Annotated in this window: 36 protein-coding genes, 2 pseudogenes and 1 riboswitch; of the genes and pseudogenes, 20 read left to right on the top strand and 18 right to left on the bottom strand. The window is 61.8% G+C overall.

Going from position 1 to position 48,514, the window contains the following annotated elements:
- Window positions 1–27: 27 nt before the first annotated feature.
- From AB8E48_RS06240 to AB8E48_RS06225, 4 genes are all read right to left on the bottom strand, one after another.
- Window positions 28–1,428 (bottom strand): MFS transporter, encoded by a 1,401-nt coding sequence (locus AB8E48_RS06240; protein ID WP_297605922.1) that lies wholly within the window; start codon window positions 1,426–1,428, stop codon window positions 28–30.
- 374 nt (window positions 1,429–1,802) lie between these two features.
- Window positions 1,803–3,623, bottom strand: coding sequence for an acetyl/propionyl/methylcrotonyl-CoA carboxylase subunit alpha (locus AB8E48_RS06235; protein ID WP_368886124.1), 1,821 nt, complete (start codon window positions 3,621–3,623; stop codon window positions 1,803–1,805).
- Window positions 3,624–3,787: 164 nt separating this feature from the next.
- Entirely contained in the window at window positions 3,788–4,495 is a 708-nt protein-coding gene (locus tag AB8E48_RS06230; protein WP_368886123.1) for a nucleoside triphosphate pyrophosphatase, read from the bottom strand.
- 318 nt (window positions 4,496–4,813) lie between these two features.
- Window positions 4,814–6,232 carry a dicarboxylate/amino acid:cation symporter gene (locus AB8E48_RS06225; RefSeq protein WP_049341627.1) on the bottom strand — a complete coding sequence of 473 codons (1,419 nt, stop codon included), beginning with the start codon at window positions 6,230–6,232 and terminating at the stop codon, window positions 4,814–4,816.
- A gap of 384 nt (window positions 6,233–6,616) precedes the next feature.
- On the opposite strand from AB8E48_RS06225, the gene AB8E48_RS06220 reads away from it, so the two are divergent.
- Together AB8E48_RS06220 and AB8E48_RS06215 are read left to right on the top strand one after the other, a co-directional pair.
- On the top strand, window positions 6,617–7,534 hold the full coding sequence (locus tag AB8E48_RS06220; RefSeq protein ID WP_368886122.1) for a hypothetical protein: 918 nt from the start codon (window positions 6,617–6,619) through the stop codon (window positions 7,532–7,534).
- Window positions 7,535–7,668: 134 nt separating this feature from the next.
- On the top strand, window positions 7,669–8,961 hold the full coding sequence (locus tag AB8E48_RS06215; RefSeq protein ID WP_368886121.1) for a glutathionylspermidine synthase family protein: 1,293 nt from the start codon (window positions 7,669–7,671) through the stop codon (window positions 8,959–8,961).
- 137 nt (window positions 8,962–9,098) lie between these two features.
- On the opposite strand, the gene AB8E48_RS06210 is transcribed toward AB8E48_RS06215, so the two are convergent.
- The 6 genes from AB8E48_RS06210 to AB8E48_RS06185 all read right to left on the bottom strand — a co-directional run bounded on the left by AB8E48_RS06210 (window position 9,099) and on the right by AB8E48_RS06185 (window position 18,053).
- Entirely contained in the window at window positions 9,099–10,856 is a 1,758-nt protein-coding gene (locus AB8E48_RS06210; RefSeq protein ID WP_368886120.1) for a DUF885 domain-containing protein, read from the bottom strand.
- A gap of 232 nt (window positions 10,857–11,088) precedes the next feature.
- Window positions 11,089–13,485, bottom strand: coding sequence for a restriction endonuclease (locus AB8E48_RS06205; RefSeq protein WP_368886119.1), 2,397 nt, complete (start codon window positions 13,483–13,485; stop codon window positions 11,089–11,091).
- 497 nt (window positions 13,486–13,982) lie between these two features.
- Window positions 13,983–15,038, bottom strand: a complete 1,056-nt coding sequence (locus AB8E48_RS06200; protein ID WP_368886118.1) for a restriction endonuclease — start codon at window positions 15,036–15,038, stop codon at window positions 13,983–13,985.
- A gap of 342 nt (window positions 15,039–15,380) precedes the next feature.
- Window positions 15,381–15,782 carry an acyl-CoA carboxylase subunit epsilon gene (locus tag AB8E48_RS06195; RefSeq protein WP_439958500.1) on the bottom strand — a complete coding sequence of 134 codons (402 nt, stop codon included), beginning with the start codon at window positions 15,780–15,782 and terminating at the stop codon, window positions 15,381–15,383.
- A gap of 71 nt (window positions 15,783–15,853) precedes the next feature.
- Entirely contained in the window at window positions 15,854–17,455 is a 1,602-nt protein-coding gene (locus tag AB8E48_RS06190; RefSeq protein ID WP_005507002.1) for an acyl-CoA carboxylase subunit beta, read from the bottom strand.
- A 316-nt stretch (window positions 17,456–17,771) separates the two neighbouring features.
- Entirely contained in the window at window positions 17,772–18,053 is a 282-nt protein-coding gene (locus tag AB8E48_RS06185; RefSeq protein WP_005507003.1) for a YciI family protein, read from the bottom strand.
- Between the two features lie 243 nt (window positions 18,054–18,296).
- Between AB8E48_RS06185 and AB8E48_RS06180 the strand changes: the two genes are divergently transcribed.
- The 9 genes from AB8E48_RS06180 to gatB all read left to right on the top strand — a co-directional run bounded on the left by AB8E48_RS06180 (window position 18,297) and on the right by gatB (window position 29,685).
- Window positions 18,297–19,226, top strand: a complete 930-nt coding sequence (locus AB8E48_RS06180; protein ID WP_368886116.1) for a biotin--[acetyl-CoA-carboxylase] ligase — start codon at window positions 18,297–18,299, stop codon at window positions 19,224–19,226.
- A 108-nt stretch (window positions 19,227–19,334) separates the two neighbouring features.
- Window positions 19,335–19,823, top strand: a complete 489-nt coding sequence (locus AB8E48_RS06175; RefSeq protein WP_368886115.1) for a glucose ABC transporter permease — start codon at window positions 19,335–19,337, stop codon at window positions 19,821–19,823.
- Window positions 19,824–20,148: 325 nt separating this feature from the next.
- Complete coding sequence (locus tag AB8E48_RS06170; RefSeq protein WP_314657919.1) at window positions 20,149–21,300, top strand: adenylate/guanylate cyclase domain-containing protein; 1,152 nt, start codon at window positions 20,149–20,151, stop codon at window positions 21,298–21,300.
- Window positions 21,297–22,190 carry a PP2C family serine/threonine-protein phosphatase gene (locus AB8E48_RS06165; RefSeq protein ID WP_368886114.1) on the top strand — a complete coding sequence of 298 codons (894 nt, stop codon included), beginning with the start codon at window positions 21,297–21,299 and terminating at the stop codon, window positions 22,188–22,190. The genes AB8E48_RS06170 and AB8E48_RS06165 overlap by 4 nt, the downstream gene beginning before the upstream one ends.
- 185 nt (window positions 22,191–22,375) lie before the next feature.
- Entirely contained in the window at window positions 22,376–24,595 is a 2,220-nt protein-coding gene (gene ligA / locus AB8E48_RS06160) for an NAD-dependent DNA ligase LigA (protein ID WP_368886113.1), read from the top strand.
- A gap of 695 nt (window positions 24,596–25,290) precedes the next feature.
- Window positions 25,291–26,046: a transglycosylase family protein gene (locus AB8E48_RS06155; protein ID WP_368886112.1), complete on the top strand. Its 756-nt coding sequence runs from the start codon at window positions 25,291–25,293 to the stop codon at window positions 26,044–26,046.
- A 217-nt stretch (window positions 26,047–26,263) separates the two neighbouring features.
- The gene (gene gatC, locus AB8E48_RS06150; protein WP_005507016.1) at window positions 26,264–26,560 is read left to right on the top strand and encodes an Asp-tRNA(Asn)/Glu-tRNA(Gln) amidotransferase subunit GatC; all 297 of its coding nucleotides are present in this window, start codon (window positions 26,264–26,266) and stop codon (window positions 26,558–26,560) included.
- A 15-nt stretch (window positions 26,561–26,575) separates the two neighbouring features.
- Complete coding sequence (gene gatA / locus AB8E48_RS06145) at window positions 26,576–28,180, top strand: Asp-tRNA(Asn)/Glu-tRNA(Gln) amidotransferase subunit GatA (protein ID WP_070819077.1); 1,605 nt, start codon at window positions 26,576–26,578, stop codon at window positions 28,178–28,180.
- The gene (gene gatB / locus AB8E48_RS06140) at window positions 28,180–29,685 is read left to right on the top strand and encodes an Asp-tRNA(Asn)/Glu-tRNA(Gln) amidotransferase subunit GatB (RefSeq protein WP_049355301.1); all 1,506 of its coding nucleotides are present in this window, start codon (window positions 28,180–28,182) and stop codon (window positions 29,683–29,685) included. The genes gatA and gatB overlap by 1 nt, the downstream gene beginning before the upstream one ends.
- 489 nt (window positions 29,686–30,174) lie before the next feature.
- Here the strand turns inward: gatB and AB8E48_RS06135 are convergent, their stop codons facing one another.
- The 5 genes from AB8E48_RS06135 to AB8E48_RS06115 form a co-directional block, all read right to left on the bottom strand.
- Window positions 30,175–32,352 (bottom strand): S9 family peptidase, encoded by a 2,178-nt coding sequence (locus AB8E48_RS06135; protein ID WP_368886111.1) that lies wholly within the window; start codon window positions 32,350–32,352, stop codon window positions 30,175–30,177.
- 240 nt (window positions 32,353–32,592) lie between these two features.
- A complete protein-coding gene (rsgA, locus tag AB8E48_RS06130; RefSeq protein WP_368886110.1) occupies window positions 32,593–33,825 on the bottom strand; it encodes a ribosome small subunit-dependent GTPase A in 1,233 nt (410 codons plus the stop codon).
- A 120-nt stretch (window positions 33,826–33,945) separates the two neighbouring features.
- Window positions 33,946–34,770 carry an ABC transporter gene (locus AB8E48_RS06125; RefSeq protein ID WP_368886109.1) on the bottom strand — a complete coding sequence of 275 codons (825 nt, stop codon included), beginning with the start codon at window positions 34,768–34,770 and terminating at the stop codon, window positions 33,946–33,948.
- 1 nt (window position 34,771) lies between these two features.
- Window positions 34,772–35,632 (bottom strand): ABC transporter permease, encoded by an 861-nt coding sequence (locus tag AB8E48_RS06120; RefSeq protein WP_368886108.1) that lies wholly within the window; start codon window positions 35,630–35,632, stop codon window positions 34,772–34,774.
- A complete protein-coding gene (locus tag AB8E48_RS06115) occupies window positions 35,629–36,615 on the bottom strand; it encodes an ABC transporter ATP-binding protein (protein ID WP_368886107.1) in 987 nt (328 codons plus the stop codon). The genes AB8E48_RS06120 and AB8E48_RS06115 overlap by 4 nt, the downstream gene beginning before the upstream one ends.
- Window positions 36,616–36,957: 342 nt before the next feature.
- A riboswitch (SAM riboswitch) is annotated at window positions 36,958–37,070 on the top strand.
- Window positions 37,071–37,175: 105 nt separating this feature from the next.
- Here AB8E48_RS06115 and AB8E48_RS06110 point away from each other — a divergent pair.
- The 3 genes from AB8E48_RS06110 (at window position 37,176) to AB8E48_RS06100 (ending at window position 40,744) form a co-directional block, all read left to right on the top strand.
- Complete coding sequence (locus tag AB8E48_RS06110; RefSeq protein WP_368886106.1) at window positions 37,176–38,522, top strand: bifunctional o-acetylhomoserine/o-acetylserine sulfhydrylase; 1,347 nt, start codon at window positions 37,176–37,178, stop codon at window positions 38,520–38,522.
- 189 nt (window positions 38,523–38,711) lie between these two features.
- Window positions 38,712–40,040 carry a homoserine O-acetyltransferase MetX gene (gene metX / locus AB8E48_RS06105; protein ID WP_368886105.1) on the top strand — a complete coding sequence of 443 codons (1,329 nt, stop codon included), beginning with the start codon at window positions 38,712–38,714 and terminating at the stop codon, window positions 40,038–40,040.
- A 353-nt stretch (window positions 40,041–40,393) separates the two neighbouring features.
- On the top strand, window positions 40,394–40,744 hold the full coding sequence (locus tag AB8E48_RS06100; RefSeq protein ID WP_012903963.1) for a MerR family transcriptional regulator: 351 nt from the start codon (window positions 40,394–40,396) through the stop codon (window positions 40,742–40,744).
- A gap of 131 nt (window positions 40,745–40,875) precedes the next feature.
- Here AB8E48_RS06100 and AB8E48_RS06095 read toward each other — a convergent pair whose 3' ends face one another.
- Complete coding sequence (locus AB8E48_RS06095) at window positions 40,876–41,691, bottom strand: MerR family transcriptional regulator (protein WP_368886104.1); 816 nt, start codon at window positions 41,689–41,691, stop codon at window positions 40,876–40,878.
- Between the two features lie 95 nt (window positions 41,692–41,786).
- Between AB8E48_RS06095 and AB8E48_RS06090 the strand changes: the two genes are divergently transcribed.
- Window positions 41,787–42,539, top strand: a complete 753-nt coding sequence (locus AB8E48_RS06090) for an alpha/beta hydrolase (RefSeq protein ID WP_368886103.1) — start codon at window positions 41,787–41,789, stop codon at window positions 42,537–42,539.
- Between the two features lie 139 nt (window positions 42,540–42,678).
- Here AB8E48_RS06090 and AB8E48_RS06085 read toward each other — a convergent pair.
- Window positions 42,679–42,985: pseudogene (locus AB8E48_RS06085) on the bottom strand (histidine kinase dimerization/phospho-acceptor domain-containing protein); the annotation flags it as partial.
- On the opposite strand from AB8E48_RS06085, the pseudogene AB8E48_RS06080 reads away from it, so the two are divergent.
- From AB8E48_RS06080 to AB8E48_RS06065, 4 genes and pseudogenes are all read left to right on the top strand, one after another.
- Window positions 42,947–43,405, top strand: a pseudogene (locus tag AB8E48_RS06080) (response regulator transcription factor); the annotation flags it as partial. The pseudogenes AB8E48_RS06085 and AB8E48_RS06080 sit on opposite strands and share 39 nt — an antisense overlap.
- 104 nt (window positions 43,406–43,509) lie before the next feature.
- Window positions 43,510–43,836 carry a heavy-metal-associated domain-containing protein gene (locus AB8E48_RS06075; RefSeq protein WP_005507048.1) on the top strand — a complete coding sequence of 109 codons (327 nt, stop codon included), beginning with the start codon at window positions 43,510–43,512 and terminating at the stop codon, window positions 43,834–43,836.
- A gap of 50 nt (window positions 43,837–43,886) precedes the next feature.
- Window positions 43,887–46,121 carry a copper-translocating P-type ATPase gene (locus AB8E48_RS06070; RefSeq protein WP_439958499.1) on the top strand — a complete coding sequence of 745 codons (2,235 nt, stop codon included), beginning with the start codon at window positions 43,887–43,889 and terminating at the stop codon, window positions 46,119–46,121.
- Window positions 46,122–46,201: 80 nt separating this feature from the next.
- A complete protein-coding gene (locus AB8E48_RS06065; RefSeq protein WP_368886102.1) occupies window positions 46,202–46,357 on the top strand; it encodes a hypothetical protein in 156 nt (51 codons plus the stop codon).
- Window positions 46,358–46,679: 322 nt separating this feature from the next.
- On the opposite strand, the gene AB8E48_RS06060 is transcribed toward AB8E48_RS06065, so the two are convergent.
- Window positions 46,680–46,895, bottom strand: a complete 216-nt coding sequence (locus AB8E48_RS06060; protein ID WP_060823767.1) for an RNA-binding S4 domain-containing protein — start codon at window positions 46,893–46,895, stop codon at window positions 46,680–46,682.
- Window positions 46,896–47,126: 231 nt separating this feature from the next.
- Between AB8E48_RS06060 and AB8E48_RS06055 the strand changes: the two genes are divergently transcribed.
- Window positions 47,127–48,506, top strand: a complete 1,380-nt coding sequence (locus AB8E48_RS06055) for a glycine--tRNA ligase (RefSeq protein WP_368886101.1) — start codon at window positions 47,127–47,129, stop codon at window positions 48,504–48,506.
- The last annotated feature ends 8 nt before the right edge of the window (window positions 48,507–48,514 follow it).

The raw sequence follows: 48,514 nt of genomic DNA, 5'->3' as shown, positions 1-48,514 counted from the left end.
GTAGAGACGCGTTAGCTACGCGAAGCTTTACTTCGTGGTGCTGACAGCGTTCATGTCCACGTCACGGGTTTCGTGAGTGAGCAGGATGAAGACAACACTCAGAATCGAGGCGAATGCCAGGTAGCCGCCCACTGCAGCCACACCGTAGGAGGTGTTCAGCCACACTGCCACGAACGGGGTCAGCGCCGCACCGAGGATGGACGCCACGTTGTAGGCGATACCGCTGGCGGTGTAGCGCACGTTGGTGGGGTACAGCTCCGGCAGGTATGCGGACATGGAACCGAAGGACAGACCCATCAGGCACATACCGATGAAGATGAAGAGGGTGACCACTGCGGCGTTTGCGTTCGCACCGGTACCGACGACGGAGGGGGAGATGAACAGGCCGAAGGACAGGCCGAAAACAGCCATAGCGATGGTGGTCCACAGCTGCTGGGTGCGGCGGCCGTACTTGTCAGCCAGCCAACCCGAAATCGGGATGAAGATCGCGAAGCCGATAATGGAGATCAGCTGAATAATCAGGAACTCGCGGTAGGGGATAGCCAGGCCGCCCTTGTCAGCCTTGCCGATACCGTAGGAGAGAACCCACGCGGTCATCAGGTAGAACAGCACGTAGCATGCCACCATGATGAAGGTACCCTGAATCATGGGCCACCAAGCGACCTTGAACGCCTCAACGAGCGGGGTCTTAACCTTCTCGTTGTTAGCGGCAGCCTTGGCGAAGACGGGGGTCTCCTCCAGCTTGAAACGCACGTACAGGCCGACAGCAACCATCACGATGGACAGCAGGAACGGAATACGCCAACCCCAGATGAGGAAGGGGTGGTCCAGGTTCTTACCGTCGGTTGCGGAGTTGAAGGTAATCCAGCTGGTCAGCAGCAGCATAAAGCCGTTCGCAAGCACGAAGCCGATGGGTGCACCCAGCTGAGGCCACATGGCGGCGCGAGCGCGCTTGCCGTCCTCAGCGTATTCGCTGGCGAGCAGTGCCGCACCGGACCATTCGCCGCCCAGGCCCAGGCCCTGGCAGAAACGCATGATGGTCAGCATAGTCGGTGCCCACAGACCAATCTGGTGGTAGGTGGGCAGCAGACCGATGATGAAGGTCGCCAGACCCATGGTGAGCAGTGCACCGACGAGGGTTGCCTTACGGCCAATCTTGTCGCCGAAGTGGCCGAAGATCACGGAACCGAGGGGGCGTGCGATGAAGGCGACGCCGAAGGTGGCGAAGGACGCCAGAAGCTCGGTGGTTGCGTCCTTCGAGGGGAAGAACAGCACGGGGAAAACAGCCACTGCCGCGGTGGCGTAAATGTAGAAATCGTAGAACTCGATGGTGGTACCAACGAGCGAGGCGAGAATAACTCGACTGCGAGGAGTCGTATTCTTCACCGATGCAGCAGACGCTTTCGTGTCGGGTGCAGAGGCGCTCATGAGGAAAACTCCCGAGATGGTGAATTTGTGTGTACACAAGGAGCCTGGGATAGGTGTTCCATGACCGGTCGGCGCGGGAGGCGGGTGTGCCGTGGGCGCGTACCGGGTGCCGTGACCGCACCGGGTGAGGTGGGTGGGTGCCGGAATCTGAAAGGCTCCTCTAAAGTGCAACATTATAACTCTGTTCAGAAAAGACCCAACAAATACGGTCACTATCTGGACGTAATCGCAATAGGTACTCGCTCAAACCCCACAGAAACAGACAAGAGTGCATACAGAAAATCCCCCGGGCGGTACGAGATTTTACCTCGTATCTACCCGGGGGATTCGTAAAACCTATAGCGCTCGCAGGGGCGAGACTACGCTAGCGAGAGTTACTTGATGGTCGCCAGCACCGCACCGGAGGTGACGGTATCGCCCGGCTTAGCCGACAGACCCGAAACCTTACCCGCCTTGTGCGCGGTAATGGGCTGCTCCATCTTCATCGCCTCCAGCACCAGAATCAGGTCGCCCTCAGCAACGGTGTCGCCGTCAGAAGCGGCAACCTTCACGATGGTGCCCTGCATGGGGCTGGTCAGCTCGTCGCCGCCACCCTTCGCCGCGCCGCGTGCCGAACGGGACTTGCGGGTCTTGGCGGCGGGCTTAGCGGCAGGCTTGGTGCCGCCACCCAGATCAGGCAGGGACACCTCCAGACGCTTGCCGTTGACCTCAACGACCACGGTGGTGCGCTCATCCTCATCCGAATCCACGCTACCGGGAGCACCGGAGTACATGGGGATGGTGTTGTTGAACTCGGTCTCAATCCAACGGGTGTGCACCTTGAACTCGCCGCCCTCAGCCGGTGCGAAGGCGGGGTCATCCAGCACGACGCGGTGGAACGGGATGACGGTGGGCATACCCTCAATGCTCAGCTCAGCCAGGGCACGGCGGGCACGCTGCAGAGCCTGCTTACGGTCCGCGCCGGTGACAATGAGCTTAGCCAGCATGGAGTCAAAGTTACCGCCGATAACGTCACCAGCAACGAAGCCGGAATCCCAGCGAACACCGGGGCCGGTGGGCACGGTCATCTTCTCGATGGTGCCGGGGGCGGGCATGAAGGAACGGCCCGCATCCTCACCGTTAATACGGAACTCGAAGGAGTGACCGCGCAGAACCGGGTCCTTCTCCTCAATCTTCTCGCCGCGAGCAATACGGAACTGCTCACGAACCAGATCCAGACCGGAAATCTCCTCAGAAACCGGGTGCTCCACCTGCAGTCGAGTGTTGACCTCCAGGAAGGAGATAGTGCCGTCGGTACCGACCAGGAACTCACAGGTGCCGGCGCCCTGGTAGCCAGCCTCGCGCAGAATCGCGCGGGACGCCTCGTACAGGCGCTCGTTCTGCTCATCGCTCAGGTAGGGGGCGGGCGCCTCCTCAACGAGCTTCTGGTTGCGGCGCTGCAGGGAGCAGTCACGGGTAGAAACCACCACAACGTTGCCGTGCGCATCCGCCAGGCACTGAGTCTCAACGTGACGGGGCGAATCCAAGAAACGCTCGATGAAGCACTCGCCGCGACCGAACGCCGCGGTAGCCTCACGAACAGCGGACTCGTACATTTCAACAATGCTCTCGCGGTCACGGGCGACCTTAATGCCGCGGCCACCGCCACCGAAGGCCGCCTTCACCGCAATGGGCAGGCCGTGTTCATCAGCGAACGCAACAACCTCATCGGCGGACTTAACCGGGTCCTTGGTGCCGGGAACCAGGGGAGCGCCCACCTTCTGCGCGATGTGGCGTGCCGCCACCTTATCGCCCAGCTGGGTGATGGACTCGGGGGAGGGGCCAATCCAGGTCAGGCCGGCGTCGATGCACTTCTGCGCGAACTGCGCGTTCTCAGACAGGAAACCGTAACCGGGGTGCACGGCGTCAGCGCCGGAGCGGATAGCAATCTCAATGAGCTTGTCCATCACCAGGTAGGACTGTGCCGCGGTGGCGCCGCCGAGAGCGTAGGCTTCATCGGCAAGCTTCACATGCTGGGCGTCGCGGTCCGGGTCAGCGTAGACGGCGACGGTCTGCAGACCCTCATCGCGGGCTGCGCGAATCACGCGGACAGCAATTTCACCGCGGTTCGCGATCAGAATCTTGCTGACCGGGCCGGTGTGGCGGCCGGGGACTGCAGTAAATTTCTTGGCGGCTTCTGCCTGGTGCTGAGTCACTTAAAGCTCTCCTTTAATCTCCTGCTCCAAGGATACATCGGCAGGATTGGCGAATATAACGCGCATCATACTGTTCTATCTTATCGATTGGTGTTCAACAATGTGTATTTCAGGGCGCGCTTTGAGACAGATTTATGCGGTGGGTTTATGCGGTGGGCGTGGTTCTAGTCCTCATCCTCGGGAGACAACCACAAGTCGGTTACGGCAACCTCGCGGCGTCGCAGCATATCGCGTAGTGCGTGGATGGACAGACCCACCACCGTGTGGAACTCACCCTCAATACCGCGAATAAAGGCCGAACCGTAACCGTCCAGGGTGAAGGAACCCGCCACCCAGAGTGGTTCGCCGGTGGCAATGTACGCCTCGATTTCCTCGGGGGTGAGTTCGTCAAAGTGGACGGTGGCGCTGCGCAGTTCGGAAACGGTAGGCAGGTCGGAAGCAACAGGCAACTCGGCGCCCGGCTCAAGACCGCGCAAATCCACGAGCGCATGACCGGTATGCAGCACGCCGTAGTTGCCGCTCATTGCGCTGATGCGCTCGCGTGCCGCCTCCGCCGTATGCGGCTTGCCGTAGGCGACGCCCTCAAACTCGAACACCGAATCGCACCCCAAAACCAGTGCGTCGCGTACACCCTCGGCGGCAAGTTCCGCGGCAACCGCCTGCGCCTTCAACTGCGCCAGCAGGGAGGCGGTTTCGGCCGGGGTGAGTCCCGCACGTCCCTGCGCTCGTGCCTGTTCGTTGGCGGCGGCGAGCGCGGCGTCCTCATCTACGGAGGAGACGCGCACCGTGAAGGCGATGCGGGAGTCTTCCAGGAGCTTGCGGCGTGCCGGGGAGGCGGAGGCAAGAATCAATCGGGTCGGTGTGGTACTCATAGGTTCTATTTTAGTGCCTCGCGGGTGAGGCTTACCCTCGGGTGCAGATTGAAGGGCGCTGATTGAGGGGCGAGAAGCAGGGGTAGAAAGGTGCGGGGATATAGAAAAGGCGTGTTCCATCCCCCTCAACCACGTAGGAGATGGAACACGCCGTTCAAAATCATAACTCTTCTCAAACGTTAAAGAAAAGAAGAATCAATCGTGACGTTTTATGACGTTTGGCAAAAGTATGTCATCCATGTTGGGGCACGAGAGCGAGAAAGCTACACGGCGCTAGGCAGTACAGCCTAGCGCCGTGTAGCTTCAAAAGTCGCCAGGTTAGCGGCGTGCCGCGACGGTGTTGTCCTCCACCTCGTGCAGACGCTGCGCCTCACCGGCGATGCGCTCATCGTAGAATTCCTGAGCCACGAAGCCGCCCTCCGAACGGGGAGCGTTGTAAAGCTCCTCATCCAGGATGCCCTCGCGGCGAGCCACAATCGCGGGAACCAGAGCTTGACCGGCAACGTTCAGGGCGGTACGACCCATGTCAACGATCGGGTCAATCGCCAGGAGCAGACCCACACCGTCCAGCGGCAGACCCAGAGTGGAAAGGGTCAGGGTCAGCATCACGATAGCGCCGGTCGTACCGGCAGTCGCTGCCGAACCGAGCACGGACACCATCACAATCAGCAGGTACTGGGTGAAGTCCAGCTGAATACCGTAGAACTGAGCCACAAAGATTGCGGCAAGAGCCGGGTAAACCGAAGCGCAGCCGTCCATCTTAGTGGTTGCACCCAGCGGAACCGCGAAGGAAGCATACGCACGGGGCACACCCAGGTTACGTTCTGCAACGGTCTGGGTCATCGGCATCGAACCCATCGAGGAGCGGGAAACGAAGCCCAGCTGAAGCGCCGGCCACACACCCGAGAAGTACTGGCGGACCGACAGGCCGTTCGCGCGAACAATAATCGGGTAAACCACCAGGAAGACCAGCAGTAGACCAATGTAGAGGGCGATAACGAACGCGACCAGCGAACCCATCGACGCCCAACCGTAGGCGAACACTGCCTTAGCGATCAGACCCACGGTACCCAGCGGTGCCAGGCGAATAATCCACCACAGAATCTTCTGAATAATCGCCAGAGCGCTCTTGACCACGTCGATGAAGGGCTTAGCTGCCTCGCCGACCTTCAGCGCGGCAATGCCGACCGCACCGGAAATAACCAGAATCTGCAGCACATTGAAGGACGCAGAAGCGGTGATGCCGGAATCACCGGACTTGGCGCTGACGCCCAGACCCAGGAAGTTCACCGGAATCAGGCCGGTCAGGAACGCGGTCCACGAACCGGTCGAGCCGGTGTACGCCTTGCCCTGCACCTGCGCACCCACGCCCGGCTGAACGATCAGGCCCATCGCAATACCGATGAGCACCGCGAAGAACGCGGTAATCGCAAACCAGATGAGCGTGTTAACCGCCAGACGCGCCGCGTTCGTCACCTGCGAAAGGTTCGAGATGGAGGCGACCACAGCGGTGAAAATCAGCGGAACAACAGCCGCCTTCAGCAGGGTGACGTAGGAGGAACCGATGGTATCCAGGGTCACCATGAGCCAGTTGGGGTTGCTCTTCGCATCGCCACCGAGGGCGAGGGCGAGCGCGCCAAGGACAATACCGAGAATGAGGGAGGCAATGATTTGGTTGCCGAAAGACGTAGCCCACTTGGGCAGACGTGAACGAGACGATGCATGCGGTGTAGACATGTGGCATACTCTAAAACTTTTGTGCACTCGCGCGCGAGTTTGTGTGAAGAAGTGTTTCAATCCGGTGCAGTGCAGGGGATGTGTGACGAATCGTGACCTTCTGGCAGGCCTGCGTGCAAGCGAGCGTAACGGCAGTTCGTTGAGGTAGGTAGAGGTAGATATTTAAGGGGGAATCATCGCAAAAGCAAACAGCAGGGAAACAACTGCGCAACAAGCGGCGAAGCTTACTGAGATTTTGCCGTCAGCTAAGAACCCGAAAGCGAGGGCTTGATATGCTGGAATCACACCGATAGTCCGGCGAAAGTCGTCGGATGATGCTGTACCCACTCAGCTTCATGTACGCGTTGAGCGTTACGCCACGCACCACCCCTCAAGGAGAGATGCATGAGTTCTGCTCCCCAATACCCCGGCGGAACCACCACCCCCAACGGCCCGAAGAAGCCTCGCAACCGCATGGAAGCGGTCGCAGATTTCGCTACCCGCGCCGCACAGACCTCTGCCCAGCAGACCCTGAACCTGGGCGCAACCCGCCCCGGCATCGCCAAGATGATTGCCGTAGCGGGTGCTGGCGTGTTGCTGGTTGGCGGTGGCATCTTCGCCTACAACTCCATGCACCAGGAAGAGAACGCGTTCCTGTCGCAGGGCGAAGAGTACGCCCGCGTCTGCCAGGATGCGAAGACCGGCCTGCGCGTGGAAGATAGCGAATGTGAGAAGGCTGGCGTTCAGGAGCCGACCGACTCGTCCAGCAGCGACTCTTCGGGCTCGTCGAGTTCCTCGGGTTCCTCCAGCTCTTCCGGTTCGTCCGGTTCCTCAGGCTCATCTGGCTCGACCACCACCCACAATAATTCGAATGCTTTCCTCTGGTACTACCTGGGGCGCCAGAGCGCCGCGAACTCCACCGGAACCCCCACGGTTCCCGGCGTGGGCACCAAGCTCTCCGGAGGCAGCACTACCCGCCCGAGCAACGGCACCGTCTACAGTGGCGTGTCTTCTAAGGGCGGTAGCTTCGAAGACTCCTACCGCAGCGCGAAGAAGTCCTCCACCGTCTCCTCCGGCAAGGTAACCAGCACCAATAACTCCGGTAAGACCTCCTCGGTACGCAATAAGACGACCGGCTCGGTCTCCAGCGGTAAGCAGGGCACCAGCAACAGCGGCAGCACCGGAACCTACAGCAAGTCGAACACCTCGAAGTCCTCTTCTAAGTCCGGCTCGTCCTCGAAGTCTGGTTCTTCGTCCAAGTCCGGCAGTAAGGGCGGTTTCGGTGGCGGCTCCAAGTCCGGTGGCGGCCGCTCCGGAGGCTAAGCCATCAGCCATCACACTGAATGCGGGCAGGGACTGAGCGGTCCCGCCCGCATTTTCCTCACTAGAACAACCACACCCGCGGTGATGCAACAACACCGCTTTCCAATCACTACTTCGAAGGAGCCTAGCCCCTCATGCGCCGCGAAGAATTTCCCGTCGGCCGACCCGACTGGGAGAACGTCATCATTGAGGAAGGCCTCACCTACAGCGTGGACGGCCCCCACGACACCGACCACTACTGGAACGAATACGCCGCCTACATTTTCAGCCCGCAAGAAATGGATTCCGTGCGCGCCCAGGCGGAAGAAATGCACCGCATGTGCCTCGAAACCGTCGAGTACATCGCCTCCGGTGCGTTCGGCACCCTCGGCCTGCCACAGGCGGCGTTCAACCTCGCCGTAGAATCCTGGAACCGCCGCGACGCCGACTTCTACGGACGCTTCGACTTCACCTACTCCGGTGTGCCCGGCGACCCGATGAAGCTGCTCGAATACAACGCCGACACCCCCACCGGCATTGTGGAGGCGGCAGTCAGCCAGAAAACCTGGGCCAAAGACCAGCGCCTCGACACCCGCGGCTACGCCCACTGGGGTGAAATCGGTGAAGCCTTCACCAACCGTTGGCGCCACATCTTCGCCCCCGAAATCACCGCGGGCGTGCAGCCTGTACTGCACCTGGCGCACGTGCCCCCCGAGATTGACGAGACCAACGAGGACTACAACAACCTCTGGCTCATCGCCTACTCGGCTCAGCAGGCGGGCATCAAAACCCACATGATTCCCATCGACGAAGTCATCTTCAACGAAGACACCAAGAGCTGGGAAGACGCCCAGGGACGGCGCATCACCAACCTCTTCAAGCTCTACCCCTGGGAGGACCTGGTCACCGACAGCGAAGCAGGCTACGACAAGCTCCTCTTCGCCTACCACGGCGCCATGAACCGCTGGATCGAGCCGGCATGGAAGATGTTCCTCTCCAATAAGCTGCTGCTCGCCGCGCTCTGGGACAAGTACCCCGGCCACCCGAACCTCGTACCCACCTACGCCGGCCACCGCGGCGGCATGCGCAACTGGGTTCGCAAGCCCATCTTCGGACGCGAAGGCGACGGCGTGGAAATCTACGCCCCCGACTACGACGTCTTCATCAAGCCCGAAGAGGACGACTTCTTCGCCAACGCCCCCGAAAGCGAATTCATCTACCAGGAATACATTCCGGCACCGCGCTACGAAGGTATCATCAACCCGGTCAGCCACCCCATCCTCGGCGTGTGGGTAGTCGACGGACGCACCGTAGGCGTGGGCATCCGCGAATCGAACGGCGCGCTCACCGACTACTGGTGCCGCTTCGCCCCGCACCTGGTGGATCTGAACGATTCCACCGGCATGGGATTCGGCACTACGGACCCCGGCACCGCAAACTTTGGATAGCCCAGAATCCCGATAGATAAACCTCGCACGAAAATACAGCGAAGCCCCCGCCTCAGCCAAAGCTGAAGCGGGGGCTTGGTCCATAGAGCCTCTCCCGGAGACACTCCAGAAACGGCGAGGGGCGAGCAGACTAGAGGCTACTCGTCGTCCTCATCGTCATCATCCTCAGTGTCCAGAGGAAGCATCATCTCATCGGTCAGGGCGCGGCGCAGAGTGTCCAGACCCACCGAACCGAGCAGAAGCGCACGCGTGTGGAATGCACGCATGTCATCGCCGCGGCGCACAGCCTGATCGCGCAACTCCAGCCAGAGGCGCTCGCCAATCTTGTAGCTCGGCGCCTGACCCGGCCAACCCAGGTAACGCAGGAACTCGAAACGCAGGTGGCCCTCGGACTCGTCCAGGTTCAGCTTCAAGAACTCATAACCCAGCTCAGAAGTCCAGATGGTGCCCGGCTCAACGCCCAGCTGCTCAGCCCACTCATCGGGAATCGGCATCTCGCAGTGAACACCAATATCGAAGACCACGCGGGCGGCGCGCATACGCTGAGCGTTCAGCATGCCCATGCGGTCACCCGGATCCTTCAGGTAGCCCAGCTCCTCCATGAGGCGCTCGGCGTACAGCGCCCAGCCCTCACCGTGACCGGAAACCCACAGCATGTTCGTACGCCAGGAGTTCATGGTGCCCTGCAGTGCCGTAGCAATCGCAATCTGCAGGTGGTGACCCGGAACGCCCTCGTGGTACACGGTGGAGGTTTCACGCCAGGTAGTGAACGTATCCTCACCCTCGGGAACCGACCACCACATGCGGCCAGGACGCGAGAAATCGGGGGAGGGGCCGGTGTAGTAAATACCGCCCTCATTCGTGGGGGCAATGCAGCACTCAATACGGCGCATGGGGCCGTCGATCTCGAAGTGGCTACCCGCCAGGTTCTCCACGGCGGCGTCGGCGAGCTTCTGCATCCAGGCCTTCAGCTCATCGGTGCCGTGCAGCTGACGTGCCGGGTCCTCATCGAGCAGCTGCTTCGCGCGCTCAATGCTTGCGCCCGGCTCAATCTCCTCGGCAACCTCACGCTGACGAGCAATAATGCTCTCCAGCTCCTTCACGCCCCAGGCGTAGGTTTCGTCCAGGTCAATGGTGGTGCCCAGGAACGAACGGGAGTGCAGGCTGTATGCCTTACGGCCCACAGCGTCGCGGGAGGGCGCGACCGGCTGCAACTTCTCCACCAGGTAGCTGTTGAGGCGGCGGTAGCCTTCCTTCGCAGCCTCGGCACCGGCGGCAGCCTCATCCTTCAGAGCGGGGACAGCCTCGGTGACCTCAGCCGCCAACTCGTCAAAGAAACCACCCGGAGCGTAGTACGCGGCGGTCTGCTCAATGACAATATCCACCTGGCGGCGCGGGGCAACCTTGCCCTCTTCACGAGCCGCCTCAAGGGTCTGGATGTAGCCCTCCAACGCCTCGGTGACGCGGTGCATACGACCGACAATGTGCTCCCAATCCTGCTGGGTGTTGCGCTTCATCAGGTCAAAGACCGAGCGCACCTCCTGCGGTACGGACGCAATATTGTTCAGCTGCCAGCCGCCAAAACCAGCCTTGTGCTGCTTGCGGTACAGGCTCAGACGCTCCTGCAGAGCATCCAGGGTGACCAGGTCAACGTCATCAATAGGCAGGACGTTATCAACCTTCTTGAGGGTCTTCTTCGCAAGGCGCGCGAAAGCCTTCTCGCCTGCGGGCGAGTAATCGGGGTACAGGGTCTCTACGCCCTTACGACCAAGCTCGGTTGCATGGACGGGGTTCAGGTCGAGGACCTTTTCAAAGTATTCGTTAGCAATCTGATCGACGTCGGTCAGCGAGCGCTTCAATCGGTAGATGCTGGGAAGTTCCTGGTAAGTGCTCATGTTCATATCCTAACGCAGGGGTGTGCCTCCAACCACGATTTTCGGTGATTTAGGTCGCTTAAACCGGCAATATTACGGGCTGAGAAGCACCGAATGCGACAAAAAGGGCCCACCTGTGGACAACTCCCAGGGGCGGATGCGCGAAAATGCCCCGGCTTTCTCCCTCCTGAACGTGCAGGAGAGGAAGACCGGGGCGCCTTCAAGAGGGGCTACAAGCTACTAGCGGGGGAGGCTAGCCGGCGAAGTATTCGCCGTTGAGCCCGAGCAGACCGTTCGCGCTCTCGACCACGCCGAGGCGGTGCGCAATGAGGCGGTCCTGCAGCTCATCACCGGACACCAAGTCCACCAGAATGTTCGGGTACTTGGTCGAGCAGCGGATGAACTCGTCGTACGCCTCATCGCTGAACGGGGCGTTCGTAATGAAGGTACCGAGCTGACCGCCGCGGGCGTGAATCGCCAGGAAGAACGCGGTAATATCCTGCGGCTGAACGCTCGCGGACAGAACACCGTTCGCTACCGGGCGCAGAGTACGCACGTAGAATGCGCGTTCTTTTTCGCCGGTGGCGGGAGTTGCCACGCCGTCCACGCCCTGAGCCTGAAGAGCCTCCACGGTGTAGCCGCGCATCAGGAACAGATCGAAACCAATGCTGCGGAAACGTTCCTCAGACACCTGCGCCAGGGCGGGTGCCAGAGCCTCGCGGCGGAAGACCTGACGATAACGCTTCAGAGCCTCACGCACCTGAGCGGCAGCCACCTGCAGTGCAGTCGAGGGCTCAGCAGTCGAAACAGGCGGAGCCGAAACAGTCGGCGCAGAAACAACCGGCTGGGCGGAGGCTGGCGCAGAAACAGCAGGAACAGACACAGCAGGCTGGGCGGCGGCAGGCGCAACCTGCGCAGCCGGAACCTCAGCGGGAGCCTGCACAGCAGCCGCCACCGGCGAACCAGCCGGACGCGCCAACAACGTCGGAGAAGCACCCGGCACCGGAGCCAGCGGCTCACGACCCTCACGGGCCGCCAGGCGAGCCTGACGCTCCGCAGCACGCGCCTCCTTCGCCGCCTGAAGAGCCTCCTCACGAGCCTGCAGTTCAGCGGCAATATCCTGAGGCAGCTTGTGCTTGAGCGACTGCGGCGGCAGCGGCGCCATGCGGGCGGTCACCGCCTCCGGAGCACCCTCCGGGAAACGCTTGAGCAGTTCCTTACCCGCCTCGCTCAGCTCGTAACGCTCCGGGTTCTTGCGGGAAGTACGACCGGTACCCTCACGCAGAGCATTCAGGTAGCGCTCGCCCTTCAGAACGTGCATCGCCACCGAGTAGCGGTTACGCAGACGCGGGGTCAGCTTGTAACGGTGCGGAGCGACCTCACCCTGCAGGTACGGGATGTCCAAGGCAATCTTCAGCTCATCGTAAATGTCGTAGTAGGAGATACGCGGGTTCTCCTCAACCAGCTTCAGAATCGGGTACAGCAGCTGGTGCGGGTACGGCAGAGCATCCACAGCGGCAGGATCGAGCAGAGCCGAAGCCACCAGCTTCTGAACGCTCGGCTCAGCCATCTGCGCCAGGGCGGGCGCAAACGCGGAACCCAGCGAGTAGACGGTCTCACGCTCGGATAGGTAGTGGTGCGCGGTCAGCACATCGTAGATGTAATCCTGCGCGTCAATCTGCACAAAATAGGGGTTCGAGGACGCCTGCTGAATACGCTCATCGCGGTCAAAGACCTGCTCCAGGCTCGGAAGGCTCAGCTCCACATCGGCGCCGTGGTCGTTGAGAGTATCGAGCAGAAGAACGCCCATGTGGGTCAGCAGAGCGTCGGTTGCGGCAATATCCTCAGCGGTAATCGAGGTGCCCTCATCCTTCACCAATGCCAGCACGGAGCTCAGCTCGCTTGCGGGCACACCGGTCTCCTCGTGACGAGCCACCAGCTCCTTCGCCGAAGGGGACAGCGAGTACAGAGTCAGCGGCGAATCCGTGTGCTCGTGAATGGTCTTGGTACGCAGGTAGCCCTCACGGGTCAGCAGGCTCAGCGCCTGAGCAATCACCGGCTCAATAATGCGCTGCTCCAGGTACGACAGGCCGTACCAGCCCTGCACGAAACCGCACTCGCGCAGCACCAGCTCACGAATCTTCACGGGCGCTGCCGCGGGGTAGGAAGGGGTAACGCTCAGGACGATGGGCAGAAGCTCGCGCACCGTAATGTGCGAGAGCAGAACCGGGTAGAACTGCTTCAGATAGTGCAGGTACACGCCGCTCTGCAGAGGCAGAACCGACAGAAGAGCCTGCGCCTGCTGCTCCTTCGCGGTGCCCAGAAGCTCGCGGCCCGCCTCGCTCAGAGTGTAGTGCAGGTTGCCCGGATGTAGCTGGCTGAGGGACACCTCAAGATAGTCGGCATTGACCAGCGCCGCAATCAGCTTATTAAGCGCCTCACGGAAGAGGACATTGTCACCCACCGCGATGAAACGCTGAGTCATATTGAAACCCAGGTCTACGCCCACCGGGGTGTACATATCGGGGAAGAAAACCTTCTCGCCACGATCCTGCGCGCGCTCAAAATGGCGGAGCAGAGAGAAAGCCGCAGCAACGCTGAGAGTGCGTGCTTCCTCGGGTAGAGCCTCCCATGAGGTTTCCTGCTGCAAAGAGTGCAATTCGGAATGATCGATATGGAGCATTGTTTTATTCACAAAAGCCACGCTGGGCTCCTTATCTAGTGTTATTTATCGTGCAGGCGTTCTTCATAAAGTGCAGTCATGCGAACGGGAAAATATTCACACAATACTGGGCGACACCATCTTTATTTTTGGGTCGATGCTTTGGTATCCCGTCGTGAAGAGAAGCAGAAAAGGCGGATTTCTCAGCCCTTCCGCGTCCGTACCGTCTTCAATGACGCACACTCGGAAAGAACGCTATTAATTATGGTGAAGTGCCTACACCGTCGCGGGTATATTCACTTCGTGAAATAATGCGAAGAATATATAACGCATTACCTTCATTATTGTATCGGCTGGTTTCAGAAATAATCTAGATTTCTAAAACCAGCCGATATGTGGAAAATATCCTCAAACAGAGAGTGAAAATACACCCGGTGAAATAAAAGCATGAATGCGGGTTGCTCCGGGCTATCTAAGCCAGCTGCTTATTCCATGCCGCGGGCAAAGTACTCCTCGTCAATGCGGTAACCGCACTCGTCCTCACCATCAAGAACACCCACACGGTGACGAATCATCAGCTCCACCAACTGGTGCCGATCAACCAGCGCAATATTGCGAGCGCCGGGCAATCCCTGCAAATACTCGGGAACCGGCTGCGCAAAAGCACCGCAGGTCACCAAAACACCCTGCAGGCCGCCGTGCAAAAGCACTGCACCGGCAAGCTTCTGAATCTCGTTCGGGGTGACCTTCATGGTTCCGCAATAATGCTTCACCTGAATATAAATCGGCGCAAAATCCAGACCGTCAGAATAGCGGGCAATAACATCCACGCCCTTGTCGTCGGCGCCGCCGGTTACCTCGGTCGTAAAACCGAGAGCCGTAAAAATATCGGCAACAATCTGCTCAAAGTACTCCGGCGTCACCGCGTGAATATGTTGAATCAAATCCTGCGTAAAATGCTCCGCAAATTCAGCCTGAGCGTGAATGACCGGCGAATCGCTGGCACGCAAAATAATATCCAGAGGCGACTGACCCGCAGGCCACGACCCCGCAGCCCCCGCAGAATTCAAAGCATGCGCAAGATGCGCCGCGCCGGTCGCCTCGGGGCCGAGGGAAGCTTCTCCGGCGCCGGCTCCAGCATCGGCAGAAGGAAGGAACGGCCCCATATCGGTGCCCGCGTCACTATCGGACGCACCAAATATGAGACGATGCTCCGCCTCCGCGGTCTCCAGCAGGGCATTCGCCTGCTTCTTCAGCTTCTTCGTGGTCCTCGCCGTCAGACTCTGAGCACACAGAGCCTGCACCTGCTTCACCACACGCGGCGGCACCGAACCGTGCAGATGCGGGGTGCAGGTCAGCTCGGCACCCAGGGGAGTGAGCAGGTACTTCCTCTTCTCCCACGGAGTCAGACGAGGCATCAACTGGGCATAACGAAGTGCCACCAAGATTTTCAAGGTGGTACGCACAGCCACCGCAAAATCGGTGGATTCAAGATCGGGTAGGTTCTTCTTCGACCCCAATGCCTTAGTCTGCTGTCGCAACTGCTCACTAACATAGGCTGCGGTGCGAGGTACAGTCTTCGACAAGCGCCGTAGCGTCGGCAACAGAAGCGCGATATAGACATCCGGTGGGGGCCTACGGTTTTTATTCAGCATCTTTGCCATGGTCCCTGCCAATTTATTAACACTAATGTGATGGTATATACATCGTAGCATCAGTACGTATCATCATGACTTTATCGTTTCTAATATGACAAAACCGAAAGAATCAGCGCATTAGATGTTCAATAGCGCAATATAAATCTTGAATTTGAGGCAAAACAATAAATTCCCGCCGCACCAGCCAGTGCAACGGGAATTTACTAATCAGATGAGCCGCCCACGCTACATGGGGCGGGCACGCCTCCACGAACCGGGGCCCGGACGCAACGAAGCACCCAGACGCTGGCGACGGTTCAGCAGACGCGATGCCGCACCCACCAGCGAGTTCTGTTCCTGCTTCGCGGCGCTCGCCTGCATCATCGCCACCACGGCGGTCAGCGCGGCAATCTCCTCCGGGGTGGGGGAACCCTTGACCACCTTCAGCAGCGGCTCCTGTTCAGCGTCAGTATCTACCGAAGGCTGAACGGGTTCCTTCGTTGCGCTGGATGCGGTGGCCGCGCGCGCAGAAGAACGGGCAGAAGAACGAGCGGAGCCACGCTCAAGTTGCTCGGAACCCTCAGCGGACTCCGAACTGTCCTTCTTCTTGCCGAACGAGAAATAACTCAGCGGATTGTAGCCTGCCAAAGGCACGCCTCCTTAGAAACCTAAAATCGTGCGAAGGCCCGCACCACAAACGGCGCGGGCACAACGGAAGCCTACAGCGGGATGTTACCGTGCTTCTTCGCCGGGGTAGCCGCACGCTTATCGTGCAGGGCGCGCAGCGAAGAAATGATGCGCACGCGAGTCTCACTCGGGGCAATAACCTCGTCAATGTAACCCAGCTCGGCAGCCTGGTACGGGTTCAGCAGCTCTTCCTCGTACTTGGCAATCAGCTCAGCGCGGCGAGCCTCAACGTCGCCACCCTCAGCCGCCAGAGCAGCCAGCTCGCGACGGTACAGAATGTTCACCGCACCCTGAGCACCCATCACGCCAATCTGCGCGGTGGGCCACGCCAGGTTAATATCGGCGCCCAGCTTCTTCGAACCCATCACAATGTACGCACCGCCGTACGCCTTGCGGGTAATGACGGTGACCAGCGGAACGGTCGCCTCCGCGTAGGCGTAGAGCAGCTTTGCGCCGCGGCGAATAATGCCGTTGAACTCCTGATCGGTACCGGGCAGGAAGCCGGGAACATCCACAAAAGTCAGAATCGGAATGTTGAACGCATCGCAGTGACGCACAAAGCGGGCAGCCTTCTCGGACGCAGAAATGTCCAAGCAGCCTGCGAACTGCATCGGCTGGTTGGCGACGATACCGACCGTGCGGCCCTCAACGCGGGCGTAACCAATCATCACGTTCGGGGCGTACAGTGCCTGCATCTCCAGGAAGTGGCCGTCATCCACCACGGACTCAATGACCGCGCGCATATCGTAAGGCTGGTTCGCCGAATCCGGAATCAGGGTGTCCAGATCCAGGTCGTCAACGGTCACCACGGGCTCCTGGTCATGCTCCAGGGGCAGAGGCTCAGCAAGGTTGTTCGACGGCAGGAACTCCAGAAGCTCACGCACAAAATCGAAAGCGTCTTCCTCATCCTCAGCCAGGTAGGTGCTGGTACCGGTCACAGAGTTGTGCTGACGCGCACCACCCAGGGTCTCCATGTCCACGTCCTCGCCGGTCACGGTCTTAATGACGTCCGGGCCGGTAATGAACATGTGCGAGGTCTTATCCACCATGATGATGTAGTCGGTCAGGGCGGGGGAGTACGCGGCACCGCCGGCGCAGGGGCCCATAATGACCGAAATCTGCGGAACCACACCGGACGCACGCACGTTCATACGGAAAATATCGGCAAACATCGCCAGGGAAGCCACGCCCTCCTGAATACGGGCGCCACCACCATCGTTAATACCGATGACCGGGCAGCCGTTCTTCAGAGCGAACTTCTGAACCTTCACGATCTTCTCGCCGTTGACCTGCGAGAGGGAGCCACCGTACACGGTGAAATCCTGAGAATACACGGCAACCAGGCGGCCATCCACGGTGCCGTAACCGGAGACCAGGCCGTCACCCAGAGGCTTCTTCGCCTCCATACCGAATGCGGTGGTGCGGTGGCGGGCGAGGGCATCAAACTCAACGAAAGAACCCTCGTCCAGAAGCATTTCGATGCGCTCGCGGGCGGTGTTCTTGCCGCGTGCGTGCTGCTTCTCGATAGCTGCCTCACCGCTGGGCGCGAAGCTGCGCTCTCGACGTGCATAAAAATCAGCGAGCTTACCGGCGGTGGTGCTCAAATCAAATTCCTGCTGGAGGTTCTCGGACATTATTCCTCGTTCCTGCTCCACCCGATTGTCGGGAGCCAGTGGTTGCGGTGATGGTTGTTTGGGAGGCCCCGAAGAGCGCTCTTGAACAATGTGCATATCCCTCAACTATAGTGCGAACTAGGGCACATATGCCAGGCGAGAAGCCAGAATATCAACACTAGATACACTTTTATGCACTCAGCACCCAAGAAGGTGCATACAGTAAACGAAAAGCGCGAAAGAACCGCCCAAAAGAGCGCAGAAAACCCCCTTCCGTCTCGGCAATCCTTGCCTGCGGAAGGGGGTCTACGTTCAAGCTTTCAACGTGAAATGACGCTTAGATGGTGCCCAGAACCGGGTTCCACTCGGTCACGGTGTGGGACAGAACCGCGCCGCCAACGTTCATCGGGTCGTTAGCCACAATCTTCTCGGCAGCCTCAGCGGAGTCAACCTTTGCAATCAGCAGGGCGCCAGCGGGGGTCTCGCCATCCAGCAGGGGACCGGACACGATCAGGTTGCCCGCCTCAATCTGCGAACCAAGGTACTCGCGGTGAGCCGGGCGGTACTTCGCCTGCTCCTCGGGAGCTGCGTAAACGTAAGTAATTGCGTAATAAGCCATAACGGTCTTCTTTCGAGCAGGGCGGAGGAACCTCCGCAGCCGGTCGGTGCTTGATGCACCCTCACTGTCTAATGTACCGTCTCGGGCGTCGGGCGGGCATCACCGGCGGCAAGAAATTGATATGGTGAGAAATCAACGTGGCTCAGCGGAAACTGGCAGATCGTGGCGGCGGGTTGATAGCGGGTCGGCGAATTGCAGGACTGATTGAGGTAGGACAGAAAGGTGCAGGCGATGGTGGAAAACATGCATAACGAGAGTGATTATTCGGTTTTGGATGCGCCGCGCATCCGCACCGTGGCGCTGGACGCGGGCTATTCCAGCGTAAACCTCTACGACGAAGTGGACTCCACCACCGTGCGCGCCCGCGAACTGCTCATGGACGGCACCGACTCCGAACGCGAGCAGCTCGGCGAGCTCTCCGTCTACGCCAGCCTCTACCAAAGCGCCGGACGCGGCCGCCTCGCCCGAGCCTGGACCGCCCCTCCCGGAGCCTGCCTCGCCGCGAGCATCGTGGTGCGCCCGCACGCCTCCGCAGACCCGCTCGCCCGGGAGCTCCCCGAAGACAGTTACCACTGGCTGACCCTCATCGCCGGGCTCAGTGTGGTTGATATTTGGCGCGGCTACGGTGTGGACGCCGCCCTCAAATGGCCCAACGATGTCATCGCGCAGGGCGCTAAGGGCTGCGGAATCCTCGCCCAGCTTGTTCCCGAAAGCGGTGCTAACGAGGGGCAGCGTAGCATCATCGTGGGTATCGGTCAGAACACGAATATGTCCGCCGAACAGCTACCCGTACCCACCGCCACGAGCCTGAGCCTGTGCACCGGTGCCGCGGTCGACTCCTCCGAGGTGCTCACCCGACTGCTGAGCATCTTCGCTCGACGCTACCGTGCCTTCGTGCGTGCCGGTGGCGATCCGGAACGCCCCGACCCCCTCAACCCGGACAGCCTCAGCCTGCTCGACCAGGCGCGCGCCGCCACCGCCACCCTCGGTGCCAGCGTGCGCATGAGCCTGCCCGACGGAAGCACCGTAGAAGGCGTTGCCGAAGACCTCGACGCGCAGGGGCGCATCCTCATTCGCCGGGAGGACGGCACGCTAGAACCCTACGCGGTGGGCGATATTGAGCACCTTCGCCCCGCCAACGGTAGCTACGGAGATTTTCAGCAGGCACACTAGAAGCAGCCCCTAAAATTTCAGTCCGGCACGGCTACACTCAACGAACCCGCACCACCTCAACCGGCGACCCCAGCCGGAACACGCCAACCAGCACAGCTAAGGAACACCATGCGTTTGCGCGGAAAACTCAACCCCGGTGAGCATGTCATCATTGCGACCCGACAGCACTACGGTGCTCTGCTGCCCACGCTTGCCTACCTGCTGGTTGCTATTGCCGCCTCAACCTTTGCCTCCACGGCACGGTCCTCACCGATTCTGTGGACTCTCGGCATGATTTGTGCGGTAGGTACCCTGGTCGGCGCCGTGCGCACCGCCTGGCGTTGGGCAACCACCTACTACCTGCTGACCACCCACCGGCTCGTGGTGCGCCGCGGCGTGATGACCCGCAGCGGAGACGAATCCCTCTACCTGGACTCCATGGGGGAGCGCTGGGCAAAGCAACGCAGCCCGGGTGCCTGGCTGGGCTACGGTTCGGTGTATGTGGTCTGCCGCGGGGTGCATCACCGCCTGACCTACGTGCCCGACCCGAAGCGCTTTGAGAAAGAAATTAAGGCCGCCCGACGCGACTACTACGCCCTGCGCGCTCGCTATATTTAGGGCTTCTTCGCCCCCTGTCACCGACTCGGGCGGGAACTGTCGGGTTGGCTCAGAGTCTAAACCCGCCGCTAAATCTGCCGAAAAAATGCGGATTAGAGTATTCTTAAATGTGAATTACTCCACTAAACTATCCTGGGGTGCGGGCGCTTTTGTGACCCAAACACCACCGCGGAGGGGTATATTAACAAGGCGCTACACGGTGAGCATCATCGCAGCGACGCAATGCGAAACCCGCAGAGCACAACGAGGTACCACGTAACCTAGCGCCACCACGGTGTAAACCAGACAGTATTTTCCGGCAGAGATGAAAGGAGCGGTAGCGGCAATGAGCACGGCAGATCGCCACGAACCTGCGCACTCTCCGCAGGACACCGGCGCCACCATGGGCCCCGAAACCCAAATGCTCAACCTCAAAATCCTGCAGAATCTCGCGCAGAACAATATCTACCGCGATGAGGATTCCAAGGCAGGAATTCGCGCCCTCGAAAAGTCGCTCCTGGGGGAGGGGCGCCGCTACACTCCCGTACAGGCTGCCGAATACGCCGGAATTCCCCTCAAGACCGCCCAGCGCATCTGGCACAACATGGGCTTCCCGACCATCGCCGAGCACGCGCCCTACTTCACTGAAACCGACGTGCAGATGCTCGCCGACCTGCAGAAGCTGGACGAATCCGGCGATATTCGCATGGAGTACGTTGCATCCCTGGTGCGTGCTGAAGGTCAACTGACCGACCGCACCGTCGCCTGGCAGATTGAGGCTCTGGTGCACAACATTATGGTCACCGAAAACCTCGACGATAATGATGCCCGCCGCAAGCTCCTCAAAGACTTCCCGCGCTACCTCGAGGTTCTCGAGCGCCTGGCACTGTACGCATACCGTCGCCAGATGTACGCCGGAATCCTACGCCTGGGACTGCGCGAAAACAACGTGACCACCTCCGGTCTTTCCCGCCTGCCCCTGGTGCGCGGTGTAGGATTCGTGGATCTGGTTTCGTACACCTCCCTGGTGCGTAACCTGGACGCCGCAGCCCTTTCTCAGCTCATCAACCACTTTGAGCAGAGCTGCCTGGACGTTATTGCACCCCTGGGCGGTCGCATTATTAAGACTCTCGGTGACGAAGTTTTCTTCCTCACCGAAACCCCGGACGCTATCGCAGAAATTAGCCTGCGACTCTCTGAAAAAATCGGTGCCGACCCGCAGTTGCCGGACTCCCGTGTTGCCTTCATCTGGGGCGAGGTTCTGGCGAACCGCGGTGACGTGTACGGCTCCAGCGTGAACCTGGCTGCGCGCCTGGTTTCCCTGGCTGAACCGGGTACCGTGCTGACCGATAATGAGACAGCAAACACGCTCCGACAGGTGGGAAATCGCTACAATCTCACCTCTCAGGGAACGCGAAATGTTAGAAGCTTTGGTAACGTAGACCCCGTGGCGGTGACTCGTCGCGTGAACTACACAATGGAGATAGACCTCTCATGACTGAACTGAAACTACGTACCGGTGGTGCAACGCACCGCGGCGCACATCGAGAAAATAACGAAGATTCGATGGTCGTCGCCGGTTCCCTTTGCGTGGTCGCGGACGGCATGGGAGGCCACGAGGCCGGCGAGGTCGCTTCGCGCCTGTGCGTGCGTCAGCTCGCCTACTCGCCCTTCTTCACCATGCCCGGTGGTCGTAGCGAAGAGGAACAGCAGGCTTACCTTGAGCGCCTTGCCGCTATCGACGAGGAAGATCCCACCAAGCGCCGCCGCCGCGCAAACACTGTGCTTAACAACGAGATTGTGGGCACCCTCAACCGCCTGCACGACATCATTGGCGAAACCAACGAGGAAATTAAGCAGGCGCTTTCCCGCTCGGGCGGTACGACCGTAACCGGTGCCTGGCTGACCCGCATCGGCGACCGTAACCTGTGGGTTGTTTTCAACGTGGGTGACTCCCGAACCTACCGTCTGCTGCGTGAGGAAGAAGGTATTCACCACTCCGCAATGGAGAAGCTGCCCGGCTCTGAGGGTTCCGCCTCGCTTGAGCAGGTCACCAGCGACCATTCCGAGGTACAGTACCTGGTGGATGAAGGCCAAATTACCGCCCTGGAGGCGCTGACTCACCCGCGCCGTAACGTCATTACCCGTGCGCTGGGTACCGGCAACTACTGGGAGCCGGACTTCTGGGTTCTGCCCGCCCGCCCCGGCGACCGCCTGATGCTCTGTTCCGACGGTCTCTCCGGTGAGCTTTCGCACGAGTACATGGCGCGCGTGCTCACCTCAATCCGCCACCCGCAGGACGCCGCTGACGTTCTGCAGCACGAGGCTCTGCGTTCGGGCGGACGCGACAACATTACGGTGATTGTTGCTGACGCTGTCGAAGCCTAAACTTCATACCTGATGGTTCACCCCCGCTTTCTTCGGATGCTCGATTGAGTGCCTGTCGGAGGCGGGGGTGAACTGTATCTGCGTTCAGCGCTGCTGAGATGAGAGACGAAGAATATGCGCCCGTGGACTTCGGCAATATGACGAGCGATAGGGGAGAGGGGCGGCAAAAACGTTAAACTGGACGGGTGACTGAGAACAACACCACCCAGCAGACTGCCCCCGCCGAGACTGCGGCAGAGAACACCGCAGAGATTACCGAGGCTCTGCGTGCCGAGTACGCGGAACTGACCGATAAGATTCGCGCCGCCCGCCGCGCCTACTACAACGAAGACGCACCCTTCCTCTCGGATGCCGAGTACGATGCGCTCTACCGCCGCCTCGAAATCATTGAGGCCGAGCACCCGCTCATCATCGCCAACGACTCGCCGACCCAGGAAGTTGGCGGTGAGGCCATCGAGGCTTTCGCGCCCGTCACCCACCTGCAGCGCATGTACTCCCTCGAGGATGTTTTCTCCTTCGAGGAACTGCGCACCTGGCTGACTAAGACCGATGAGAGCGTCCGCACCCTCACCGGTGCCGCACCGCAGTGGCTGACCGAGCTGAAGATTGACGGCCTGGCGGTGAACCTGCTCTACCGCAACGGTACCCTCGTACGCGCGGCAACCCGCGGTGACGGCACCACCGGTGAAGACGTCACCCACAACGTGCGCACCATTGCGAGCATCCCGCAACAGCTGACCGGCGAGAACCACCCCGAAGAAATTGAGATTCGCGGCGAGGTGTTTATTTCCTCCGCCGATTTTGAGAAGCTCAACGAATCCATGATTGCCGCCGGCAAGAACCCGTTCGCGAACCCGCGTAACGCCGCGGCAGGCTCGTTGCGCCAGAAGGACGCCGCAATCACCGCCTCGCGCCCGCTGAGCATGTACGTGCACGGCATCGGCTCGCGCACCGGCCTGGACGTTGCCACCCAGTACGAGACCTACGATCTGCTCGCCTCCTGGGGCCTGCCCGTGAGCCCCTACAGCGAAATCGCCGCAAACACCGAGGCGGTCTTCGACTTCATCAACAAGTACGGAGAGCAGCGCCACTCCCTGGTGCACGAAATCGACGGCATCGTTATTAAGGTCAACGACTTCGCAACCCAGGCTCAGCTGGGCTACACCTCCCGCGTGCCGCGCTGGGCTGTGGCGTACAAGTACCCGCCCGAAGAGGTGCACACCAAGCTGCTGGATATTCGCGTGGACGTGGGACGCACCGGCCGCGTGACCCCCTACGGCGTCATGGAGCCCGTGTTCGTCTCCGGTTCGACCGTCGAACGCGCAACCCTGCACAACCAGGACGTGGTCAAGGCTAAGGGCGTGCTCATCGGAGACACCGTGGTGCTGCGCAAGGCGGGCGATGTGATCCCCGAAATTGTGGCACCCGTGGTTGCCCTACGCGACGGCACCGAACGCGAGTTCGTGATGCCCAGTGAATGCCCCTCCTGCGGCTCGCCCCTTGCCCCCGGCAAGGAAGGCGACGTGGACCTGCGCTGCACGAACCCGCGCTCCTGCCCGGCGCAGCTGACCGAGCGCGTGTACTATGCGGCAAGCCGCGGCGCATTCGACATTGAGGCACTCGGCTTTGAAGCAGCAAAGGCACTCACCAGCCCCGCAACCCCGGACACCCCTCCGCTAACGACCGAGGCGCACCTGTTCAGCCTCAACATTGAGGACCTGCGCGAGGTCACCATCGAGCGTGAGAAGAAGGTCAAGGGTGTTGGCACCGGAAAGATGGAGCGCGTGCCCTACTTCTACACCAAGCCGACCAAGGCACGCCCCGAGCCGAAGCCCACGAAGAACACGCTGAACCTCTTTGCTGAGCTGGAGAAGGCAAAGCAGCAGCCGCTGTGGCGTGTGCTGGTTGCCCTCTCGATTCGTCACGTGGGCCCGACCGCCGCCCGTGCGCTCGCCGCCGAGTTCGGCTCGATGCAGGCGATTCGTGAGGCTGACCGTGAGCGCCTTGCCGCGGTAGACGGTGTGGGCACCACGATTGCCGACTCTATTATTGAGTGGTTCGCTGAGGACTGGCACGCCGAGGTCGTCGACTCTTGGGCTGCCGCCGGTGTGCGCATGGAAGATTCTCGCGACGAGTCCGTGGAGCGCACCCTGGAGGGCCTGACCGTGGTCGTGACCGGCACGCTGAACGGTTACACCCGTGACGGCGCGAAGGAAGCCATTATTTCTCGAGGCGGTAAGGCATCCGGCTCGGTCTCGAAGAAGACCCACTTTGTGGTTGCCGGTGCGAACGCTGGCTCGAAGCTGGATAAGGCTCAGCAGCTGGGCCTGAAAATTCTGGATGAGGAGGGCTTCACCGCTCTGCTCGAGGGCGGCCCGGAGGCGGTTGAGGCTGCCGCGGAATAGACCCGGTAGCTGGGGAATCTGAGCCCGACCCCTGCAATATATAGAGCATTCAGGCTCTGAGGCGCGTGCTTCAGAGCCTGAATGCCAATTTTTGGCATTTATAATTACCACAGCTTTTAAGGCGAAGGCGCCTTAAAACACTCCCAAAGCAAAGAAATATTTAAAAAATATTTACACGCCGTTCAAAACCCTTAAAGGGGGCGCGCGCCAACCCCGAATCAGAAAGCTCGGCGGGGGAGCGCCTCCGGATTAAAACCCTAGAAAACCCCGAAATTCCGGGGAAAAACCCTTAAGATGCGCGGGGTTCAAGGTCCCCATTAACGTTTCCTGCACCTTTTACCTGGAAGAACCCTGGGAGAACCCGGTACGTTCGCTGTGAACTTGAAATCGGGTTGGAATCGTAAAAAACCTCAGTTATCTTTGAGACCAGATAGATTCTCGCAAGGGAATCGCCTGTGTGGTTTCAAGCTTGGAATGCTTGAAACGATGCCCGGTTCTACCGCACGTCCCCATCGAGGAAGTGCCACCGGATCCCGCACACAAGTGCAGGATCGCTCACGGTGACATGAAATCGGTGGAGAGCCGCTCACATGGTAGAGCCAGAAAATGAGTAACCTACTTCGTTATCAAAGGGTGAGCGGCGCCGCGCTAGAGTTCCGGGGACGGAACGAGCGGGGACGGCCCCAAGGAGCATTATGAAGAACACTTCCATTCGTCGTACCGCAGCAGCTCTCGCCATCGGTGGCGTTGCAGCAGCTACCATGTCGATGCCCGCTGCAAACGCAGTAGACGGTGCTACCTGGGACGCACTGGCACAGTGCGAGTCCGGTGGTAACTGGTCCATCAACACCGGTAACGGCTTCTACGGCGGTCTGCAGTTCACCCAGCAGTCCTGGAACGGCGTCGGCATGTCCGGCTCCCCCGCGACCGCTTCCCGTGCACAGCAGATCGAGGCTGGCGAGCGTCTGCTCGCTATCCAGGGTTGGGGCGCATGGCCCGCATGCTCCGCTAAGCTTGGCCTCTACGGCAAGACCGGCGCAGCTCCCACCTACACCGAGCCCACCACCACCGTGGCTGCACAGTCGCAGACCCAGCAGACCTACACCGCTCCCGCGGCACAGGCTGCACCCGCAGCTCCTGCAGCTCAGGCTGCACCCGCAGCAGTTGAGGCTCCCGCAGCAGCACCGGCAGCTCAGGTTGCACCCGCAGCAGTCGAGGCTCCCGCAGCAGCACCCGCTGCACCGGCAGCTGAGGCTCCCGCAGCAGCACCCGTTGCGGCTCCCAAGGCTGCAGCAGGCACCTACACTGTGGTTCCCGGTGACTCCCTCTCGCTGATCGCTGCAAAGCTCGGCGTTGCAGGCGGCTACCAGGCAATCGCAGCTGCGAACACCGACATCATCTACAACGTTGACCTGATCTTCCCCGGCCAGGTTCTGAACATCCCCGCCTAAGGATTAACCCTGAAGCGTAACGTGGAAACGTTGTAGCCCAACGCCCCGCACCTCACACGAGGAGCGGGGCGTTGAGCATTTAACCCGAAAAATAGGGGAGAGGGCGCCCCCCCCAAACGCACAAACCAGCAGGTAAACCCTCCAACCCCCAATGAGACGGAACACGCAACCTCCACTACACTAGAGAAGAGACAAGAAAACAACCTACGGGAGAACCATGTCTGCCATCACCTTTGAACAGGTCAAGCACCTGGCATCGCTGGCACTCATTGAGATGACCGATGAAGAACTCACCGCGATGGCGTCTGAGCTGGACGTCATCGTCGCATCCGTTGAGACCATGTCGCAGAAAGCAACTGCCGACATCCCCGCGACCAGCCACCCCATCCCCCTCGAGAACGTCTTCCGCGAAGACGTGCCCGTCACCACCCTCACCCAGGAAGAGGCGCTCTCCGGCGCCCCCGACGCACAGGACGGCAAGTTCCGCGTGCCGGCAATCCTCGACGAAGACTAAGAGGAGAACAACCAAGTGAACGAACTGATCCAGCTCACCGCCGCAGAAGCAGCAGAAAAGCTCGCATCCGGCGAAATCACCTCCGTCGAGCTCACCCAGGCACACCTGGACCGCATCGCAGCCACCGACGGCGCACCCCTGAGCGACAACCGCGCAGACGGCAAGAGCGGCCTCAACGCCTTCCTGCACATCAACGCCGAAGAAGCACTCGCCACCGCAGCAGCAGTGGACGCAGACCGCGCAGCAGGCAAGGAACTGCCCCCGCTCGCAGGCGTACCCATCGCCGTCAAGGACCTCATCGTCACCAAGGGCCAGCCCACCACCGCAGCATCGCGCATGCTCGAAGGCTGGATGAGCCCCTACGACGGCACCGTCACCCGCAAGGTCCGCGAAGCACGCATGCCCATCCTCGGCAAGACCAACCTCGACGAATTCGCAATGGGCTCCTCCAACGAGCACTCCGCATTCGGCGTAGTCCGCAACCCCTGGGCACTCGACCGCGCACCCGGCGGCTCCGGCGGCGGCTCCGCAGCGGCCGTCACCGCCTTCCAGGCACCCCTGGCGCTCGGCACCGACACCGGCGGCTCCATCCGCCAGCCCGCAGCACTGACCGGTAGCGTCGGCGTCAAGCCCACCTACGGCTCCGTCTCCCGTTACGGCGTCATCGCCATGGCATCCTCCCTCGACCAGGTCGGCCCCGTCGCACGTACCGTGCTCGACACCGCACTGCTCCACGAAGCCATCGCAGGCCACGACCCGCTCGACTCCACCTCCCTGCCCGATGAGCCCGGCAACTTCGTTGAAGAAGCCAAGGCAGGCGCAGAAGCAGCACGCAAGCGCGACCTGTCCGGCCTGCGCATCGGCGTCATCAAGGAACTCGGCGGCGGCGACGGCGAAGGCTTCGAAGCTGGTGTCCTCGCACGCTTCCGCGAATCCGTCGAAGAGCTGCGTGCCGCAGGTGCAGAGATCATCGAGGTCTCCCTGCCCTCCGTCACCGAAGCCATCAGCGCCTACTACATGATCATGTCCTCCGAGGTGTCCTCCAACCTGGCACGCTACGACGGCGTCCGCTACGGCCTGCGCGTCGTACCCGAAGACGGCCCCGTCACCATCGAACGCGTCATGTCCGCAACCCGCTCCGCTGGTTTCGGCCACGAGGTCAAGCGCCGCATCATCCTCGGCACCTACGCACTGTCCGCAGGTAACTTCGACGCCTACTACGGCGCCGCACTGCGCGTACGCACCCTCATCCAGCGCGACTACGCGGCAGCCTTCGAAAAGTGCGACGTGCTCATCTCCCCGACCGCGCCCTCCACCGCGTTCAAGCTCGGCGAGAAGACCGAAGGCGACCCCATGGCAATGTACCTGGGCGACGTCGCAACCGTGCCCGTCAACCTGGCAGGCGTCCCGGCGCTCTCCCTGCCCGGCGGCCTCTCCGAAGAGAACAACCTGCCCGTCGGCATCCAGTTCACCGCACCCGCACGCGAAGACGCACGCCTCTACCGCGTCGGCGCAGCACTCGAAGAACTGCTCACCGCAAAATGGGGCGCACCGCTCTACAAGAGCCTGCCCGACACCGAAACTCTGATCCGCGACTTTGACTTTGGGGGAACCAAGTAATGAGTGAAGAAGTCCTCAGCTTCGAAGAAGCCATCGAAAAGTACGACCCGGTCCTCGGCTTCGAGGTGCACGTCGAACTCAACACCAAGACCAAGATGTTCGACTCCGCACCCAACGAGTTCGGCGACGAACCCAACACCAACGTCACCCCCGTATCGCTCGGCCTGCCCGGCGCGCTGCCCATGGTGAACAAGACCGCCGTCGAGTCCGCCATCAAGCTCGGCCTGGCACTGGGCTGCGACATTGCAGACAAGTCCTACTTCGCCCGCAAGAACTACTTCTACCCGGACTCCCCGAAGAACTTCCAGACCTCCCAGGCTGGCGGCCCCATCGCGGAAAACGGCTCCCTGGACGTCGAGCTCGAAGACGGAACCATCTTCACCGTCGAAATTGAACGCGCCCACATGGAAGAAGACGCAGGCAAGCTCACCCACGTCGGCGGCGCAGACGGCCGAATCCAGGGTGCAACCTCCTCCCTGGTCGACTACAATCGCGCAGGCGTGCCCCTGATCGAGATCGTCACCCGACCCATCGTCGGTGCCGGCGAGCGCGCACCCGAACTGGCACGCGCCTACGTTGCCGCAATCCGCGACATCGTACGCTCCCTCGGCATCTCCGACGCCCGCATGGAACGCGGTAACGTCCGATGCGACGCCAACGTCTCCCTCATGCCCAAGGGCGCAGAGAAGTTCGGCACCCGCTCCGAGACCAAGAACGTGAACTCCCTGCGCTCGGTCGAACGCGCCGTCCGCTACGAGATTCGCCGCCACGCCGCAATCCTCGAACGCGGCGAAAAGGTCACCCAGGAGACCCGCCACTGGCACGAAGACACCCGCGAAACCTCCTCGGGCCGCCCCAAGTCCGACGCCGACGACTACCGCTACTTCCCCGAACCGGACCTCGTACCGGTCGTCACCAACAGCGAATGGATTGAGCGCCTGCGCGCCGAACTGCCCGAACCCCCGGCAGAACGCCGCCGCCGCCTCAAGGGCGAGTGGGGCTACTCCGACGAAGAGTTCCGCGACGTCGTCAACGCTGGCGCACTCGACGTCATCGAAGAGACCGTCGCCGCAGGCGCAACCGCAGCAGCAGCCCGCAAGTGGTGGATGGGCGAAATCGCCCGACGCGCAAAGCAGGCCGAGGTTGAGCTCACCGCCCTCGGCGTGGAGCCCGCAACCGTGGTCGCCCTCGAAGCTCTCATCAGCGAAGGCAAGATCAACGACAAGATTGCCCGCCAGGTGCTCGAGTTCGTCCTCGCCGGTGAAGGCACCCCCGCCGAAATCGTTGAGGCACGCGGCCTCGCCGTGGTCTCCGACGACGGCGCACTCACCGCAGCCGTCCAGGAAGCACTGGCAGCAATGCCCGACGTTGCCGACAAGATTCGTGCCGGCAAGATTCAGGCTGCTGGCGCTATCGTCGGTCAGGTCATGAAGGCTACCCGTGGTCAGGCTGACGCCGCCCGCGTGCGTGAGCTGATTCTGGCTGAGTGCGGCGTGGAAGGCTAAGCTTTTCCGCTGATCCGGCTCTAGCGAAAGAGGCGCTGTCTCCCGTGTGGGAGACGGCGCCTCTTGCGCTCTCTAAAGTCCGTGACTGGTTCCGTATGGCTCTGCACGGTTGCTTCCGCTTGGAAAGGCGGTCATCGTCCGCGTTCCTATAGGTAGGGGGGTGGGTACGCTATACCCTTCCTCCGCTCCTGCAGGGGAACCCACCCTCTCGGGCGCTCCGCTCTCTCCTTGCTTCGCTGCGGAGAGCACCCGAGAGGGTACCCTGATGTCGCTTCCGGAGGGTATAGCTACCCCGCTCCGGCTAGGCTTGGTGCGTCGTGTGGAGGGGCGGTGTCGTCCGTAGTGACATCAGGGTGCCCGAAGCGAAGCGAGGGCGGGTGCCCCTGTAGGAACGAGGACGAACACCGGCCCTCATACTCAGAACGAAAACGAAGAACGCTCCGTCCGTATCACTTGGATACAGACGGAGCGTTCTATTTAAGAGATGAGTTACTCAGTAACGCCGAGGTTGGTCAGCAGGAACGCGTAATCCCACGCGATTTCACGCCAACGTGTGTACCTGCCGGAACCACCACCGTGACCGCCCGACATGTCAATCTTCAGCAGCGGCACCGGCGACGACGGGTCAATCTGCTCACGCAGCGCCGCAATCCACTTGGCGGGCTCCACGTAGAGCACGCGGGTGTCGTGCAGGCTCGTCACCGCAGCAATTGCCGGGTAGCGGACCGGGCGGATGTTCTCGTACGGGGTGTACGACTTCATGTAGGCGTAGACCTCGGGGTCCTCAATCGGGTTGCCCCACTCTTCCCACTCCATCGCCGACAGCGGAAGCTCCGGGTCGAGGATGGTGGTCAGCGCATCCACGAACGGCACGGCTGCCAGGCAGGCGGCGTACTTTTCGGGGGCGAGGTTCAGCACGGCACCCATGAGCAGGCCGCCCGCGCTACCGCCGTAGCAGCCGATACGCGCCTCATCAGCCCAGGGCTTCGCCGCAATGTAGCTGGTGACGTCCACGAAGTCGGTGAAGGTGTTCTTCTTCGCGAGCTTCTTGCCGTTCTGGTACCAGGAGCGGCCCATCTCGCCGCCGCCGCGAATGTGCGCGATGACGTAGATGACGCCGCGGTCCAGGATCGACAGCATCGGGATGGAGAACATCGGGTCCATGGACGACTCGTAGGAGCCGTAACCGTACTGGATGACCGGGTGCGGCTTGCTCATGTCCAGGTCGGCGCGGTGAATCACGGAAATCGGGATGAGCGTGCCGTCCGCCGCCGGTGCCCAGTCGCGGTAGGCACGGTAGTCCTCGCGGTTGTAGCCGCCCAGCACGGGGGTTTCGCGGCGCAGCAGCAGGGTCTGCGACATGGGGAAGTAGTCGTAGACGCGGCGCGGGGTCAGGTACGAGGTGTAGGCGATGCGCAGCACGGGGGAGTAGTTCTCCGCACGCAGTACGGATGCGGTGTACAGCTCCTCGTCGAAACCGGCGGGCTCCATGAAGGTCACGCCGGCGGGTCGGCGGCGGCGCCACTGGATGGGCAGCTGCTCACGCGGTGCAAGGAAGATGCGGGTGGTGGTGTCCGCGCGGGCGGTAACGACCAGGTGCGTTGCGGTGAAGGTGAAGCCCTCCAGGCGCACGTGTTCGCTGTGGCGGATGACGGGTACCCAGCGCTGTGCGTACTCCTCGAGGCTTTCGCCTTCGCGCGGCATGTCTGCGAGCACCAGCTCGGAGTTCAGCGCATTGTAGTCGTGCTGAATCAGCAGGTGCTGCTCGCCGGCAATGTTGAGCGGCTCGGCGTAGTATTCGATGCCCGCGCTCTTGGGGATGAGCAGGGCCGGCTCGCCCTTGGGTTCGCGGGTCGGGACGATGCGTACCTCGGTGTACTCGGAGTTCGAGCTGGTGAGCACCACGGAGGAACGGTCGGAGCTCATAGCGGCGGAGAGCCACATGGTGTTGTCGGGCTCTTCGTAGATGAGGTGATCTTCGGTGCCCTGTCCGACGTCGTGCACGTAGACACGCCAGGGGCGCCAGGAGTCGTCGGGGACCACGTAGATGAGCTGTTCGGCGTGGTTGATGAAGAAGGAGCCAGCCGCAATGTTGGGGATGGTGTCTTCGAGGAAGGCGCCGGTTTCCATGTTGAGGAAGCGCTGCTCGTAGCGTTCGTCGCCCTTCTCGTCCACGGAGATGCTCAGCAGCTTACCGTTACGTGCCGGCTGGAAGCTGCCCAGGGAGAAGAACTCCATGTCCTTGGCGTATTCGTTGCAGTCGAGGATGACGACCTCACCCTCAAGCACCTCACCGGGGGTGACAGTCGGCGGGGTGTAGCGCACCACCTCGTCGCCTTCGTGCAGGGCAGGGTAACGGTAGAAGACGGGGTACTGGCCGCCGGGCACCATGCGGCTGTAGTACCACCAGTCACCGATACGGTTCGGGACGGTCAGATCCGACAGCAGGGTGCGGTTCTTAATCTCGTTGAAGATGGACTCGCGGAGGGGCTGCTGGTCTGCGGTGACAGCTTCGGTGTATTCGGCTTCTGCCTTGAGGTAGTCGAGGACCTCTTCGCTTTCCTTGTCGCGGAGCCATTCGTAGTGGTCGATGAAGACGTCGCCGTGGTGTTCGCGGCGGTGCTCGACCTTCTTCGGTACGGGCGGGGTGAGGTTCTGTTCAGCCATGCTGCCACCTCTTTCAATGAGTTATGGGTTTGTGAATGGTGTGTGCCGTCTGCGCCCGCGTTCCTTCGCCGCCGCGGTGGCGGTGAGGGTGTGCGGGGGCCTGTGGGCACGCCTAGTTCTAGTGTATCGAAGAGTGAGGGAGGCTACTATATTGCCGTCTACGCGGGGTTGCCCGGCTCAGCCTGTGGAAGCCCCGCTGAAGCCCCGCTGAAGCCTCGCCGGAATGGGCGCGTCCGGCGGCTAGTTGGCACGGCCCTTAATGGACATGAGGGTACGGCGGCCCGCCTTGTTCGCCTTCGTGAAGGCGCGGTTACTCTGCCGGTACTCGCGCTCCTGGGAGCGCAGGCGCAGGCGCGCGGATTCTGCCATCATCCTGCGGTAGCGTTCGAAACGTTCGGGGTCGAGGGTGCCGTCGGCGAGCGCCTGCTGCACCGCGCATCCGGGTTCGGAGCCGTGGGAGCAGTCGCTGTACCGGCAGGAGGAGGCGTAGCTGGAGACGTCGTCGAAGGTTTCGTCAATCGCGGCGCTGTCGCTCGTGGCGGCGAGGGCTCGCACGCCCGGGGTGTCGATCAGTACCGTGCCGAGTGAGGGCTCTGCATCGGAGCCTTCTGCGCCGGATTCTCCAGTACCGAAGTTTCCAGCACCGGGCAGAACAATCATCTGGCGGCTGGTGGTGGTGTGGCGCCCCTTGCCGTCGGCGCCGCGAACCGCGGAAGTAGCCTGCACCTGGTTCTCTGGAGCATCTTCGCGAGGATCAACTCCGGGGTTGAGCAGGGCGTTGACGAGGGTAGATTTTCCGGCGCCGCTGCGGCCCAGGAACGCGGCGGTACGCCCGGCGACAAGCTCCGCAACCGGGGTAGGGTCGTAGCCGTTATCCGTGCAGACGGTGAGTACCGCATCCACACCGCCTGCGAGTGAGTCCCTATAACTGGCGAGCTGTTCCGCCGTCACCAAATCACCCTTGGTGAGAATCAGCGCGACCTGCACCCCGGAGGCATGCGCCAGGGCGGTGTAGCGTTCAACGCGCCCGATGGACGGCTCCGGGAAGCACGGCTCAACGATGCAGAGCATGTCCACGTTGGCGGCGACGGGCTGATCTGCGGATTCGCGGATGGCGCTGGGGCGGGTGAGGTAGCTTCGGCGGGGCAGAATCGCGAGGGGCTTATGCTCCGCGGGCTGGCTATCGCTACCGGTCCCGGGGATGGGCTGAGCGAGTACCCAGTCGCCCACGACGGGGTACTCTTCTTCGCCGTAGTCGTTTTCGACCGGGCGCAGGGGAGCGGAGAGCTTCACAAGTTCGCCCTGCTCGCAGGTCAGTAGCTCGCAGCGGGTGCGGTGCACGGCGCTGACGCGGGCGAGGGTGAAGTCTTCGAGGGTACCCCCGATGGTGAACGCGGCGCGAATTGCCGCGCCCTGCCAGGAGGGGTCGAAGCCTAAGGTCTCTAAGGTGTATGAGGCGGGAGTACTGGTCACAGGAATAGTCTTTCTGGGTTGCGGCGCCCGGTTGGTTGTCATGCCCTGATAGCGCGCCGGGGGGGGGGCGCTTAAAAGGTTCGTTCTTTTTATCTCGTTTATCTCGAGGGGTGTTATGCCTTATAGTAGCGAGGCGCGGGCACCGGCGCGGATGCGGCGGGCGGCAAGGAAGGTCAGCCCCAACCCCGCCGCGGCGTAGAGTCCCGCCAGTGCCGTGTCTGCCGCCAGGAGCGCGAACAGATCTGGTGCGGCGCCGCCCGCAATACCGCTAGAGGTATCTAAAGCCTGCACCAGCCGGGATCCGGGAACCCAGGAACACAGCCACGCAAGCCAGCCGGGGTAGGTACTCACCGGCACAATCACGCCCGCGCTCACCGGCAGAATAATCGACAGAAAATTGGACCCGGTGTACGGATCCGACAGGTACAGGCCCAGCCCGGCGGCAAAAATACCCAGGCAGACCCCTCCCAAAACCGCAACCGGCATCAGCGCAATGGCGCTGAGTAGAAGCCCCGAAGCCGCCCCGGTGGAGGGCGCAGTGAGGGATAGCAGCCACACGATGCCCACGTTGCTCAGGCCCGTCACGGAGGCCAACAGCGCGGGTACCGCCGCGGCGCCCAGCCAGTAGCCCGCATCCACCGGGCGTGCCGTGCAGACGTACTCGAAGACGCCAATCCACCGGTCGGTAGCGACGCGCGCGACAATGCCGGCGGCCACCGAGCTGAGGGTGGCAATCAGTGCGGTCGCGCAGCCGATGCGCACCGTATCGTTCGCGGCGAGGTCGGCACCCAAAAGCACAGTGAAAAGCACGTTGAGGCCCGGCACGAGCACCAGGGTCGTGATGGCCGTTCCGAGGGTCGCAAAGGTAATCGACGACGACCAGCCAATAGAGGCGGTAGACAGTGCCCGGCGCACCACGCCGGGTAGGGAATCAGTAACACGCACGCTACATCGCCCCCAGGGTGCCGCGACGACGGGCGGAGGCGAGAGCCTTCCGGGCGAAGAGGAAGGCACACGCCGCCCAAGCGAGGCTCACGGCGAGCGTCTGCGCAACGGGCAGGAGCGCATCCGCCGGGGTGTTAATAGGGATACGCCCAAGCAACAGGTGCACCGGCGCCTGCAGGGGAATGAGTACGCCCGCGGCGTCCAGCCAGGCGGGCGCCTCAACCGTCGTGAAGAGAACCCCGGAAAGAATAAACACAGGCACGAGGAGCAGCTCCTCATAGGCGATAGCGTTCGGCGTCGCCACGAAGAACACCGCAATCATGAACGTGACCGACAGGCAGGCAAGCCACAGCAGGGGAACGCCCAGAACGTAACGCGGCCAGAGGACGGAAAAGTCCGTGACCTGCGGGTTGAGCGTCACGAGAGCCCAAACCGCCCACGATAGAGGCAAAGCCGCCAGGCCCACAATGGAGGCGCTCGAAACAATAGCCGCCAGCACCCGCACGGGAGAGACCGACCCCGAACACAGGTACACGAGGGTCCCGCGGAAACGCTCAAAATTGATAATGCCCGCAGACACGATGCAGACCGACCACATGCCCACAATGCCCGCGCGAGTCCACGCGAGAGTCGGGTCAACGGAATGCCCCGCGGAGCTCAGCGCCGCCGCGTGCACGGCAAGAGCCTGAAGGATGACCGAGCCGAGCACCGTGCTGATGAGCAGCTGAATAAAGTACGGAACCGTCAGGAATTGCCGCAGGCTAAAGCTCATCAGCCGCAGCTGGCGGGCGCATTCCTGCCGCAGATCGTACTGCCAATCCTGCCGCTGGGCCTCTTCCGGACGCCGCGTCTTCGCGTTCATCGCTTGAGCCCCTCCGCCATTGCCAGGTATGCCTCTTCCAGGGTTGCCGGGCGCGTGTACGGTTCGGTACGTGCCCCAATGTTCGCGGCGGCAAGCCCCTCCGCCAGGATGCGGTGTGCCTCGCCCGCCTCGAACGTGGCGCGCTCGCCGTGCCAGTAGAGGGTCAGCTCCCAGCCGGAGCCACGCGGAGCAAAAAGTACTGTCGCCCGGTCACCGAGGAAGCTACGCAGCGCATCGAGACCCTCTGTGGCGGTGGCTTCAACCTGCACCACGGTCGTGGCGGCAATACCGGCGTGCGCGGCAACGTCTTCGAGGCTACCGCTCACAGCAACGGAGCCGGCGCCTAACACGGTGATGGTATGCGCCAAATCCTCGATTTCGCCCAGCAGGTGACTTGTCAGCAGAACGGCGGTGCCGTCCTCCGCGAGGGAACGGATCAGCGCGCGCACGGTCAGGGCGATATCGGGGTCGAGCCCGTTGGTCGGTTCATCCAGCAGGAGCAGGGAGGGGGAACCGAGCAACGCCCTGGCGATGTGTAGGCGCTGCTTCATGCCGCGAGAAAACTCCTGGACGGGCCGCGTCGCAGCGTCGGAGAGCTCCACGCGGGCTAGGGCATGCTCCACCTCGTGTCGTCGAGCTCGCCCGGAAACCCCCGCAACATCGGCGAAGAACAGCAGGTTATCGCGGGCACTGGCGCGCGGGTAGAAACCGCTATCCCCGCCGAGTGCGAGGCCCACGTGACGGCGCGCTCGCTGCGGGTGAGCGATGGCGTCGATACCGTTCACGGTGAGGGCGCCGCTGGTAGGAGTGAGCAGGGTCGAGCACATTTGCACAGTTGTCGTTTTGCCCGCGCCATTGGGGCCGAGGAGGGCGTGAATCTCACCGGAGCTGATGCGAAGGGACACACGGTCGACGGCGGTAAAAGCGTTTTCACCTTTGCCAAAGACGCGGCTGAGCTGCGCGGCGTCAAGAACAAGAGACATGGTAGGTAACCTTCGGGTATGGCCCTCTGGCCCCTATACCGGAGGGAAGCTGGGCAGGATAAACGGTGTAGTGCGCCGCGCCCTGCGCGAATGTATGTGTAGTCAGTGTTGTAGTCTCAGTGTACCGAAAAGCGCGGATAAAAGTGATGGGGGTTACTGTATGTGGAAGGGGGCTTTCAAACCCCTCGGTTGCCACCCGGCATTGTCGCCAACGTTTTGTTGCAGGCGGTTTTTTTGTTACGGACGTTAAAAAACGTCATCTTTGCAATGAAATGTCTTAAAGTACCCTCCACCCACAAAACTCTTGACCCCGCCCCGTGCCCTGTGACACTCTAAATAACAGGTCAAGAGCGCCAGCGACAAGCCCCAGCTAGCTGGCCGGCAACCCTCCTCCGCGGTGGGGTGCCCTGGGTGAAGACCAGGCGGCACGCACAAGCGTGACGCAAGCGCGGGACCGATGTGACCGAAAACGGTACATCAATCGTGACAGGATTATTCGACGACGATTCCTGTACCAATCGGCATGCGGCCCCCTAACTATCCCCTTAGGAGAGCCACGCATGAGCAACAACACTACCGTCCCGACTCCCGCCAACCCCGCCGGTTGGAAGTTCGAAACCCGCCAGATCCACGCGGGACAGGCACCGGATGCCGCAACGGGAGCTCGGGCACTACCCATCTACCAGACCACTTCCTTCGTCTTTGACAGCGCCGAGCAGGCAGCGAACCGTTTCGCTCTCGCCGAGCTGGGCCCCATCTACACTCGCCTCAACAACCCCACTCAGGAAGCTATCGAAAACCGTATCGCCTCCCTGGAAGGCGGCGTTGGCGCGCTGCTGCTGGCATCCGGTCAGGCAGCTATCACCTACGCAATCCTGAACATTGCCGGTGCTGGTGACCACGTGGTCGCCTCGCCCTCCGTGTACGGCGGCACCTACAACCTGCTCAAGTACACCCTCGCCGACCTCGGTATCGAAACCACCTTCGTTGAGGACCCGGACGACCTGGATGCATGGCGCGCCGCAGTCCGCCCCAACACCAAGCTCTTCTACGGCGAGTCCGTGCCCAACCCCCGCAACGACGTGCTCGACATTGAGCCCATCGCCAAGATTGCGCACGAAAACGGTGTGCCCCTGATTGTGGACAACACCGTACCCACCCCCTACCTGCTGCGCCCCATCGAGCACGGCGCGGACGTGGTGGTCCACTCCGCCACCAAGTACCTGGGTGGCCACGGCACCTCCATCGGCGGCGTGATTGTTGACTCCGGTAACTTCGACTACGGTGCAGACCCCGAGAAGTTCCCCAAGTTCAACCAGCCCGCCCCCGGCTACCACGGCCTGGTCTACGCACGCGACCTGGGCAAGGACTCCGCATTCGGCGCGAACCTCTCCTACATTCTGAAGGCACGCGTCTCCTTGCTGCGCGACACCGGCGCCGCAATCTCCCCGACCAACGCCTTCAACATCGGCATCGGCCTGGAGACCCTCTCCCTGCGCATCGAACGCCACATCGAGAACGCCACCAAGGTCGCCCACTGGCTCGAAGCAAACCCGCAGGTCGACAAGGTTATTTGGGCTGGCGTGGAATCCTCCCCCTGGTACGAGCGTGCACAGAAGTACCTGCCCAAGGGCCCCGGCGCGGTGCTCGGCTTCACCCTCAAGGGCGCAACCCTGGAGCAGACCCGCGACTTCGTGGATGCACTGAAGCTGCACTCCAACGTGGCGAACATCGGTGACGTGCGCTCGCTCGTGATTCACCCCGCCTCCACCACCCACTCCCAGCTTTCCGCTGAAGAGCTGGAAAAGATTGGCGTGTACCCGAACTTTGTGCGCCTGGCAGTCGGTATTGAGAACATTGACGATATTCTCGCCGACCTGCAGCTGGGCTTCGACACCCTCTCCTAAACGGTGATGCAACCCGCAGGTGGACCGGAAAGACTACGGCTTTTCGGGCCACCTGCGGATTCCCCGTTACGGAGCATTTTGCGATTGAGCGGCGTTGATGCCGCCCAACCTGTTGCTTCTTCTACCCGCAGACGAGTACCCCGCTCACACCCGGCACCACCTCGCCGGCCAACCCAGTGAAGGGACCCCATGACCACCCAGAGCACTAGCCAGTCCGGCACCACCCAGCCCGGCACTATCAACCAGCCTGTCACCGCACCCATCCCTGTGGCGGGCACCCAGCGCGAGCACCCCGAAGCGCAAGGCTACCTGCGTCAGCTGAACATCGGCGACCTGGAGCTCGAATCCGGCGTAACCCTGCCGCAGGTCACCATCGGCTACGAAACCTGGGGTACTCTCAACGAGGCTGGCGATAACGCCATCCTGATTCTGCACGCGCTCACCGGTGATACGCACGTCTCCCGCGGCGTACCCACCCCGGACATGCCCGCCCCGCTGATTCGCGCTATCGAATCGGACGGCTGGTGGGAGGGCATCGTGGGCCCCGGCTCGGTTGTGGACACCAACCGCTACTTCGTGATTGCCCCCAATATTCTGGGCGGCTGCTACGGTTCCACCGGCCCGGCAAGCATCATTCCCGAGGGCTACCCGGGCGCCGGCGAGCATTGGGGTTCCCGCTTCCCGCAGGTGAGCATCCGCGACTCGGTACGTGCCGAGGCGCACCTGGCTCGTGCCCTGGGCGTGACCAGCTTCCGCTACGTGATTGGTGGTTCCCTCGGCGGCGCTCGCGCCCTGGAGTGGGCGGCAACCAACCCCGAGCTGGTGCGCGGATGCGCGGTGATTGCCTCCGGCCCTTCGGCTACTGCCGAGCAGATTTCCTGGGCTCACACCCAGAACATTGCGATTCGTTCGGACGCGAACTTCGCCGGCGGCGACTACTACAACGGTCCTGCGCCGACTGCGGGTCTTGCCCTGGCACGCCGTATTGCGCACACCACCTACCGTAGCCCCGCCGAGCTGGAGCACCGCTTCGGCCGCGAGGAAAACCGCGGCGAAAGCACCGTGGGTGGCTCTCTGGGTGAGCCGCGTGGCCGCTACGCTATCGAAAGCTACCTGGACCACCACGGTGCCAAGCTGGTTGAGCGTTTTGACGCGAACAGCTACCTGGCGGTCAACGAGGCACTGATTTCGCATGATGTGGCTCGTGGCCGCGGCACCCTGGCGCAGGCGCTGGCTCACACCGATTGCGAGTGGACGATTGCGGCGGTAAACACGGACCGCCTGTTCTTCCCGCATGAGTCGCACCGCCTGGCGGAGGCGTTGCCCACCCCGGTTACCGTGGACATTATTGAGTCGAACCACGGCCATGACGGCTTCCTGATTGAGTCGAAGCAGGTTGAGCGTATCCTGGCTCGTGCGCTGGGTGTTGAGGAGGGTTCTGTTACCCCGAGCGAGGCGCAGCGTGAGCGTGAGGCGCTGGACTCGATGACTCGTCTGTACGCTACGGCGACCCACTAGAACCGCCAGCTTTGGAGGTGTTGACCGTGCCCCTCTGGGGACTGTTTAGACCACCTACATACGGGTAAATTCCGTGCCGGCAGAGAGTGTCTTCACAGGTTCTTCCGCCCGCCGAGAATTAACCTTCACCCTAAAGGTTAGGTATGGAGACGCCGGGTGCTTGCGTAATGCGAGCATCCGGCGTTTCTTTGCATATATTTGTGGACTATTGTGCCAAGTCAGGGAATATTTTCCGGTTTTTATAGTACTTTTGAAAGCTCCGCGAGATACCGCGGAAGTAGCCTCCTGTTGCACTGGAAGGTAAAGGTTCTCGGTTTGCTTTAGACCAGCTCTAACCCCATAGCATTAACGTTGTGGTAAGTATTCAAGAGGTAGCGGAGCAGTTGGGGGTGAGCACCCACGCCCTGCGCTATTACGAAAAAGAGGGGCTCATTGCGGTGCCCCGTGATGCTCACGGAACCCGTATTTTTGATGAGGAGTCTATCTCCGCAGCACGGTTTATTGCTACCTGCCGTCAGGCCGGCATGAGTCTTGCCGACATTCGTACAATCTTGGACAACCCGGATGATCACGCCCTCTCCGTCGATGTGATGGAGCGAGCCCGCCGAAAGATTGAAAACGAGATTGCGGGGTTGCAGCAGAACCTTGAGCACCTGGATCGCCGTATTCAGGAGCACCGCAGTCACCTCGACGGCACCCGCTAGGTAACTAGTCTTCTGCAGACGCGTATAAACGCCCGGTATTCCCAACGTTGGGAATACCGGGCGTATTTTTGTGCTCAGCTGGCATGCTCGGCTATTCACCCCTAGTTACTGGGTACTCTCAGGCTGAAGGTCTATCCCCAGGTAGCTTCCTCGGGGTTGACACCGTGTGCGCGAGCATTCTCAAAGATGACCTCCCTCAGCCACTCCGCAAGCCCGGGCGCAAGCTTCTCGTAGTGCGCCTTGAAGCGGGCATCCTCAACGTAGCCGCGAGCCAGAATGGCGTGCTTGGCGGGGGTGACCTCAAAGAAGAACAGGGAGGCGCGGTGCCGCTCGGCGAGCGCGTTCGCCTCTTCGCTACCCGGCTTCACGCCGCGGTTGAACGCCTCGACGAGGGCCTGTTCCACCTCCTCAACCTGCTGTTTGCCGTTCTGCCAGTCGGCACGGTTCATCGTTGCAGTACGGCGCTGATATTCTGCCCAGTCGTCAGTTTTTCCGTAACGTTCCTGCGCCTCCTGCTGGTGAGTGAGGCTGAACCCCTCGCCCATAATTTCTGCTTTCTCAGCAGCGCTGAGCTGCTCATTTTTAGGTGCCATAGCGTCCTCCAAAAGGTGTTCGATGGTTTCAAGCATGCGCTTGTACGCGACGATTTTGCGTTGAAGCATATCCCGCTGAGCGAGTAGATGCTCGGTGCTGTTCGCTTCGTCCTGCAGTATGTTGCGAATAGCGTCAAGGCTCATGCCGGTGGCGCGGTACCCCATGATGACGGTGATTCGTTCAAGGTCTGTATCGGTGTAGTACCGGTACCCGTTGAACTCATCGTGTGCCGGGTTGAGTAGGCCTCGCTGCTCCCAGTGGTGCAGTGTGCGGACTGTTAGCCCGTGCAATGATGCCGCTTCTCCTACGGTGTATTCATGCTGCCCGTCAGGTGGTGTTCTGTTCGCGTCCATGGTTTCACTGTAGAACCTGACGTTAGGTGAGGGTCAAGCTAGCGGCGGAACCCGCGGTGCAGGTTTATTGGGGGAGTCCTCGCTAAGATGGGTTCATGAGCGAAAACAAATACGTCGTCGAATACACCCGCCCCGAGAACGAACGCGCAGGCACCCACCTGGTGCTCCTGCTGCACGGCTACGGCTCCCAGGAGCACGACCTGCTGTCCCTGGCGGCGCACCTTCCGCAGGAGGGCTTCACCTACGCCTCCATGCGCGCCCCGCAGCCGGTTGGTACTCAGTTCTCTGCGGACTCGACCGGCGCCTACATTGCCGCAGACGCTATCGGCTACCAGTGGTACCCGCTGAACCAGCAGCTCGAATCTGACCAGCGCGCCATCGAACAGGCGAGCGACTACGTGCTGGAGTGGGTGCGCGAGAACCGCGAACCGTACGCTTCGGTGACCCTGCTGGGCTTCTCGCAGGGCATGGGCATCGCAACCTCCATGGTGCGTCACGCTCCCGGCGAGTTTGCCGCCGTGGTGGGCCTGTCCGGCTACGCCGTGGACTCTGATTCGCCGTACTTCAAGGACGAGGAGCTGAAGAAGACCGAACTGCCGGTGTTCTTCGGCCGCGACCAGGAAGACCCCGTCATCCCGCAGGAGATGGTGAACTACACCTACGACTGGATCCGCAAGTACACCGACGGCATCAAGGTGCTGTACGCCGGTGCGGGCCACGGCGTGAGTGCCATGGAGATTCGCCATGTGGGCGAGTTCCTGGAGGTGAAGGTGCAGGGTAAGGAGCCGCGTATTCGTGCGCAGAAGGTTGCGGAGGCGACCGGCACCGCTGACGGTTCTGACTCCTAAAACGACATATGGAAAGCCCCCGGGTCATCAACTCGGGGGCTTTACGTTTAGCTTTGTCTCCGCATGGCTAAGCACGGTTCCGCTTGGGAAGACGGTTATCGTCCTCGTTCCTGCAGGGCTGGGTGGGTGGGACGCTATACCCTTCCTCCGCCAGGTCCAAATCGATCCGGTGTTCCTGGGCCAGGGAGACATCGTCGATGTCTTCCATCAACCGGGTTAGGCGGGCGAGTTGGTCAGCCATGATCGTGTGGGTGGCATTATTCCAGTCCACGACCCCGTCTTGGAGACCATCGAGGCAGACCGTGAGCACCGATAGGGGGGATGCCCATTTCATGGGCCAGATTAGAGAGCATCTGGCGGCGGACCTGTTCGGTGTGTTCCAGCCGGTCGGCCTTAGTGTTGAAGGCATGCGCCAGGGCGGTGACCTCGGGGCCTGCTTCGATACCCGCCAGGCGCACACCGGCACCCAGGCCGTGGACGAGGCCCGTCGCTTTTCCCCCGATGTTGTGGTGCTGGATCTGGGGCTGCCCGAACTCGACGGCCTGGAGGTGTGCCGACGGATCCGCACCTTCTCGGACTGCTACATCCTCATGCTCACCGCGCGTGGCAGCGAGGACGACAAGATCAGCGGTTTGACCCTGAGGGCTGATGACTACATCACCAAACCTTTTAGCATTCGGGAATTGGTGACCCGGGTGCATGCGGTGCTGTGCCGCCCGCGCACCAGCACCACCCCACCGCAGGTGACCACTCCCTTAATCGTTGGTGACCTCATCCTTGACCTCGTCGCCCATCAGGCGCGGGTGGGGGAGACGACCATGGAGCTCACCCGCAAGGAGTTCGAGCTACTGGTTGCCCTCGCCCTGCCCTGCGTGAGGGCCGTGCCCTCCACCTCTTGAAAATATACCCCCCGGGGGTATATGCTGGAGAGTAGCATCGCCGCATCCCACCGACCCGTAGGAGTTTTCCCATGATCACCTCCCCGCCCCGCCTCTTGCCGATGGCCTCCCACAGCTGTAGCTGTTGCGGACCTGCCTCACGTGCCGACACCGTCTCCAACCCTGCCGCCAGCGACTCGTCAGCAGGAGGGTCCTCCTCTAGCTACCAGGTCACCGGCCTTACCTGCGGGCACTGCGCGAAAAGCGTGACCCAGGCCCTTCAGGCTCTCCCCCAGGTCGACGACGTCCAGGTTGATCTCGCTGCTGGTGGTGTTTCCACCGTCACGGTCACCGGTGTCGTACCTCCGGAGATGGTTCGCCGGGCTATCGAGGCGACCGGCTACACCGTCTTATCCTGATCGATTTACCCATCATCTCGACCCCGACCGGGTTGAGCGAAAGGAACGTCATGAACACTCCCCACCATTCCGGCGATCACCATGGTGATCACCCCGCTCCAGAAACAGACCACACCCACCACCCGGATCATGCCAGCCACGAACACCACGCAGACGCCGACACCCACGGCCACGCGATGCACCACGGTCACCCGCACTCTGCCCTGGACGAAGACCACCAGGTTCATGGTCACGGCGAACACGCCGGGCACAGCACCGCAATGTTTCGGGAACGCTTCTGGTGGTCACTGATTCTGTCCATTCCCGTCGTTATTTTCAGCCCCATGGTCGCCCACCTGCTCGGCTACCCCCTCCCGGAATTCCCCGGATCCACCTGGATTCCCCCGGTACTGGACACGATCATCTTCGTCTACGGCGGAACGCCTTTCCTCAAGGGCGGATGGAAGGAACTGAAATCCCGCCAACCCGGGATGATGCTCCTGATTGCCATGGCCATCACCGTGGCGTTTGTCGCCTCCTGGGTCACCACTCTGGGGCTGGGCGGTTTTGACCTGGACTTCTGGTGGGAGCTGGCCCTGCTGGTGACCATCATGCTGCTGGGCCACTGGCTGGAGATGCGCGCTCTCGGGGGTGCATCCTCCGCGCTTGACGCGCTGGCTGCCCTGCTGCCGGATGAGGCCGAGAAAGTCATCGATGGGACCACCCGCACCGTGGACATCTCCGAGCTGGTCGTCGGCGACGTCGTGCTGGTGAGGGCCGGTGCCCGGGTGCCGGCCGACGGAACCATCATCGACGGAGCCGCCGAATTCGATGAGGGGATGATCACCGGCGAATCCCGTCCCGTCTTCCGCGACACCGGTGACAAGGTGGTCGCCGGTACCGTGGCCACCGACAACACCGTCCGCGTCCGGGTGGAGGCTACCGGCGGGGACACCGCCTTGGCCGGGATCCAACGCATGGTTGCCGACGCACAGGAGTCCTCCTCCCGGGCCCAGGCCCTGGCGGATCGGGCGGCGGCGTTGTTGTTCTGGTTTGCGCTGATCTCTGCTCTGATCACCGCGGTGGTGTGGACCACCATCGGCAGCCCGGACGATGCCGTGGTGCGCACGGTCACGGTGCTGGTCATCGCCTGCCCGCACGCCTTGGGTCTGGCGATTCCGCTGGTCATTGCGATCTCCACCGAGCGGGCCGCGAAATCCGGGGTGCTCATCAAGGACCGGATGGCGCTCGAGCGGATGCGCACCATCGACGTGGTGCTCTTCGATAAAACCGGCACCCTGACCGAGGGCGCGCACGCGGTCACCGGTGTCGCGGCAACTGTCGGCGTCACCGAGGGCGAGCTGCTGGCCCTGGCCGCCGCCGCGGAGGCCGACAGCGAGCACCCCGTGGCCCGCGCCATCGTGGCGGCCGCGGCCGCCCATCCCGAGGCCTCTCGTCGGCAAATCCGTGCAACTGGTTTCAGCGCCGCCTCCGGCAGGGGGGTCCGGGCCACTGTCGATGGCGCTGAGATCCTCGTGGGCGGGCCGAACATGCTGCGCGAGTTCAACCTCACCACCCCGGCTGAGCTCACCGACACCACCAGCGCCTGGACCGGGCGTGGGGCCGGTGTGCTCCATATTGTCCGCGACGGTCAGATTATCGGTGCGGTGGCCGTCGAGGACAAGATCCGCCCCGAATCCCGCGCCGCTGTGAAAGCCCTGCAGGACCGCGGGGTGAAGGTCGCGATGATTACCGGTGACGCGCAGCAGGTGGCCCATGCGGTTGGCCAGGACCTGGGGATTGATGAGGTCTTCGCCGAGGTCCTGCCCCAGGACAAGGACACCAAGGTCACCCAGCTACAGGAGCGTGGCCTGAGCGTGGCCATGGTCGGCGACGGTGTCAACGACGCCCCGGCCCTGGCCCGCGCCGAGGTCGGCATCGCCATCGGGGCCGGCACGGATGTGGCAATGGAATCCGCCGGAGTGGTCCTGGCCAGTGACGATCCCCGGGCAATATTGTCGATGATTGAGCTCTCGCAGGCCAGCTACCGCAAGATGATCCAGAACCTCATCTGGGCGTCCGGTTACAACATCTTGTCCGTGCCCCTGGCCGCCGGCGTGCTCGCCTCTAGCGGCATTCTGCTTCCCCCGGCTGCTGCTGCGGTGTTGATGTCGCTGTCGACGATTGTGGTGGCGCTTAACGCTCAGCTGCTACGCCGGATTGATCTGGACCCGGCCCACCTGGCTCCCACCAGTCCGAAGGAGGAACACACCACGCCTACTCCGGCATCCACCGCCGTCCACTGATTCACCACTTCTCCCACTGCCCCATATGACCCTGAAAGGCTCCACCATGAAGCGCACCCTTTCAGGGTCATATGGGGACCATGGACGAGATGGGTGGAATGGATCACGGCGTGAGCGCCATGGAGATTCGCCACGTGGGCGAGTTCCTGGAGGTGAAGGTGCAGGGTAAGGAGCCGCGTATTCGTGCGCAGAAGGTTGCGGAGGCGACCGGCACCGCTGACGGCTCCGACGCCTAAATCGACTATATGGAAAGCCCCCGGGTCTGACGACTCGGGGGCTTTACGTTTAGCCTTATTTTCCGGATGCGCCCTCAGGGTGTCAGCCGGGCGCTCTCAACCCCCACGGTCGGAGCGTGCCGGTGCACCTTCCGGAAGCGACATCAGGGTACCCTCTCGGGCGCTCTCCGCAGCGAAGCAAGGAGAGAGCGGAGCGCCCGAGAGGGTGGGTTCCCCTGTAGGAGCGTAGGAAGGTGCGCACCGGCCGCTTCCTTGGGCCGGGGGAGAGGAACGAGGGCGAGCATCGTCCCTCGCACGTAGCCCTAACCAAACAGAGAGAGGACTAGTCCTCGTGCGCGACCTTCACAGTTACGCCGTTAAAGCTGACGGTGTCGCCGGGGTGCAGCTGTTTGCCGCGTGCTTCTTCAATGTCGCCGTTGACCTTGACCAGGCCGTGCTGAATGACCTCGCGTGCCTGCGCGCCGTCCTCTACGAGGTTGGCGAGCTTGAGGAACTGGCCGAGGCGGATCATGTCGTCGCGAATAAAAATTTCTTCCATGCTTTCTAGTTTATCCCGCCGGGTGCATCCTGGCTTCCAGAGATTTGGGGGAGTGGTGGGCCGGGTGGGCATACCCAGGGGTGGGGTGGTGATGGTACCCTAGTGTCTTGCATCAAAAAGTGTGCATATTGCGCCGATGAGCGCGAATACGGGCGCCCCGTTCTGGGCCTCGCCCCTTATGAACCCGAACTCACGCACGTCACAGCCGGTGGCGGGGCAGAAGGAGTAACTATGGCTGAAAAGTCCACCCTCGATAACGTTATTGCGCTTGCGAAGCGCCGCGGCTTTGTTTTCCAGGCCGGTGAAATTTACGGCGGTTCCCGCTCCGCATGGGACTACGGCCCCCTCGGTGCAGAACTGAAGGAAAACATCCGTCAGCAGTGGTGGCAGCGTTTTGTCCGCTCCCGCGCGGACATGGTCGGCCTGGACTCCTCCGTTGTTCTGCCCCGTGCAGTGTGGGAGGCATCCGGTCACGTGGCGACCTTCACCGACCCGCTGGTTGAGTGCCTCTCCTGCCACAAGCGCCTGCGTCAGGATCACCTGCTGGAGAACTTTGAGGCGAAGAAGGGCCGCGCAGCCGAGGGTATGGAAGAGATTGCCTGCCCGAACTGTGGCACCCGCGGCGAGTGGACCGAACCGCAGAACTTCTCCGGTCTGATGAAGACCTACCTGGGCCCGGTCGACAATGAGGAGGGTCTGCACTTCCTGCGCCCCGAGACCGCTCAGGGTATTTTCGTGAACTTCAACAACGTGGTCACTGCATCCCGCAAGCGCCCGCCGTTCGGTATTGGCCAGATCGGTAAGTCGTTCCGTAACGAGATCACCCCCGGTAACTTCATCTTCCGTACTCGCGAGTTCGAGCAGATGGAAATCGAGTACTTCGTGCACCCGGACGACGCTGACAAGTACTTCAACGAGTGGGTTGAGGACTGCTGGAACTGGTTCGTTGACCTGGGCATCAACCCGGACAACATGCGCCGCTTCGACGTTCCTAAGGAAGAGCGTGCACACTACTCGGCTGGCACCATTGACGTTGAGTACCGCTTCGGCTTCCAGGGCTCCGAGTGGGGCGAGCTGATGGGCGTTGCGAACCGTACCGACTACGACCTGGGCGTGCACAACAAGCACTCCAACGCGAAGCTCGAGTACTTCGACCAGGCTACCGGCGAGCGTTACGTACCCTACGTGATTGAGCCGTCCTTCGGTCTGACCCGCTCCATGATGGCGTTCCTCGTCGACGCATACGTCGAGGACGAGGCACCCAACACCAAGGGTGGCGTGGACAAGCGCGTCGTGCTGAAGCTTGACCCGCGCCTGGCACCGGTGAAGGCTGCTGTTCTGCCGCTGTCGAAGAAGGCTGAGCTGTCTGAGCCGGCAACCAAGCTGGCGAACGAGCTGCGCGGCCTGTGGAACGTGGACTACGACGAGGCGGGCGCTATTGGTCGCCGTTACCGCCGCCAGGATGAGATCGGTACCCCGTTCTGCATTACCGTGGACTTCGATACCCTCGAGGATCAGGCTGTGACCATCCGCGAGCGTGACACCATGAACCAGGAGCGTGTGGCTCTGGATCAGGTGAAGTCCTACCTGGCTGCACGCCTGGCAGGCTAAAAATATTC

The sequence above is a fragment of the Rothia mucilaginosa genome (assembly GCF_964211445.1).
GTDB classification, from domain to species: Bacteria; Actinomycetota; Actinomycetes; order Actinomycetales; family Micrococcaceae; genus Rothia; species Rothia mucilaginosa_E.
The sequence above is the reverse complement of the archived record's forward strand: the minus strand, read 5'-3'. Positions and strand labels throughout refer to the sequence as shown.

Bases quoted from the DNA above. Each gene is read 5' to 3' on its own strand.
- AB8E48_RS06240 (WP_297605922.1), bottom strand. From the start codon at position 1,428: ATGAGCGCCTCTGCACCCGACACGAAAGCGTCTGCTGCATCGGTGAAG.
- AB8E48_RS06230 (WP_368886123.1), bottom strand. From the start codon at position 4,495: ATGAGTACCACACCGACCCGATTGATTCTTGCCTCCGCCTCCCCGGCA.
- AB8E48_RS06225 (WP_049341627.1), bottom strand. From the start codon at position 6,232: ATGTCTACACCGCATGCATCGTCTCGTTCACGTCTGCCCAAGTGGGCT.
- AB8E48_RS06220 (WP_368886122.1), top strand. From the start codon at position 6,617: ATGAGTTCTGCTCCCCAATACCCCGGCGGAACCACCACCCCCAACGGC.
- AB8E48_RS06215 (WP_368886121.1), top strand. From the start codon at position 7,669: ATGCGCCGCGAAGAATTTCCCGTCGGCCGACCCGACTGGGAGAACGTC.
- AB8E48_RS06210 (WP_368886120.1), bottom strand. From the start codon at position 10,856: ATGAGCACTTACCAGGAACTTCCCAGCATCTACCGATTGAAGCGCTCG.
- AB8E48_RS06190 (WP_005507002.1), bottom strand. From the start codon at position 17,455: ATGTCCGAGAACCTCCAGCAGGAATTTGATTTGAGCACCACCGCCGGT.
- AB8E48_RS06185 (WP_005507003.1), bottom strand. From the start codon at position 18,053: ATGGCTTATTACGCAATTACTTACGTTTACGCAGCTCCCGAGGAGCAG.
- AB8E48_RS06180 (WP_368886116.1), top strand. From the start codon at position 18,297: ATGCATAACGAGAGTGATTATTCGGTTTTGGATGCGCCGCGCATCCGC.
- AB8E48_RS06175 (WP_368886115.1), top strand. From the start codon at position 19,335: ATGCGTTTGCGCGGAAAACTCAACCCCGGTGAGCATGTCATCATTGCG.
- AB8E48_RS06170 (WP_314657919.1), top strand. From the start codon at position 20,149: ATGAGCACGGCAGATCGCCACGAACCTGCGCACTCTCCGCAGGACACC.
- AB8E48_RS06165 (WP_368886114.1), top strand. From the start codon at position 21,297: ATGACTGAACTGAAACTACGTACCGGTGGTGCAACGCACCGCGGCGCA.
- AB8E48_RS06155 (WP_368886112.1), top strand. From the start codon at position 25,291: ATGAAGAACACTTCCATTCGTCGTACCGCAGCAGCTCTCGCCATCGGT.
- gatC (WP_005507016.1), top strand. From the start codon at position 26,264: ATGTCTGCCATCACCTTTGAACAGGTCAAGCACCTGGCATCGCTGGCA.
- gatB (WP_049355301.1), top strand. From the start codon at position 28,180: ATGAGTGAAGAAGTCCTCAGCTTCGAAGAAGCCATCGAAAAGTACGAC.
- AB8E48_RS06135 (WP_368886111.1), bottom strand. From the start codon at position 32,352: ATGGCTGAACAGAACCTCACCCCGCCCGTACCGAAGAAGGTCGAGCAC.
- AB8E48_RS06120 (WP_368886108.1), bottom strand. From the start codon at position 35,632: ATGAACGCGAAGACGCGGCGTCCGGAAGAGGCCCAGCGGCAGGATTGG.
- AB8E48_RS06115 (WP_368886107.1), bottom strand. From the start codon at position 36,615: ATGTCTCTTGTTCTTGACGCCGCGCAGCTCAGCCGCGTCTTTGGCAAA.
- AB8E48_RS06110 (WP_368886106.1), top strand. From the start codon at position 37,176: ATGAGCAACAACACTACCGTCCCGACTCCCGCCAACCCCGCCGGTTGG.
- metX (WP_368886105.1), top strand. From the start codon at position 38,712: ATGACCACCCAGAGCACTAGCCAGTCCGGCACCACCCAGCCCGGCACT.
- AB8E48_RS06095 (WP_368886104.1), bottom strand. From the start codon at position 41,691: ATGGACGCGAACAGAACACCACCTGACGGGCAGCATGAATACACCGTA.
- AB8E48_RS06090 (WP_368886103.1), top strand. From the start codon at position 41,787: ATGAGCGAAAACAAATACGTCGTCGAATACACCCGCCCCGAGAACGAA.
- AB8E48_RS06075 (WP_005507048.1), top strand. From the start codon at position 43,510: ATGATCACCTCCCCGCCCCGCCTCTTGCCGATGGCCTCCCACAGCTGT.
- AB8E48_RS06070 (WP_439958499.1), top strand. From the start codon at position 43,887: ATGAACACTCCCCACCATTCCGGCGATCACCATGGTGATCACCCCGCT.
- AB8E48_RS06065 (WP_368886102.1), top strand. From the start codon at position 46,202: ATGGACGAGATGGGTGGAATGGATCACGGCGTGAGCGCCATGGAGATT.
- AB8E48_RS06060 (WP_060823767.1), bottom strand. From the start codon at position 46,895: ATGGAAGAAATTTTTATTCGCGACGACATGATCCGCCTCGGCCAGTTC.
- AB8E48_RS06055 (WP_368886101.1), top strand. From the start codon at position 47,127: ATGGCTGAAAAGTCCACCCTCGATAACGTTATTGCGCTTGCGAAGCGC.